Below are 56,250 nucleotides of genomic sequence, written 5' to 3' on the forward strand. Positions count from 1 at the left end.
GAGCGCGGCGTCGACGCCGCGCTCGCCAGCACCACGCTCGCGAACGTCGCGTTCGCATTCGTCGCGCTCGGTCGCACCCCAATCGCTCTCCACGAAGCGGTCGCCGACCACGACCTGATCGACGTGTTCGGCGTCGAGAACGGCCAGCGCGGCCTCGACGCTCGTGACGGCCGCCAACTCGACTACCGGGCCGGCGGCCGCGAACGCGCGTTCGAGTTCTCGACCGGTCGCGTCGTCCGGGGTGAGGTAGAGAACGCGTAGCGCTTGGCTCATCGTCGTGTCGTGGGGGGAGTATTGTTCATCTCTGGAGTGACACCGAACGTCCGCACGGCCGGAACCGAGCGGTGGCTGTCGGAAGTAATCTATCTTTAGTACGGGACGCGAAATTGAAAAAGGACACGGCCGAGCGGACGAATCCTGTCAGTTCGTTCGGTGCGATGTTCGTCAGTGAGAACCTACCCCTGTCCCGTCTCGACCGCCACGTCCTCGAAGGTCACCGCGACCGACTCGCCGTATCGGTCGCCGTTCTCCTCGTCGTGGCGCATGTACTGCGGCGGTTCGACCCGCACGTCGATGTCGTAGCGACCGTCGCCCGGAACTTCGAGATTCTTCCCGTAGTGGTAGAGGCCCGGGTGCCAGACCAGCGGGACGGTTGTCGGCCCGACCTGCTCGCCGTCCTCGGGCCTCAGCGTGGCGACGACGGTGCAGCCCGGGACGAACCGACCGTCCGCGGCGTCACAGACCGCCACTTCGAGGTGGCAGTTCTCCTCGTCGGGCTCGACCCACTCGAACCGCCCCTCGTCGACGAGCGCGTACATCCCCTCGGCCTCCTCCTGTGCGAATCCGACCACGTAGTCGCCTACCTCCTGCTTGCCGCCGGTCTCGGCGACCTCGTTGGCCATGTAGTCCAGCGCCTCCCGATACGCCTCGCCAGCCTGTTCGGCGAGATCGAGTTGCTTCTGGTCGACCTCGTCGCTGGTCACTTTCTCCGGATTGTCGGGCATGGCATCACAGGGTGGACGGGAGAAACGGGATTAAGGGTTGTGGCGGGGAAATCGAGAATTACGCTGGTCGATTCATTCGCTCGGAGAATGCGCCGGCCGGGACTTGAACCCGGGTCGATGGCTTGGAAGGCCATAGTCATACCACTAGACCACCGGCGCGCTTCGCTCACTTCGTTCGCTCGCACGCCGAGGCTCGCAAATCCTTCGGATTTGCTCACCACCGGCGCACTGCATTTGTTTGTGCGCCGAGCCTTGCCGAGCGGGGCAAGACACCAGCGCGCTGCGTTCGGCGTGACGCCGACGCGTACCCTGAAATTTGCTACCCGGCATTAAGGGCCTTACTGTTTCGCTCGGTTCTGGGTGGTGCGGTTATCGTCGGCTCAAGCAGTAGCGAGGTTCGCAGTCATTCCCCGGACGTTTCCACGGAGACGCGACCACCTCGAACTACGCCCGACTCCGAACCGTCGCGTAGCAGTTCCCGCTCGACAGCTCGAACTCGACCAGTTCGAGGTCGCTCGCCGCGATCTCGGCCTCGAACTCCGCGGGCGCGTAGACGTGGTAGAATCGGCCCACCGTCTCGCCGCCCGGCAGCGTCCAGTCGATGGTCGCGTCGAACCCCGCCTCCGCGTCGCCGTCCTCGTCGAATCTGTCGTGGGCCGTGCTCCACGCGCTCACGAGCGCTCGGCCGTCGGGCGCGAGGACGCGCGCGAGTTCGTCGAGGCTATCGCGCCGGGTAGCCTCGCTCGGCAGGTGGTGGAGCGTCGCCACGTAGACCGCGAGTCCGACCGTGGCGTCCCGAAGCGGGAGTCGCGCCGCGTCGGTCTGCACCAGTTCGGCGTCGAATCGCCGGTTGGCGGCGCGCTCGCGCGCGGTGGCGAGCACGCCGCGGCTCGCGTCCGCAGCCACCACGCGGTCGGCCCGCTCGGCCAGCAGTTCGGCGTGGCGACCGTTGCCGCAGCCGAGGTCGAGCGCGACCGACGCGGGGTCCCCGCCGTCGACGAACTCCGCGTTTTCGCTGAACTCCGCACTGTCGACGAACGCCTCGACCTCCGGCCACGGGTACTCGCGGGTCTTCGCGAAGTGGTCCGCGATGCGGTCGTAGGTCGCTCGGACCGCGGCGCGCTCTGGGTGGGGGTCGTCAGCCTCGGCCTCGTCCATACCTGTCGGGGTTGCGGTCCCGGCGACAAAACGGCACCGTTCACCATCGCTGTCGAAGGTAGAACGGAAAACGACGATTCGGAACTTGCCCTCTGCTACGGCACCGGTCGCCAGTCGGTCGTCTCGCCCACGCCCTGCACGCGGAGCTGGGTCTCGCCGCCGTCGTCCTCGCGGACCTCGATCTGGGCGTCGAACAGCTGCTGGAGGGTGCTCATCGTCTGCTGGTCGTGGGTGGTCGAGTCGATGACGAACACGCCGAGCGCGTCCGCGCTCTGGACCCGGCCGGTGAACACGTGGAGGAAGCGGAACACCGTCTGGAGGTTCGAGTACATCAGCAGCGTCGACAGCGAGTGGAGCAGGATGCGGTTGCGCTGGACGCCGCCCTCCTTGTAGAACGCTTCGAGGAACTCCGAGAGCTGGATTCCGATGCCGGTCATGTCCTTCGGCGAGGAGACGTAGGCGATATCGGCGGTGTCGACGGGACTGGTTCCCTGCTGTTTGGAGACGCAGTCGACGACCCCGAGCGGGCCACTCTCGTCGCGGCCCAGCGACTCCCGGAGAGCCTCGCGCACGTCCTCGCCACCGTCCTTCGTGGTGACGACGATCGATCCCTCACCGTGGCGACTACCGTGTGCGAGAATCTCGATTGCGAGTTCGCGTTTGCCCGTCATCGGCGGCCCGGCCACCAGGAGGTTCGTCCCCGGCTCGACCTCGACCCCCGAACAGACGTCACCCAGTCCGTACATGGCGGTTCCTCGCGGTGAAATCGTCGCCGGGACGCGACCGACCCGAAGGGTGTCCCGGTTTCGTCTGCCAGCAAAATCTCCTGTTTAGCTTATATTCTTTTTGATTACTGTTGGCTTTTCGGGGAGGGATGCTCGGCCGCGACGAATCGAGACGAATGCCGTGAAATTGAGACGAATGCCGTGAAATTGAGACGAATGCCGTGAAATCGAGGCGAATAGCGCGAAATCGAGGCGAATAGCGCGAAATCGAGACGATACGCGTGAGTATCAATACGACGATTCGAGGCGGTCGATGCGGTCGAGCGACTGTTGGCGGACGTACTCGATCGCGATGCGGGTGAGGTGGTCGCCCGAGTCGGCCCAGCCGTCGGCCCGGTCGAGGTACGTGTTCACGATGCGGCGCAGGCGCTCGACGCCGGCCGCTCTGTCGTTCGCGAGATTCAGCTCCGCGGTCACGGGCGTGAGCTGGGTGCCCCTGTCCTCGGGGTAGTCGTCGGTGTCGTCGAGGCCGATCTGCGCGCCGACCACCAGCAACACGATGGCGCGCTTGAACCCCTCGCCCAGCTCCACCCCGAGGTCGGCCTCGTACATGTTGAGCATGTCCTCGTAGAGGATGCCCACCCGGGCGTACTGGGTGGCGAAGTACGGCAGGTCGGCGTCGGCCTCGAACAGGTCGGCCCCGTCGGGGTCTGGGAACTTGTACCGCTCCCGGATGGCTTCGGCGGCAGCCTCGCGTTCGGAGGGGTCGTCGGTCCCCTCCGCGTTGCGGAATCGGTCGAGCAGGTCGCGGAACTCCCGGTCGGCCTCCTGATGGCGCTCGGAGACGGAGACGGCGTGTTCGTAGTGCTCGCGGACCGCCTCCGGCGTCTCGTCGGCGCCGAGCCACGCCTCGACGCTCTCCTGCAAACTCGCCTGCGCGAGTTCGGCCACGCGCTCGCGTGGGCGCAGGTTCGTTTCGAAGTCCTCGTACTCGTCGTCGTTGACCGCGTCGCGCATGTCGCCGTCGAGCAGCGCCCGGACGACGTTGCGAGTCGTCTCGCGCCCGCGCGCCGCGAAGTCGCGGTCGACCTCGCTGCCGATCCGGCCGAGTGGCACGTCCCCGGCGAGAACGTGGATGCGGCCGAGGGTCAACATCGCGGGCAGGACGAGTCTGGTGTCGTAATCGAATCGCGCTTGCTGGTCCGCCGCGCCCGGTGCGGCATCGAGGTCGCCGGCCTCGCGCGCCCGCTGGAGGTCGCGCTCGACGCTCAAAAACAGCCGCTCGGTCATCGACTCGATCTCGGACTCCACTTCGTTGCGGAGCAACACCATCGCGACCACCCGCGGGTCGCGGCTCTCCGCGAGGTGGCTCGCCAGCGCCCGAACCGTCGCCGGAACTCGTGACCGAACGCGACCCATGTGTCGGCCGAAACTCTCGGGCCACTGCATATCAGGGTTGTGGAAGGCGTCGCGTCGCGGCTCGACGGAGGTCGGCGTGACGGCGGAAACACTCGCCGGAGCGGGCAGGAGAAGCGAGCTTTTTATCACCGCTCCGTCGGGTTTTGAGCCTATATGACTACTTTCGACGGGGTCGCGCGCGGGCTCGGCCGCCTCGGTCGCGGCGTCTCCGTGGCGGCGCGGACGGTGCTCCCGCTCGACACGAATCCGGTTCCGGCCGAGTGGAGCCACGTCACCAAGGTCGATCCCGAGGACGAGAAGAAGCTCCCGCTGCTGTACCCGCTGTACCTTCGCCACACAGACGCCGTTTCCGTCGGCGGATCCGCTCACGTGACGCCTCGGAACACCGAGGAGACGTTCGACCTGCTCGCGCCGGCGTCGATTCCGGTGTTTCACGAGCCGAGCGGTCCCCGGCAGGTCACCCGGCAAGCGCGCGAGCGGGCCGACCTGTTGGCCGTCCCGGAGGTGCTGAACGGGGACGTCGAATCGCTGGTCGGCGATCTGGGCGAGGCCACCGAGTACGCCCGCGAGGAACTCGTGCCGGACCTGCTGGCCGACGAACTCCCGTGGCTCCCCGACGCCATCGCCGACCCGCTCGCGAGCGTCGCCACGTCGTGGCTGCTCGCCGAGGCCGTCTTCGAGGCGTACGTCGTCCAGAACCCCGACAGCGCCGCGGCGCGCGAGGCCGGCGTCTCGGCCGACGACCTGCTGTCGCCCCGTGAGGCGAAACAGCGAGCGATGGCCGCCGAGCGCCACCTCGGAAGCGAACTCGTCTACCTCGAGTACTCGGGCACCTACGGCGGTGACGAGGCGGCCGAGATTCTGGACCGCGTTTCGGACGCGCTGTCGTGGTCCCGACTCTGGTACGGCGGCGGCCTCGATTCGCGCGAGCACGCCGCGCGGATGCTCGACGCGGGCGCGGACGCGGTCGTCGTCGGCGACGCGTTCCACCGGGTCGCCGACGAGGAGTCAGAGGTGTGCGAACGCGCGGAGCGGGAACTCGGTACGGGAGCAGAGGCCGCTGCGGTCGACGCGTGGGTCCGCGAGCACGTCTCGGTCGCCGACTCGAACGCGGCCGCCTATCTCGCCACGATTCCCTCGGTTTCCGACCCAGAGCGGTTCGCACAGCGGTACCTGACCGCGGCTGTTCGGACGTGGCTCGGTCTGCGGGACCGCGTCGCTGACGAGCGATCCGTGACCGCAGCGTCGAGTCTCGACGCCGAGCGGCTTCTGGGGAGGACTGTAGCTGGGCTGAGTGAGGCCGACCTCGCGCTCGTCGACTGCTATCTTCACGCGCTTTTCGCCGACGGGAGAGCTTCGGGACGGTCGGCAGCGCTACCGACGAACCACTTCGCCGTCTCGCTCAGTCCGGAGTAGCGACGCCGCGCGCTTCGGTACCGGTCGGTCGATGGGTTTCACGGGCGGGGTGCAAGCTCGGTGAGAATCGCGGCGTTTAAACCGGCGGGTCGAATACATTCGGTCGCGGGCGCTTAGCTCAGTCTGGACAGAGTACTTGGCTTCGGACCAAGCTGTCGCGGGTTCAAATCCTGCAGCGCCCATTCGTTTTTCGAGCGGTCCACATTCGCACGACGGAAACGGGGCGTTTATAAATCACCCGTCTATTCCGCGTTTGATTCCATTCGACATCCGAACGGGGGTGGCCGTCGTCCCGCGATTCACTAGGATTTACTTCTTGCCCCTTCGACATAAGGTCTTCGAGCAAATCCGCTCTATTGGAGGCTTTAAACACTGATAGTAACGGTCTGCAAGATACAGAGGATAAGTTTAGCGATCGGTCTCAGAAACCGTCGTCGTCATCGCCGACGAACAAAGTTACCTCGCGGCCAATGTCTGCGAAACGGCGACAGAACGGTTATCTCGGCAAATGTTGTACGCCAACTCGTACCATGGAGTTCGCCTGGAAGTCCTTCGATGAACCTGACCCGGAATCCGAACTCCGGGGGGTCGTCGGGTATCTGAACGCGTCGGAGTCCCGGACTGTGCCGAAAATCTTCTGGTATACTCGGAAGATAGAAGCCCAGCTTGCAGAGTCGGACGGGTTGGTCGGTTATGCCCTGCGCGCCAAATTATCCCAGAAGAAGTTCTGGGCGGTTGCTGCTTGGGAGAATGACGACTTGCTCCAAAATTATGTGGAGAGCGATCCACATGCGGGGATCAGAAGAGCGCTCAAACCAGAGATGGAGGAGAGTTGGTTCGTACGGTTCGACGTGACCAGCGAGGAGGTCCCGCTGGACGTCGATAGTGCTCTCAAGCGAGTCCGAACGTAGCGTTGCGGGGTGTATTTTGGGTGGAAAAGCCGTGATTGCGCTCGGAGCCGCAGAAGACATTGTTCAAGGTTCGGTGCTGCATTCGCGCCCTGTATTCAGTAAGACGGTTAGAACCTATCACAGGATTTGGGTTTCAGCAGAGCCGACAAATCATAAACCGAGTTCATCGCGTCTTACGGGATGACCGGCGTCCTCGTCGAGATGGGGTGGGAGCGAGTAATCCGGATCTGGAATGAAATATGGGACTGACTTGACACCGGGGTTTATCGAGTACGCATCACTGAAAGTCAGGTCCTCGTCAACATTTATTTCTCGCGGTGTCTGGAAAAGCGGGATGGCGTAGCGATCTTCGGTCCGAGTTGAGTAACGGACAAACAGTTGGTACGCGACGTTCTCAACTCCCTCCGATTCCAGCATGCTGATGCTCAAACTGAAACCGCCGCGTTCCTGATCTCTATGCGTTACGAGTCCTGGACTCGCAGTGAATTTGACGCGCTCGTCGTGAGGGCGGATAGATCGTTCGTAGTTATGCCGAACGTCGTCGGTTGCTCTCACTAACGGTTCTGGCGAAGTTCCTGCCTCAAGGAGTTCCGAGTCAGCATCGAAATGGGAAACGGTTACGAGTTCAAGGTTAGTGGCGGTACCGTTGCCGTAATTCGAGAGGTACACTATGATATCGTCGCCCTCTACTTCGTAGCCTGAAATCTCTACGAGTGGTGTTCGCTCGATTTCGGCGAGGGTAGCTTGCTTCTCTTGTACGTTCGCCATTTTCAAATAGAGCACTACGAGCGCAAGGGTAAGACCACTATTGATGACGATATTCAGGAGTTCCAAATTCTGAACTCCTTGCCCCGTCGAGAGAAGATAGGTTGTGAAGGCAAGAATGCCAACAACTCCCCCCACGAGTAGCAGCGTCACTTTTTCCGCTAAGGATGGAAGTTCGGTATTGGTCACTAGGAGTGAGGTTAGATACTAAGCACTTAATTTCCCGGGGTCAAATCGACTCCTTTTACCTCGTTCATTCACGGACTCTCAGGAAGGCAGTAGACCACTGTCGAAGGAGTTCGCTATCTACATCCTCCTCAACAGATCCGTCTTCAGTAATCGACCCAATATCGCCATGGCGACCCCATCCGCATACGATCGGCGTTTCGATGCTCGTATTACGCGATTCGGTTACTCTACTCAGCCGCTCCGATTTCGTACTTTCGGTCGAGAGAACATCGACAATCTGTTCAAGCACGGGACTTCCGGGAGCGAGATGGTGGATCGAGGGGAACTGGTCAGCACAGTCTGCAGAGAACGTTATGGCGAGCGTCTCCTCGTCGAGCGCGATCATTTTCGCGAGCGTTCCCTCGAAGTTCGAATTTGGTAACTCGATATCGTTGCTTTGCTCGATAGTGAGACGGTAGGTGCTCTCTTCGAAGGTAAACTCATCGAGAGATGCTCCGCCCAACTGGTCGATATTTAACTCGTCTATTGAGATGAACTCGATTCCAATATCCGCCAAGGTCTCGTTCCCGACGAGAACAGTCTCAAGCCCAGCTGTGACGAATGGTGGAGCGTACTCGTACTCGTCAGCACCAACGTCTTCGATATCTGGATGTCTGAAGGATTGCCAGGCTCCGAGTTTTGCCATGTCGATAACTTCTTGTTCGAAAGTCGTATCCACCGATTCCAGCGACTCACCGACGTCCACCCGGTCCATCTGCTCCTGTTTGTCGAGTCGTTCGGACAGTTCTCGATCGGCACGCTCGACTGCTTCTTGACTCTCTTCCTCGCCGGCTTCGAGGGTTGCAGACCGAATCTGACCGCTCACACTCGAAAGGATCGGTTGCATCTCTCCGACGACGTTTTCGAACAACCCGATTCGATCGTCCAGTCGGTCGTAAATGTCCGTCTCGACGGTGTCCGCGTAGCTGTAGTTGAAAATCGTGATGTCCTCGTGTTCCTGCCCGATACGGTCGATGCGTCCGATGCGCTGTTCGACCCGCATAGGGTTCCACGGAAGGTCGTAGTTAATGAGTGCGCCACACTCCTGCAGATTCAGCCCTTCGCTCGCCGAGTCCGTACAGACGAGGATGTCCACGGTTCCGTCGTCAGCGGCGAATTCCTGCTTGACGCGTTCCTTGCTGACCCCAGTCCATGTCTTCGAGTCGCTGTCGTACATCTCCCCGCCGCGTCCGGAGTAGCAAGCGACCGTCTCACCGTGAGTGGATAGGAGACTGTCGCGGATGAAGTCCATCGTGTCCGTATACTGCGTGAACACGATAATCCGGTTGTGACCCTCTCTATCGAGTTCGTCAAGATCCTCTTTGAGCTGGTCGATCTTCGGGTCCTGGTCGATGCGACGGAGGTCGTCAACGAACGATTCGAGTTCGTCGATTTCCTGTTCGAGCAGGTGGAGCCCTTCGTCGGTGACGCTCGGGATGATCTCCGAAAGGTCGGCGTCCTCTAGATCGTCTTCTAGTTCGTCGAGGTCGTCCATGTCGTCCAGATCGTATTCGGAGAGCGTGTCGAGGACTATCTGCTGTGAATCACCGTACTTTCGTTCGGCGGCCCGCTGTTTTCCTTTGAGAACTGCTTGCTGTCCACGGAGTTTTTCGAGGCGATTCTGGAGACTCTGGGAGATAGCGTAGACGCTGCTGGTGAGCCGTTGACGGTAGGTCGTCATCACGAACCCTATCGCCTGTGTTTCGGTGTCTGAGGACTGCTGCGCGCGCTTATAGAATTCGCGCGTGTACTCCCGAATGTGGTCGTAGACCTGCCGCGTCTCGTCCGTCAGGTCGATCTGCCGCTGCTGTGGGTTCCGGTCGGGAACGGTCGCATCGAGGATATCCGCTTGCTCGTACTTGCGCAGCGTGTCGCGGGTGTTGCGGTGGATAAGTGCGTCCACTGGGGTCGACTCTGCGAGTACGTCCCGAACGACGCGCCACCCGTCCTCGCTAAGCTCGTCCAAGGCGACGAAGCGCTCCCTCGGCGAGAAGGTCAGCCACTCCTCGTCGACCTTCCACTCCGGATACAGCAGGTACTTGAGCTTCTCCCCCTCGGAGACGGAATCGTCTATCTCGTATCGGTCTGTGGCATTTCGGAACACCTCGATATAGCCGTCGTACGTTTCGCCGTAATCGGCCGCAAGATCACACGCGTCGAGGACGCGCTCCTTGGCGACAGCTCGGGCCTGTTCGTCGTCGCCGATCTCGAGTTCGGCCGCGATCTCGTCGAACACGCGGTCGGAGAGGTTCCTGTTGGCCGAGAGCCGATCCTGATACCGGCTGTCGAGGGTCGCCTGCGACGACCACGAGTCCGAGCCGCCGGAGTCGTCACCGTCGATGACCGACTGGATAGCCTGATTCGTGGCCTGTCGCGTCTCGAAGAACTCCACGAACGCGTCTTTGTCGCCCCATCCGCCGGGGAGGTCGAGCAGCGATATCAGGTCGTAGAGTTCGCCCGAGTGGAGTTGCATCGGGGTCGCCGTCAGCAGGTAGTAGCACTGAGTGTGCTCCCGCAGCCGCTCCAGAAGGCTGTAGAAGTTGCTTCCCTTCCGTGCGTTGTGAGCTTCGTCGACGACGACTGCGTCCCAGACTCCCTCGCGGTCGTCTGTCGGGCGGCCACGGCAACTAGCGGGGACTTCGGTTCGCGTTCTGGCAATTCCTTCATCAGATGGGGCAACCTGATCCCAGCGGTCCTCCAGTCGAGCCGTGTGCCAAGACATGATGACGATAGTCGGCCCGTCCAGATTGGTCCCGCTCTCGCGCTGTTGCTGTTGGTGGAGGAACCGCCAGATCGGGCTCTCGACCCACGCCTGCTCTCGCTGGTCGGCGTCGAGATCGAGGTCGTCGGAATCGGGAGGTACGTGGTCGCTGCCGAAGGCGTCGATGAAGGTGTACTCGTAGTTGCTCCCGCGGTCGAAGCGGTAGGCGTTCAGGTTGAACTTCTCCCAAAGTTCCTCCTGCCACTGGATGGTCAGACTCGCCGGGACGAGCAAGAGTCCAGTTTCGAGTTCGTCGGTGAACCCAAGACGCGAGAGAGTCAGTCCGGCTTCGATGGTCTTCCCGAGGCCGACCTCGTCGCAGAGCAGAAAGCTGTTCGGATAGGTGTTGACGAGCGTGTCCGAGACGACGCGCTGGTGAGGCCACGGTTCGATGGTGCTCCCTTCCTCGGCGAGTGCGAGGCCACCCGGCGAGAGCGGGCCGTCGGCGATGATGTTGGCCTTGTCCCGCTCGGTCGGCGGTGCTTCACCGCGCGCAATCTGGACTGCCTCTTCGAGTTCGGACTCGGAGTCGGGGTCCTTCCAGTCGATGATCTCTTCCTCGATGGCCGTCGGCAGGTCGTACACCTCGACGTAGGGGTGTTCGTTCGTCCAGAGCTGTTCGAACGTGTCGACGTCGCTCTCGACGTAGTCCGCCTGTTCGTCGATCCACGAGCAGTGGACTTTGAACCGCTCGTAGTTCTTCTTCCACCCGCCGACCGTCTCGTTGAGGCTCCCCTCGAACGAGAGGGCGTTGTCATCCTCGTCGTGGAAGACGCCCATCTTCGGGTGGAACGTTCGCCAGTTGCCCTCGCGCGGGACGGCGACCTTGATGTGAAGGCGGTCCTCGCGGAGGAGATGGGCGAGTATCTGGAGTTGGGCGTCGAGTTGCTCGTCGTTGAGGTCGTCGAGCGACTCGCTGAGTTCGTCAGTGAGGGCTTCGAGGACCGGCCGGTCGGTCTCGTAGAGTTCGGTTCCGACGATCAGGCGCATCTCGCCGTCGTTCTCGACGAGTGCGTCGATGCCTCGCGTGGCGACTGCGAGTGCGCTACTGGAGAAGTAGCCCGCGATGCGGTCGTAGCGGACGCTTCGTTCGAGGGCGGGGACGTAGAACTCGTCGACGAGGTAGACGGACGTGTTGGTGGGTCTGCTCTCGTAGATCGAGTTCCAACTCCGTGTAGCGAAACTAGTCATTGTTATAGGAAGCTCGGAAGCAGCGTTTATTTTCTAGTTCCATTGTTAGCTAAGGGTGTGACCACCGTTAGTAAAAAATGTACACATAAGAGAGATTGATAGCTATCATTATGACTTCTGGTACACGAAGGCCGAGGATACCAGCAGTCGCATCTATTGAATAATCATCCGGTCGTAATTGACGGTGTGCCACTACCCCAACTACGATGAATGAAGCCCAGAGAATTGAATACCTTGATTGCAGAGATATAACAAGGACAGTGACAAGCGTCAAGAACAGTCCAGTCCAAAACGAATGTTCCAATAAGTAATAAACTGCAGCATCGGTTATCCATTCTGTATCAGTTCGACGTCCACTATTGTCTTCTACGATATCCTCAAATTTGTTTGTCCACCTGTGAATAAACGGGAGAGAAATAACCTCAAGGAGAATCGAGAAAAAGAACGGAAATACTCGAAGACCAGATGAAGAGATATCCATCTTAACTATCGATATCTACGCTAATTGAGAGCCGAACATTTCCATCGTTCACTGGCTCAAGATCATCGTTTAGGATTGTGGAATCTACTTCGGTGTCGATTTGCTCACTTGTCGGCTCTTCAGCGATGGGTGTTGCGTCATTTGGGTATTCCTCAACTGTTGGTTCACGGTTGCTGAAGGGACCACCTGGCTTCGCAGGTTCAAGTCGGTCTTCAATAGCGGTCCCGTTCTCAAGCCGGAGGTTATTGTTTCCCACGTTGAACTGCGAAAGGAAATCTACTGAGTAAGTTCGGCTGTTCTCTAATTGGAGTACAAGCTCATCATCGTCACCTCCGAGGACACAATTGCTTCTTCCTTCAGAGAATGTTGCACAGCACGCTCGCACTCCTTTATCCGTTCCTTCGTCGACACATCTTGCACTATGGTCCATGGTTTCCATATCAGTCATAGTTTTCTCCTGATTTCAGGTTCGTACCTAGCTGTTCCAGCACCGTTACAATTTGATTATCGAATGTAGAGTCGGTGGACTGTTGGTAGAGATTGGATAACGGCGTAGCTTCCTCATCTTCGCTCGCTACGCCAACTAGCGTCGTTTCTTCGTGACGTTCCCAGGTAAAGTCCGATTGTTCTCCTTCCTTAGCAGCAGCATAAACCCGGATAAAAGATATATCATTCGGTAAGTCATCCATGTCTCCAACCGTCATCTGTTCCCGCTCTCCTTCAACCGTGTCTACGATGACTGGTGCATTCGCCGGTACATTGAGTTCTCCAACAAATTTGACGAAAGCGTCGATACTTGTATCGGCAGACCAGACAGAGGTGTAGTAGGTGTCGTATATTTCCGTCCGAATTGGTTCGCCATCAGCGAATGTTCGTACGACAGGATAGCCATCCTGAAGATCCAGAATGGCGATAATCTGGTTCGAGGCCTCAAGTATCTCCTCCTCTTTGGTCTGACCTTGGAATGAAATTCGACCTTCGGACCAGTTGAAGTGGAACTCCGTCTCTGGACTTCCACTGATTCGCGCGTAACCCGCGTAGAGTTTGTACTTCTCGAAATACTCCGAAACAATCTCGCTATCTCGAAGATCGCCCGACCCTCTGAAATGAATCGTATTTACTTCTTCACCGACCCCCTCATGTCGAAACCAAACTTGCGTGTAGGCCTCGGCAAGTCGTTTGCTGAAATCATCCCGGAAGCCATCTCCGAACTCAGGACCGAGTGATTCCGGTGTTTCAATTTCCCAGCCAAGAGCTCGCTGACAGAGAGTATAGACCGCTCCAGCACGGTCATCGGTGTCGACCCGAATCGCCACGATGTCACTATACGATCGAAGTACAGCGACTGCAACAACCTCCGTTTTTTCTCCTTCTTCGTCCTTGAAGTGGCGAGATACTAGGACGTAGAGATAGGGCCCTCGACGTACTAACCCGGCTATCTGAAGATCCCCCTCTTCAGTGTCAGGAATATTCTCGCTACTTACTGCTACACGACGACCGATTTCATCGAGGGTTTCATTTCTTCGGCCGGGAATCTCGAAGTAATTCACCCGCTGAAACTGACTGACACCGAACTCACTTCGGAACGTGGCCCATTGGTTGTCCGGTATTCGATACCTGACCCTCTCGCCATCGCTTTCGCTCTCTAACCCCGCAAACCCCCATTCGAACGAGTCGTGAACGTACGACCCGTCCCGAAGGTAGACATGCGTATCTATCATTTTCCATCTACTATTACTCTGGGTAGATGATTATTAAATATTGCCATGCAGAATTAACGCAGATAGTATTTGTTTGCTGGAGGAACGACGATGCCCATTGACTTTGATGTGAATAGATAGAGTGAATTACATATGGCATAGAGAAAGTAGACAACTGCATTTAGAAACCGTCACCTAGGCCTTTCCAAGTAGATACCTTTCAGAAAATCAAATACGGGATTTATTATCTCAGTAGTCGTCCAACCCCTGCTGGGTCGGCCCTTCACTATCCTCGGCGAACACATTAGGACTGAAGTCCAGGTCCAGCACGTCCCGCGTCCGACCCACGGCCAGATCCCGCGCGAGTTCCCAGTCGTCGTGGTCGTGGGGCAGCACCTGCAATAGCGCCTTCAGCGTGGCCTTGAAGTCCGAGTCGGTGTCGAAGTTGCGCTCCCGCAACCAGTCGCAGCACGCGCTCTCGCCCTTCACGTCGTAGACGTGCATCGCGGCGTGAACCCCGTCCAGCGCGCGGCCGAACGACAGGTCGTCGGGGTTCACCGGAATCCGGCTCGACCGGTCCTCGGGCTTCTCGTTGACGTTCTGCACGCGGCCGTCGTGACTCCGGAGCTTGATATCGCCGCGGTTCTTCCGCCAGACCTTCGTCTCGCGCTTGATCGCGTCGATGTCCACCCCGATGCCGTGGCCGAGCTGGTTGCCCTCGTCGTAGGAGAACGTCTGGGACTCGTGGACCAGCCAGCAGAGGACGTACCACTTCGTGATATCGTCGAGGTCGTCGATGCCCTCGCCGTCGAGGAACTCCTCGACCAGCACCTGCGTCACGGCCTCGCGGGCCTCTTCGAGCGCCTTCCGCGGTGCGACCTCCTCGTCCTCGTCGTCTACCACGGGGTAGGCGTCGGCGAACACCCGGAGCGTCGGACCGAACGCGCTGATGATGACGTCGGTCTTGGTGAGGCTGATTCCGGAGTCGAGCAGGTCGCGCGCGGCCTCCGTCGCGGCCGCGCGGGTGTCGGCCTTCACGTCGCTCCACAGCGAGGGCGTCGCGTTCTCGGGGTCGCGCTCCTCGTGGGGTTTGCGGCCGGTGAGCAAGAGAGTGCTGTCGGCGGAGGCGCTACTTCGCATCCCGGCGCGCTGGGGCATCTCGCTCGTGATGGGGTGGGTCGAGGTGATGACGAACCCGGAGTTGATGAGCGACATGGTGAGGGTGTCCCACGCGTCGGTCTCTTTGTGGGTGAACATGACCGTCATGACCCCGCCGGGTTCGAGGACGCGATAGAGTTCAGAGAAGATGTCGCTCATCTTCTGCTCGTAGGAGCGGTTGGCGAGTTCGCGTTTCGAGGAGTTGTCGCCCGCGACGGAATCAAAGCGGTCGGGATTTGCTACCGCTTCGTTATCTTTGTCGGTTAACTCCGGTTGGAAGATGTCGGGGAAGACGTCTTGCAAGCACTCTCGCATCCAAACGTAGAATACATCGGAGAGTTCGCTATACATGATGCTGCTGTAGTAGGGTGGATCCACAACAATCGCGCTGACACTATCGTCACTATTCGGAAGGGTCGCAGCATCTCCAATTGAGACTTCCGCAGACTTTGAGTTCTGTGGGAGGTATCCAGATAACTTCTGGTAGTAACTATACATCTTATCCACATATGACAGAAAGTCGATTCCTCCAATAGAGATATTATTCTCCACAAAAACACGTTTAAATGCAAAATTCTTGCCTTTAAACATACGGCTTGGGTATCCCTTACTTGTATCCCAGTCTGCTAGCCTGCTATTACGATCAATTAGCTTACTGAATGAGAGGGTGAGTAGAACGAGAATAGCTTCTGATGTTTTTTCACTATGCTCATTTCTGATTTGAGGACGGAAATGGTTGATAGCATCAACGTATTCGTAATTAGAAACTAATTGACGAGGCGAAAAGAGATCCCTCCATTCGTCAATACCGAAGTTCCGGGGTTCAGTTGTTTTGTTCCCTTCTGGGATTGGAGTAGATAAGAATGTCGAAAGTTCGAAATCAGATTTGACTCTCTCACGTGCTTTTTCAATTGCTTCTCTGTCCTTTTCAGTAGGTGAGCGAAAGTCTTGACTTCGATCTTTCTTTAGATACCTGACGCAGTAAACGTCGTAATCGAAATTGTCATCCTTCAGTTGCTTCCGAACCTCATCATCCTCTGTGACGACTCCGCAATTTAGGCACTCAGCATCTCCTCCCCGAGAAATAGGACCGTCATCAGGATCAAAGTCTTCTAGATCCTCGTCGTCTGGATTTACGATGACCTCGTAATCAACAGATCCATCATCTAGTATGTTAGGTCGTACAACTACTCGGATTCCATCGCTCCGGGTTCGGATCCACCACTTGGGTACTAACGGGATATCCGCACCGCATGATTTGCACTGGATGTGATACGTGGAGACGTAGTTATCTGGAATTGGTCTTCGCTTGCCATCCGCGTCTGAGTCTTCATCAGAATCTTCTTCTGACGGGTCAGTCTCACTCGGAAAGTATTCTTGAACTTGTGGTGCGGCCCGGTCGTCAATTTTCTCGGCCCATTTCTTGACCTCTGATTCAATATCGCCAACCTCGGGAGCGTACTCCAACATCACTTTTAGAATCAGCGATGGGACGGGGTTCAATTCGTTCGCGTGTGTCGGTAGTCCGTATCGAAGTGACTCGTACGGGATTACCCCACCGCCTGCAGTAGGGTCAAGAACCGAAGGAAGGTCACCGTCCCAGTGGTCTCGAAGGGCCTCGTGGAGTTCGTCACGTTGCGGTTCGGTTAATGATTGGGTGAATGGCCGGGGATAGCCGTAGTGGCTTTCGAGATTTCCAGTCCGCTCATCTTCGGTCGCTTTCATCCGCTCCACGAACTCGCTGATGGTCTCATCTTCGACCCCCTCTTTCGGCCCGATTTGCATCCAGCGAAGCAGGTCGTCTGAATCGGTATCCTCCGGGAGTACGGAGGCAAGAATAGCTAGACGAGAGGCCGGAGTCGGACGACGAGCGAACCACGGGTGGAGATACCGGTGCGGGGGAAGATACTGTGGATTCGCTTCCCGAAGATTCTCGATACCGACAGCCTTCAGGGGCAATTTTCCTTCGATGGCGAGCGGCTTGAGGTCGTCCGTCGAGTCGAATTGGTCACTCATGAGTTTACTTCACGTGGTCGGTCAACAGCGTTCGCAGGGCCTTTGCACCGTTCGGCGAAGACGGGGACCGACACTTCGCGTGCCAGTAGTAGCACTCCTCGTCGCTCATCCGGGCGACGCCGCGGGCGAACGCCCGCATGCGGTCCACGCGCTGGATGGGCTTGACGCCCGTGAACGCCAGCGCGAGGCGGACCCCGACCGCCTCCGGGAGGAACACGTCGCCGTTGCCCGTGCCCGTCGCGGGACCGGGGTCGACGTCGGCGGTTTCGAGGGACTCCCGGATCAGCGGGAGGATCGAGCGCAGGCGACTCTCGGCGAGTCGCGCGACCTTCACCGCGGACCAGTCGGTCCACGACCAGCTCTCGGCCTCCACGACCGACGAGTCACCGAACACCGAGGCGAAGGGCTCGACAGCGAGGCGGCGGTTCGCGCGTTCGAGGCGCTCGCGGCGGGCCGCGGCCTGCTCGTCCGGCAGGAGTTCGTACAGCGCGAGGGTCGCGCCCTCGGCGTCCTCCCGGCGCGCGAGCGCGAAGTTCGGCCGCCCGCCGTACACGCTACTCCCGAAGCTACGCGCGTCGAGGCCGTCCTTCTCCGAGGCTCGCGACGCCCCGCCCGGTCGCGCCGTCATTGTGTCGCCTCTGTTGGTATCTCCACCGGCCCTCTCCCTTGAACCTTCACGTCGATGTTGGTGTCGCCGAGCGCCTCGCGCAACTCCGCGAGCACGTCGTCCTCGCCGTCGGTCAGCGGCTCCGGCCCCGGCAGGTCGATGCGGAACTTCACGTCCGTGTTCGTCGTCTCGCCGAACGATTCGGGCTGGTTCGTCACGCGCGAGAACTCCTCGACGCCGCCCTTGAACTCCGCCGAGTACGATGCGTTCGACGACGACTGCGCCTCGTACTCCATCCGGACCTTGACGTGCTCGGCTCGATCCTTGATGGCCTGCTGCTGGGCGACGAACGACCCCTTCGAGAGCTGGTCCTCGCCGCCGACCGTGATCGTCACCTGCGAGACGCCGGGCGTCCCCCCGGACGATGCCGCCGAGAGTCCCTCGGTCCGCACCTCGTTGAACGCCCGCGAGGATGCCATCAGGCTCGTCGCGTGGTCCCACGTACTCGGAGGAGTGGGAGTACACTCGAGACAGCGCCCGTGCTCGTCGAGTTCGCTCTCGTCTTCGACCTTCCTCCCGCAGTTGCTACACTTCGCTTTCGTTGTCGGTTCGTGCTCCTCACAGTAGTGCGGAGGTGACCCCTCCCCTTCGACCTCCGCTCCGCAGACCTTGCACTCGGCGTCTTCGATCTCCGGCGGCTCGATATCGTCCGCGTGAACGTCCAGCAGGGCCTCGATGTCCGTGTAGACCACGTAGTCGGACCCGATCTTCACGTCCGAGTCTTGGATGGACGTCCGGACGTCCGGCGACTCCGACAGCGGGTCTGCCTTCTCCCAGTTGTCCGGGCTATCGTCCTCGTCGCCGTCCCAGTACGCGATTCTGCTCTCGCCGTCCCAGTAAGTGTAGCCCGCCTCCGAGACCATCCGTTCCACGGTCTTCCGGAGCGGTTTCGTGCTCAGGAGGTACGGTAGACCCGGCTTCTTGGCGAACTGCGTGACCAACTGCTCGGTCGTCATGCTGTCTTGGGTCTGCTGCCAGAGCTTCTGCTTGAAGAACGCCGACCCCTTCGCGCTCGCGTCCGCTCGGATCAGCCGGTCCTCCAACGTCTCCTCGACCGCGTCGACCAGCGACGTCCCGCCGTTGGCTTCGGTGGCGTTGATGGTGAGATGGGTCAGTCCATCCCGATCGACGTAGTAGAGGTGACGGTAGACGCCACGGACCAATTCTCCGAGTAGCCCGTAGGCTTGATCGCGCCGCTCTCTGAGTTCCTCCATTTGCTCCGACGAGAGGTCAGCCGTCTGCTGGGAGTCGTCCCGTAACGCTTCGAGTGCCTCCAGGGTCCGCGCTTCTTCGATTGCACTTTTGACGCGCTCCTCGTCAGGCGCGAGGAAAAGTACGTAGTTCTTGTAGACACGGCTTTGGACCTCTCCACCGTGCTTCGAGGCCGATTTCCGGTACAGCGTCTCGATTTTGTCAGGGATCTCGCTCCCACCGTCGGACACCGGCGCAGTGTCCTTGTGCATAATCGCGAGCTGAGGCGTTCCTGCGTTATCGGGGAGATCGGCCGGTGACTCCGGGAACGTTTCCGTCTCAAAACCCCCCGTGCCGACCTCTGATTCAAGGCGGCTATTGAATCTAGACCGTGCCTGCGCGTCGGGTGTGTTGTCCACGCGCCGGTCGATGATGCGGATGAGGTTCGGGTCGGACTTGAACCGGACGCGCTCCTCGTCGTAGAGGTAGTAGCACGCGACGCTCATGTCGTCGCCCGCGAGTGCCGCCAGGGCCGAGTCGTAGTTGTCGAACCGGATGTCCGGATGGCCGAGCGTCTCGTTGAGTTCTGCGCGAGTGAGCCCCGTCGCTCTCTCTCCATAGGCGAGACTGTGCCACAGAATCGTCGTGGTCAGGTGACTTCCGAGCGCAGGAACGCCCTTCTCCGTCCAATTCCGGTCCTCCAACTGGGCGTGGGCTGTCCCGTCGTCGCTGTAGATGTCCGCGGAGACGGCGGAACTCAGGTCGACGAACTCGAAGAGCGACTCCCGGAGCGTCGAGTCGATGCTCCCGTCCGGGGCGTTGTCCGCGGGGGTCAGGTCGTACAGCCGAATCCAGTGGCGCTCGTAGTGGTCGGGCTGGTAGTTCCAGCGGTAGTACACGGCGCGCGCGAGGAGCTTGAGAGCACCTCGCGTCCGCTGGAAGTTCGGGATCGTATCGATCTTCTCGGTGAGCGCCTGCACGACGGTCGGGTGGAAGGGATACTCGCGTTCGAGGCGTCCGACGTAGCTCGCGTCAGTCGCATTTTGCGGGAACTGCCGGTCAGATCCCGTGTAGAACTGGAAGTATGACTCGGCCGCCTGCGCTGCAGCATCCGAATCGATCTCCTCAAAGAGGCGATGTTGCAGAACCTTCCCAACCTCGGTCTCGTCGGTCGGCGTGATCGTCTTGTGCTGTCGCCGACCGATCTGGTTCAGTTGGTCGACCAGCGTCCGGACCTCCTCGGCTTCGTCCTCGAACGCGGTGTCCGCGACGCTGTAGACGACCGTGACGTTGTCCACCTCCGACGCGGTCTCGAGAAGCGACAGGAGGAAGCTGAGCGTCTGGTCCGCGAGCGTCGTCTCTCCGACTTCCACACCGGACGCACCTTCGAGATACGCCGCGAGTTCGTCGATGAGGATGAGTGCCGGTCCGTCGCCGAGGTCGAAGAGGTCCTTGAGCGTGTTACTCCCCGGAGCGTTTCGATCCTGGTCGTACTCCTTGAGCAGTTCGTAGCCGTCGAGCCCGTAGAGCTGGTAGGCGATCTCGCCCCACGCTGTGCGACTATTCGGAGCATCGGGGTCCGAACGGTCGCTTCGAGCGTTTCGGGCGTCGACGTGTCCACCGACGAAGACGGCCGTGTCGACACCGAGTCCCTCGTCGACGGCTTCCCGATAGCTCGACGCGAGTTCGTCTTCATCAAGGAGATGTCGGTCAAGTCCTCCGATATCGCTCGGGTTCGTTGCGAGGTGATACGAAGCGATAAGGTCGTGGGTCTTCCCGCCACCGAACCGCGTGTCGAGACAGAGGATACTGCTGGAGTATCCGCCGCTGTCGTAGCCACCACTTGCGAGGAAACGCCCCGTGAGATTACTGAGGAGTGTTTGAAGGCCCTCTGTCGGATAGGTCATATCGAAGAACTGGTCTGCCTCCCGATAGACGGGGGCTGCGTCCGCCGGCGAATGGGCTACGGTGGCTAGACTCGCCGCGAACTGGTCCTCCTGAAGCGTTCCGTCGAGAACGTCTCCTCTGGGTGTACAACTCTCGAACACGTTGGGATAATCTTTGTCACTCATATTTTCTCATTTGTATTAGCGTCTGATGCAGTCTTGGAGAGTATGATGGATTCATCTCGTAAACTACCGTCGATAACTGCCCAGGTAATACGTTTCGACCTGCCCGTTTCTGCTTGGTTTGCGTCCTTTGGTTTCTCCGTAGCCGCTTCGACACAGAAAGAAGGCGTCTGAAATGTCGTCGGTCCTTCCACACTCGTTCTTGGGCCATCGAGACGCACTAATCAGCGAAACGAAACGTTATGATCTTTACTCAGTCAATCAGGTCAGACCTTGACTCTTCACAATTTAATGCTCGTCTTTCGCATAAGGATCAACTTGAGTCATCGTCAGAGTATCAAAAATATAGTGGCGAGGAGATCATGTTCTACCGTCCTATAATTTACATCAGGGCCGTGACACACTGCTCCTGAGAGTGCCGCAGGGGAAACTCTTACTCTGCACTTCTCGGAAATATCCAGGAAATTGGCGATGTTAGTCGTAAACATCGTCGAGCAGAACCGTATCGATTTCCTTCTCTACGTATTCGAGATTCTCCTCTTGAGTCGCCCCGCCCGCTTCGACGAGTTTCGTAACGGCATAGTCGAGGTACGACTTGATGTTCTTCCCGGTGCGTTGGTAATCGTAAAGTCGAGCAGTTTCGAGAATCAGGTCCTCGCGGGTCATTTCACGACCGTGACGGAGGATGTGGTGCTGTACCACGACTAACTCTTCGGGCGGAACCTTCTCGATGTCTCGACGATGGACGTCGTGGTTACGAAGTAGAATCGATTTGGGGCGAGGTGTTGGCCAGAGAAAATCGTCGTGGCGTGCTAATTCATCTTGACGAATGAGTCGGCGTTCGATACTACCGAAGGTATCACGCATATTCTGCGTTAATCGACTGAGTTGCCAGCGCTCGATGACGGTGCGATACGCAACCTCCGCCCTAACCGGGCCGACTGCATCGACCACGGCAACCAGATACTTTGCCTTCAACTGGTCCGATATCTCGTCGAAGTCTTTGGAGACAGTGTGTGACAAGCGAGGCGGTTCGTACGGCGTCATCTCGCTCTCGATGGTGTCTCGCTCTGCTTCGGGAATCGCATCGATCTCGACAGAATCGACCTCCGTCGTCGACGCTTGCTGAAGTGTGCTCCCTCCATCAGTCTGGACCACCTCGATTTTCTCCTCGATATCGGCCAGTTCCTCCTCCTTGTTGGCGACCCAATCCGGAGACCAGATCCGGTGGATCCGCCAGCCGAGGTCCTCTAGGACAGCTTGACGGGTACGGTCGCGATCCCGAGCCGTCTTGGACGAGTGATACGCAGCCCCGTCACACTCGATGCCCAAGAGATACTCGCCTGGTCGTTCGGGATGGCGGATGGCGAGGTCGATACTATAGCCGGAACTGGAAACCTGAGATGCCACGTCGTATCCTCGCTCTTCGAATTCAGTGTACACGGCCTCCTCGAAACCGGAATCGAACTGAAGCGTCTCGGGCTCCGTGTCCTCACGGTCCAAGGCGTGCTGGCCGTGCTTGGCGTATTCGAGATAGTGTTTGAAGTCCTCGACCCCGCGATGTTTGACGTTGCTGGGGTCGATTTCCCCGGGTTGTAACGACGAAACGACCGTCACCTTCTCCTTCGCGCGGGTGACCGCGACGTTGAGCCGCCGATGCCCGCCAGACTGACTCAACGGTCCGAAGTTCATTGAGATCTTCCCGGACGAGTCCGGCCCATAGCCGACGCTGAAGATGAGCCGGTCCCGTTCGTCACCCTGCACGTTCTCGAGGCTCTTGATGAAGAACCCTTCAAGCGCATCGTCTTCACTGACGAACGTGTCTAGTGCAGGATTCTTGTCCCGGCGTACTTCGAGCTGGTCCCGAATCTCACGGGTCTGCGCCTGACTGAAGGCAATGACGCCGAGACTTTTGTCCGGGGCCTCTTCGACGTGTTCCTCGACACGGTCGATTACATGGTTCGCTTCGGGCGTATTCGTGCTCGACCCTCCCCGGTCGTAGACGCCGTCTGGGACGTAGTCGAACTCAACGCCTGTCTCGACAGACGGGTTATTCTCGGGGAACGTCTGCAACCGTCCGTCGTAGTACTTGAGGTTGGAGAATTCGATGAGTTCGTCCGTCCGACTCCGGTAGTGCCACTGGAGGTACTTCTCCGGAAGAACTGTTCCAGCTTCGTCGAGGATACTTTCGAGGTCCTCACGGACGCCTTCGTCGGTTTCCACATCCGCGTCGAAGAAGGAGGTCGGCGGTAGCTGCTTCGAGTCCCCCGCGATAACGACCTGATCGCCGCGAATGATGCTACTCACCGCGTCTTGGGGCATGATCTGAGATGCCTCGTCGAAGATGACGCAGTCGAATTCTAATTCTCCGTATTCGAGGTACTGTGCCACGGAGAGCGGGCTCATCATGAAGCAGGGCTTGAGGTCCGTAACGAGGTCTGCAGCTCTCGCGAATATCGTCCGGAGAGGTTCGTGCATCCGAGATTTCTTGATTTCCCGCCGGAGAAACGCCTGTGCAGAGCTGTCGGCGTGTTCGAGCGTCATCGTCGGCCGCCGATTGGTCACGCGATGCTGAATCTCGGCCTTCGCGTACTCCCGCTGTTGCTCGTCCAACTTTCGGAACCTATCTACCAACCGGGAGTATTCGGTCGCGCTAAACTCGCTGAGCGGCGTCTTTCGGTACATTCCGTTCAACCACTGCGTATAGAACGACCGCTTGAACGCGCTCACCAGCGTCGTCGCTGGATGACCAGAGTCGAGGAACGTATCGACGAAGTCACCTGCAGGTCCCGTCTGGACCGTCTCAAGCCGGTGTTTGAACTGCACCCACTCCTGTAGCGACCCAAGGTCGTCCTCCAGTTCTGCTACGAATCCGGAGATAGCCTTCGGCGGTTCAGTCTCCCAGTCCGCGAGCAATTCGTCCGTATCGACGTACGCATCGAAGTCGTCGATGGCGTCGTCCCACTCACTCAAGGCCTTTCGGGTGGATTCCGCAAGTTCTTCGGCATCGATATCGAGACCGCCGTCATCAACGAGTCCATTCGCTATGGAGTCAACGTCGAAGGTATCGATAGCTTCGAACTCCGCTATCCACGCTCGATACTCGAGGACGGTCTCCCAGTCTGTATCCCGCCCGTCGAACAGTTGCCCGAGAAGTCGTCGGAGATCCCCATATTGGTCTAGCTCGTCGTCGAGACGTTGCAAGTCACGGAGCAGTTTTGCGTCGTCTTTGAGTTGCTCGAATCCTGGGTCGTACTCTCCCGTCGCTTCTTCCTGAAGACGACCTTTTAGTCGGTAATAGGAGGGTTGAAGGAACCGAAGTAGGCCGTAGTTTGTCAGCTCATCGTAAAGACTTGCGCCGTCTTCTCCGAGGAACGTCTCGCTGTACTTCTCCACGAGTTCCTCGCGCTCGTCATGGTACTCTCGATGGGTGGTTGCGAACTCTTCGAACCGCCCCTCGCGGTCGTAAAAGTCGGACGTGAAGTACTCTTCCCGATGCACCACATCAGGACACTCGGCGAGTAACTCGACAAACTCGGCAGCTTCGCGGAGCGATTTCACCGAATCAACGTCGACATCGAGTGCAGTCTCGATTCGCGTTCTGGCGTCGTCGAGTTGATTCCCGGTTCGACGAAGGTTGCCAAGGGCGTCCTCGACTCGATCGCGCGTATCGACGCCCCAATCCGAGATCGTGGTGTGACGCCAGGGACTCTCCTCGTAATTGTCGACTTGTTCGTCGTACTCCGCGAGCCCCGAGAGATGCTGTTCGAGCGAATCTATCGTCTGCTGGTCGAGTTCGAGCGGGTTCGGCCCGGACCACTCGATACGGGGTGCGTCGTCGTTGTTGGCGACGATTCCGAAGACGTCGTACGTCGTCCGGTCCTGTCCGGCCGGACTTTCGAAGAGATAGTCACTGTACGCGTTGAGTTCGGCTTTGGTCCGGTCGAGTTCCTCGACGACGTCAGACCGATCAGACGGTCTTTCGAGCGGGTCCGAGCGAAGTTCCTGACCGAGACTCTCCAGTACGCGCTTCTTGTTCGCGTACTCTCCGTGAGCGTTCAAGCAGAACCGCCCGAGACCGACATCAGCGAGGCGACTCCGGACGACGTCCAGTGCCGCCTGCTTCTCGCTCACGAAGAGTACGGTCTCGTCGTCCGCCATCTTCTCGGCGATGATGTTCGCAATTGTTTGACTTTTGCCGGTCCCCGGTGGTCCCTGCAGCACGAAACTCAGCCCGTTCTTCGCTGCTTCGATGGCCTCTTGTTGACTTGAGTCTGCATCTAGCACCTGAAAAACGTCGCCAGCGGAGACGGTTTCGTCGAGTTGGTCTGCAGTCGGTGTCTCGACGTCCTGCTTGACGGCGTCCAGGTCGCCGTTCATCGCCTGCACCAAGGGATTCCCTTTTATCGCCTCGCGGTTCTCTTCGAGATCAGCGTAGAGGCTGTACTTCGCGAAATCGAAGATTCCGAGTACGCAGTCAGGGACGACACTCCAGCGGTCGAATCCGGCGATCTTCGTCTCGATGTGGGCGAAGCCATTTGTCAGATTGTCGACCGTAAATGCGTCGTCGTCTGGGAGCGTGATTCCGCGCTCGACGGCTAACTTCTTCCGGAGTGCCGGATTGAACAGGAGTTCGGGTTCGTCGGTCGAGATCGCGTAGTCGTGGCGGCCTTTCTCTCGAGTCGATTCCTCAGAAAGCGTGACGGGAACGAGAAAGAGCGGGCTTCGCAACTGCTCGTCACTGTGCTCGGCCTCGTACCAGCGGAGTGAGCCCAAAGCGATGAACAGGGAGTCAACGCCTTTCTCCTGCTGGAAACGGGTCTCCTTCAACTTCAGTTGCGAGAGGCTGTTGGCGGTGGCTTCGCGGTCTCTCGTCGACGCAAGTTCGTCTTCGTCCAGATCCTCCGGGTCCGGTGGATTTCCTCCATCCTCCTCGGAAGCAGACCGTCGCACGTAGAAGGAGTCCCCGTCGGCGAGCGTGTTCACGATAGTGCGCGGATCGGCACGATAGAGCGGAAGAGACTTCGACTTCGTCGTGGTGAAGTTGACTAAATGATTTCGCCGCGTGAGGTCTATGAGTTGGTTTCGCCAACTGTCGATCTTCTTGTCGAGCGGAGTTTCTTTGCTCCCCTCGGACGATTGGTCGGCAGTGAGCGTAGATGATGTCGCATCGTCGAACTCAGTCGTATCTGTCGTTTCGTCCCAGAACGTAGTTATCGCGTTCGTGTACGTCATGGAGGATCACGCGCCTGAGTGCAAACCGGGGGCGAGAAAGTTCCCTCGGTTTCTAGCAGATCGGGGTCCGTTTGGGATCGTACCATCTATATCAACGTATCGTTCACCTTTCAAAACCAACGTTTAATCTTTTCGAATCACTACTCCCTCGTCGATTATCCACCAAAATAGAGCCGCGTCTTACGTCGGCGTTTTTGCTCCGAAAGCAGAACAGTCATGTCCGAACTCTATCGAACGTCGATACCTTTTTGTCGTAAACTGCTCATGCGTTCCGCGTGTCAATTAGACGAGCAAAATCAGTCGATTCTCTCTACGAAGACTGCGAGGACTACGATCTCGTCGTCGTTCCAGAGGCACCGCTCGCGAGAGCGCTGAACCGTCGATTGGACGAACCCCGCCTGGGAGCGTTCGCAGCCACGCCTCGCCGACTCGCGGTGAGTCGAGAAACGAGGCCCGACGATAGACAGCTCTTCCTCGAAGTCGTCGACCGAACGGAACTCGGCTGGAAACGGGCCTCGCACCTCGTCAGCGCCGTCCTCAACTGCTGGGAGAAGTCGGGCGACGTCGAGGCCATCCTCGGCTACGACCGCTTCGACGACGAAGCGACGCGAACGGTCGTCGACATAGCAAAGCGAACCGAGACTCGCCATCGACGACTTGCAGAGTACAGCGTCGAAGACGACCAATCCATCGCAGTCGTCGGTCCCGAGTTCTTCACGGAATTGGAGCTCTCCGTCCTCCCCGACGAGTACGACGAAATTTCGCCGTTCGCCGAAGACGCCTTCGACAGGCCGCCGTTCCACGTCTTCGACTCGACGGCCGCCATCGTCGATACACTGCTTGACACGGTGTCCGCCGAGAACGCGGAGGACGTCGCGGTCGTGATGAATCAGGGAGGCACGTTCCCCGCGCTGGTCGAATCCGCGCTCGAAGCAGAAGACGTCCCGTTCCACGGCGGACCGGGCTTCGCGGACGAATCCTTCCACCGGCTCTTCGTCCAGTCGCTCCGCGCGGGATTTGCCGGAAGCGACCTCCGGGTGAAGGACGTCAAGCCGATACTCGCCGAACTCGACGAGTCGCCGAGTATCGACCACGACGAAAAGCGGCTCTCGGCCGTGGACCTCCGAGAAGTCGACTGGCTCGACTCCTTCTGCGACTCGCTCGACGACTGCACGTTCAGGACCGCGCTCGAACAGTTCGAGCAGCGAGCAGACAGCCCACTCACCCGCTTCGAGGAGGAACTGGAAACGCTCAGCATCGCGGACGAGCCCGTGACGGAGACCGCCGTGGACGAACTCGCGTTCTATCTCCAAAGCTACGACGTGCCGGTCGACCGCGAGGACGAGGGCGTCCTACTCGCCGCCGCGAAGTCCTCTGCGTACGTCGACCGCCCGGTGGTGTTCTACCTCGGTCTCGACCAGGACTGGACGTACTCCCCGCCCGTCTGGCCGTGGGTCGACGAGGAAAGCGAGTTCGAGCGCCATCTCGACCAGTTCCAGTTACTCATCCAGAACGGCGTCGATCAGTACTACCTCGTCCGAGACGAAGCGGGTGGGTCCCCCGTAACCCCCTGCCTCTACTTCGAGGAGCTACTCGACGAGGAGTTCGACCGCTTCAGAGACCTCGATTCGATTCCACACGGCCACGTCAGGTACGCGACCGAGGACGGATTCCAGCGAGAACCCCGTGACGTCGAACCGGAGTCGGTCGAGACCATCAGCCAGTCGAGCCTGAACACGTACGCCAACTGCCCGCGAGACTACTTCTTCAGTCGCATCGTCGACTCGCCCGACCAGGATTACTTCCGCGAAGGCAACCTGTTCCACGACTTCGCCGAATTCTACGTCCACCATCCCGAGTTCGTGGATGGCGAGACCATCAACGACGTAGTCGAGGCGATGCTCGACGAGATGTCGCAGTTCGTCGGCGACGTCGACCGACCGGTCCTGGAAACCAAGTATCGAATTGGCATCCAGAACGTCGTCGAGTACCTCGACGAGAATCCGCCCGACGTCGACTCGTTCGTCACGCCCGACGGCGGACGATGGACGAACACCTTCGCGGACCACTTCGACCGATCCGTCGATTCAGACGCCACCGAGCGCTGGTTCGAGAACGACCACCTCGGACTCAAGGGGAAGATCGACCTCGTACACGGTCCAAACCGCCTCCTTGACTACAAGAGCGGGAGCAAGAAGTCGGCGTACTCCATCGTGAAGCACTCGTCGTTCGATCCAATGACCGACGAGCCGAACTTCCAGGCCCTGCTCTACCTCGCGCACCGCCGGAGCGAACGTCCGGGCGAGCGACTGGAATTCACCTTCTTCCACTTCTTCGAGACCCTCGACGAGGTCGTCGCCGGTGAGGCAGACGTCGAGGACACGCTTACGAAGGTCACCTACTTCCCGATGCCATTCGACGAGTACGTGGCTTCCCGAGATGCCTTCGAGAAGCTATGCGACGGGTACAAGGACTGTCGACAGACGTTCGAGGACCTCGGCTACGAGCGCTATCGGGAGATAATGCAACGTCACTCGTTCCCCGATACGACCGACAAGAGCGAACTCCGCGAGTCGGCTTTCTCGGAGGCGTTCGCCGTGGACGTGGCGGCTGCTGTCTCGGAAGACGTAGATGCCGAGAAAGGCTGTGATCAAGCGATTCGGGAACTCAATGGGGTCCGGAAGCGGAACTTCTTCGAGGAAGAAGTGGACGCCTTCGAGGAGTTCGTCGACGAACGCTTGGACGAGTTGAACCGCTACCGCGCAGGCGACGCCCGCTTCCCCGTGGGTGAACCGAACTTCGACCGCGTGGACAACCGCGACCTCGTCCTCACCGACGATGACTGAACAAGCCCTACCGACGACCCATCCGGCTCACCCACAATGACCGACCCTACACCCAACGACCGACAGCGCAAACTCATCCAGAACACCGACGGCATCTATCTCGTCGACGCCGGGGCTGGCACCGGGAAGACGTTCACCGTCACCCGGCGGTACGCGAACATCTTGGCGCAGGATGGCGTCGAACCGGACGACATCCTCCTCATCACGTTCACGGACAACGCGGCGACCGAGATGCGCGAGCGCATCGTCTCCCACTGCGACTACGAAATGCGACAGCTGGCGGACGCGCCGATCCAGACGTTCCACAGTCTCTGTCACGACATTCTCCGCGAGTACGGCGTCGACGCGCCGACGCACCTCGACATCGACGACCGGATCACCGAATCGACCAGCATCGTGAGCGACGACATCGTCGAGGAGGCACTCTTCCGGGAATTCGTCGACCGATTCGGTGACGACCATCCGGAGTACGCCGACTTCCTTCGCGTCGTCCGCGACCGGACGAACCTCCTCGACCTCGTCAATCAACTCGCCGCGAAAGGCGTCTTCCCCACCGAAGACGGCTGGTATCGAAACGGCGAACGGTACCTCGACGGCGACTTCGAGGCGTTCGAGGAGTTGTTCGACGAGGTGAATCGTCCTCGGAACGGGGGACGCAAGCAGTCGGCGCTCCGGAAGAAGCTCGGTCGGTACGGACGCAACAAGTGCTACCTCCCCGACGCGCCGGAAAAAGGGGAACTTCGCGGTGGCCGAGGGACCAAGCAGGTACCCCGCGAGGTCGCCGAGCGAGTCTTCGACGACGACCGCGAGGCGCTCAAGGAGTTCGTCCACGACGTATACTACGAGTACGTCGAGTTCGCACTCCGAAGGAACTACCTCAACTTCGGCTTCCTCCAGTTGTTCGCGTTCGTACTGCTCTGCGAGGACCATCGCGTTCGAGAGGAAGTCTCGTTCGAGTACGCGATGGTCGACGAGTTCCAGGACTCCAGCGAGATCCAGTTCAAGCTCGCGCTCCTGCTCGCCAATACTGACAATCTCTGCGTGGTCGGCGACTGGAAGCAGAGCATCTACTCGTTCCAATACGCGGCGGTCGAGAACATCCAGCAGTTCCGCGAGCGCCTGACCTGCTTCGCCGACGAACTGAACGAGGACGCCGAGGACCACGAGCGAGTGGGGTTCCCGACTGACGACGTGACCGACATCGCGCTGGTCGAGAACTACCGCTCGACCCAGGATATCCTCGACTTCTCCGAACACAGCCTCATCACGCCCGCGACGAGTACGGACGAGATCGACGAGCAAGCGATGCGCGACCGAATCGTCTCGCTCGAATCGAACGCCGACCGTGAAAACTCGAATATCGAGGCGATTCAGAGCGACGATGAGTACGAATCCGTTCTCACGAAGATTCAGGAAATCGTCGGCAACGAGGCGTACGCGGTCGAACCAACTGAGGGGGAGGGGAAGGAGGTGAGGAAGGATTCCGACGAACTCCGAGCGCCGCGCTACGAGGACGTCGCAGTCCTCACTCGAACGCGGGACTTCGGCCGCGAACTCCAGCAGATTGCCGACGAGTACGGGCTGCCGATGGCCTACGAGGGCGGCGTCGAGTTGTTCCGAACCGACGAGGCGAAGCTCCTGCTGGCGTGGCTCCGCATCCTCGAATCCGATGCCGACCGGGGCTGGGCGACGGTCCTCGAAAGAGCGGGCTACGGTCTCGATGAGGTCAAGCACGCTGTCAAGCGCAACGAATATCCATCTGACATGCTCGCCTTCCGCGACGAACTGGCGAGTATCGACACCATCGGTGGCGTCGTACGTCGGGTGTTCTCGAAGTACGGATTCGACGACGCGTACGCCGACGTGCTGTTAGAAACGCTTCAGTCGGCATTCGACGCGACAACCATGACGCGTGGCGACCTCGTCCAGTTCATCGAGCGTGGAATCGAAGCGGGGAGTACCCACGAGGTGAACGACAGCGCCGGGACGAATTCCGTGACGGTCCAGACGATCCACGCCGCGAAGGGGCTCGAACACCCCATCGTGATCCTGGCGAACGTGAACGAGAACCGGTTCCCACCGACCGGCGTCGACGCGACTGCGATCACCTACGAGGACCCGGTAGGTCTGCGCCAGCGCAAGCAGTACGCCGAGGCGCACGGCCACCCCTACGTTTACGACAACTGGCGCGTGGACGTACTGCGGAAATGTCTACCGCAGGAGTATGACGAGGAGCGACGACTCCTGTACGTGGCGATGACTCGCGCGGAGAGCCATCTCGTCCTCTCGGCTGGCGAGTCGCCCAGCGGCCTGTTCGAGAATCTGCCCATCGAGCCCCAGAGAGTCGAACCAGACGTCGCGGTGGACGACTCGACGCAGACCGAACAGGCTCACCTCCAGATCTCCGTCTCGACTCGTGATGGCCCGGAAGGCTACACGCCGCACACGCTGATGCGCGACGACGTGTTCGAGGAGGTGGAGGAGGGTGAGGGAATCGAGTTCGGGTCGCGGACACACGCGTTCGCGGAGCGGTACGCGCTCGGCGAAAACGTCGACCTGTCGAACGAGGACGAACGGAACGTTCGAGCGCTTATCGACTCGCTCGACGGCGAGCTCCGCGTCGAGGAGAAGGCATATCTCCCGCTCACGGTGGAGGGCGAACGGGTCACCATCTCGGGCATCGTGGACCTGCTCCACGTCACTCCCCAGACGGTCGAGGTTATCGACTATAAGACGGACAGGAGTCGGCACGCGCGCTCGGAGTATCGGAAACAGTTGAGCGTGTACTACCACGTCGTACGGGAGTGTTATCCCGAACGGGAGATTTCTGCAAGCTTGTTTTATACGCTCGATGGGGTGCGTGACGAAGTAACGCCAATGTCGAGGGAGGAGATCGAAGCGCTGGTTCAGGGGCAAGAGGACGGATAGGAAGACAAACGTCGAGCCTGGTTTCGTTTCTGGTGATAACCAAAGATCGACGGTCCGTTGTGATCGACCACTATGATGTGTGACAGTCGTTCTCTAGGGTACGCAGGTGGGTGGCGAGTTTCCTTAGTTTACATTCCTCGTCGGTGTGACCTCTTGCCAGAAGTATACGCACTCCCAAATCAACACCTCGTGGTAGCTACGCAGCCTCGGTGACGGTTCATCGTCATAGCCGAAATCCAAATTAGCACCTATAATCGTACTCGGCGATCCGTCCGTTATCTCCGATAGCTGCTAGCGGGCCGAGCCCCCTATTCGGGGATTCGGTGGGGATCGAAGCGCGGTCGGAGCACGGTCAGGGGGCGGTCGGAGCGCGGTCGGAGCGCGGTCGAGGCGCGGTCGGGGTGCGGTGATGACCGCGGTGATCGCGGTTATTCGCGGTCGTTCGCGGTCAGTCGCGGTGGATTCGCGGTCAGGGCGCGGTCCCACCGCGGTACCGGCGCGGTACCGCGACCGCCCCTGCCAGAATCGTTCAAAACCCCGCGAGAGCCAATTTCGATCTATAATTACCGCCAGCTAGGGTGCGAGTGACCCGGAAATCGGCGGCTCACGAGTAAACAACCCTTGAAGCTCTCCGCCGTCGTCGTTTTTCTGGTTGAAGACAATCGGAATGAATGTAGATCGCAGAGGGACAAAACCCTCGATAGCCGAGAGTTCGCGGTCAGTATGGCTTCTACCGGCTATTTCCCGATCGAATCCCCGTTTTATTCCCAGTTTATAGAGCGTTCGCGGCCAAAATCGGCTCTACCGTCGATATTCGGAATTTGAACGAAGACGCCTTTTTATTCTCTCGACTATTGCCGACACTCCTATGCACGCCCTAGCCCCTACAGTCTCTGCAGCTCCACCGTTTGCGGGAGCGCGGAGGTCCCCTTCGAGCACGAAACAGGCAAACCACTCGGTACTCGCGAACTGTAACTTCTCGCCCTCAATACGGGGTGGAAACGATGAGTGACTTCGAGGGCGAGGACAAACTCGACGAGATCCTCCGACACGTTGATCCGCGCTCGGATCTCGACTCGGTTCCGGCTACAGAAGCCGTAGACAAGTACCTCGAATCACGCTCGTCCGAGGTCACGGGCAATACCCGCTCGGAATACGAGGCCAAACTCGGCAATTTCATAGAATTCTGTGACCAGCGCGACATCGAACAGGTAAAGAATCTCGATGGAGCGGCGTTGGACGACCTCAAAGTCTGGATCAGAGAGGAAGTTCCAGAAGTAACCAAAGAGTACAGTCCGAAGACGATGCGGGACCAGATGTACCTGCTACGGAACTTCCTCAGGTACCTCGAACAGATCGAGGCCGTCCCGGCCGGACTCCATGAGAAGGTCGACGTTCCAGAACTCGAAAGCGACGACGGCGTTAGCGACGAGTTCCTCGAAGCAGAACGCGTTCGGTCGATCCTCGACCACCTCTCAACCTTCGAGTACGCGTCGCGAGAGCACGTCGTGTGGCTCCTTCTCTCCCTGACTGGTGGCCGGAAAGGAGCCATCCACAGTCTCGACGTGGACGACTGCCACGTGGACGGTGAGAACTACATCGAATTCAGACACCGCCCGGAACAGGGGACGAGATTGAAGAACGGGATGAAGAGCGAACGCGAGGTCAGCATTCCCGCGTCTGCAGCTGAGGCCTTCAGCGATTACGTCGAGACCACCCGAATCGGCGTCACTGACGACTACGAACGCCGTCCACTTCTCACGACCAAGTACGGTCGCGTCTCGAAGTCGACGCTCACGAAGGACGTCTACAAGTGGTCCCGACCGTGCATGATCTCGGACGACTGTCCACACGAGCGCAGTGTCGACGAATGTTCTGCGGCTACGAACTTGGACGTCGCGTCGAAATGCCCGTCAAGTGCGTCTCCGCATCGAGTTCGGACGGGCTATCTGACGACGGAGCGGAAGAACGGCGCCCCGAAGGAGGTGCTCAGTGAGCGGTGCGACGTGAGCGAATCGATCCTCGAAAAGCACTACGAGTTCCTCTCCGAAGAGGAACAGCGGAAGATGCGTCAGCGTATTTTGAAGGAGGTCCGCGGCGATAGTGACGGATACGCAGGATGAGATTGCTGTTATTTGCCCATAGAGTTGGACAGGTTGAGATTCGTAATGTATGCCACGTGTCATGGAAGGAGGCCAGTTGCGCAAGGCAACCTGCTTACGAACAGATACGATCTATTAGTTGCTGCTTGATTTCCGCCTCTCGTTCCATGATGAAGCTGTCAAAGTCGTCGTTCTTCAGGTGGTCATAGGCCGCATCCGAAATGAAGTGACCTTTCATCAACTCACGGACAGTCTCTTCGTCCCCGTGAATCTCTTCCATCTCGGCCAGATACTCAGAGGGCTTCTGATTCTGGATCTTCTGGTTCGTCTCATCAACGATGAGCGTTCGATTCAGGATCGAATCCTTGAACCGATCAAAATTGGTCGCACGCTCCGGCGGGAGGTCACTCACCTTCTTCGGAAAGATGTGATGATCGTTGATCGCCTGTTCGGTGAAGTCACCAGTTCCGAGGATACGCTCGTTATAGAAGTCTCGTACCCCGTTCAACGCCAACAGACAGATGATCGCGTTGTACCGGCCAGAACCCTTGTCCTCTGTAGCGAGGTCCATCTCTGTGATGAATTCCTCATCTACTTTCCGCAGTTGTTCAATCTCTCCACCTCCAGAGAACCAAGTCTTCCAGTCCCGGAAATCTTTCCCCATCGCAGTGTCTGAAGACCCGCTGTAGTCCTGCGAAAACACTGCAGACCAGTACCATCGCTGGAGCGTGTCGCTGAACTGGTTCTCAGTGACGCTAGAGTGGCCCTCATTATACTGCCATAAGACAGCAGCCAACACCGGGAGGATGGGATTGTACGGGATGAACTCCCCGCGGATTGCACCGAAGTCTGTCCGCCCTGTGTTCATAATCCTCTCTCGGGCGTCCTCAGCATAGTCTACCGCTGACCACCACAAATCCTTGAACTCCTCACCTGACTCGATCAATACCTCTTCGTAGCGGGTTCCATCTGGTTCCTCACGAACTGTCTCTTCACCGGGGATTAGGTTGTAGAGATACTTGGACGAACAGTAGTTCTGTCTCCGAAGAGAGATGATTTTCAGCAGGTTCTCATCCATGTTCGAGTCGATGCGCTTCAGTTGGTCGTTCGGAAGTCCCTCCCACAGTTCTTTCCGTAGTTGTACATCGTATGGATAGAGAAATGCATTCATGAGGTCGAACGTAGAGAGCTTCATCCCAGTATCGTTGACCTTGGCAAAGATATTGCAAATATCTGGCATACTCCGTTCGCTCGCCAGCAAATACACCACGAAATTGTAGTTCAGAATGTTAGTAAACACTTCCCGTACTTCCCACATCTGTGTGTTATCTGGTAGATCTTCTGACCGCTGTTCAACGAACTGAGTTGCCCACTTATTGAATTCTTCTGAGTCAATGTAATCTCGCCTGGGTTGGTCTGGATCTTCAGCTGAGAGGATACACAACGGAACTTGGCCGCTCTCGATCCACTTGCCGCGATTGCTTCGAAGCTCCGACCAACTTTGGTAATTCTCCGTCTTCCATGTGTAGTCTACCGCTTCGTCGTAGTCGTCGTTGAGAACCCTGATGAGATCTACATAGAACACATAGTAGGATTTCCGATTTGGAAACCGCTTCTCAGGATTGTGGATTGCGTAATAGAGAGAGGACAGTCGCTGTTGCCCGTCTAAAACAGCCTTATTGGGCCTATAAGCCGCTGTTGCTCCCCATACAGGATCCCATTCCTCCTGTTCTGCTCTGTGGTTGTCCAGTTCCCAGAACAACAGTAAACCGGTGTAGTAGTCTTGTAGAATTGAAATGAACAACTCCGATACCATTGAAGGCTCCCACTCGAATCCACGCTGGAAATACGGAATCACATAGTCCCCTGATGCGACATCGCTCATCAACACCCGTACTGGCTTCGTTCCTGGGTCTTCAACCTCGACCATACTGGTTCCTCACACATACACAGCACTTGAATATTCCCCACCGACAGGCTCTTCAAAGAACGGACTAGGTCGGACCCCGTTTGGGCTATGTCTATAGATTGTTCAGATACTCCCGCCGCTGTTCCATCTTCTCACGCTCCGACCGCCTGTCGTAGTGATGTTCGATCACTTCAGTACTCACGTTCGCCCGGTCACTAACCACCTTATCCGGCATGTCGTTGTTCAAACTGTGCGTGATGCTCCCCTGCCGGATCGCATGAGGATTCAGCGACGACGGACACTTTGAGGTCTGATTCCGCGACCGCGCTTCACAGGTCAACGGGTCGGGGTCGTGCGGGTACTCATCCGCGTACCGCAGGGCTGATTCCACTTGTAAACGTAGAACCGGAGCGTAGACTTGCTCGCTCGTCCCTGCAAGGTCGTCAGCAACGGTTCACGTCCATAGTCGTGGGTAACGTCCGAACACTGGTCGACGATTCAGTCATCGAGGCGGTCGCACACCCGGTCGAAAAGCGCGATCAACCGTTCTCCGTCTTCCTTGTTCTTGATTGGTAGCCCCTGATTCAGCCGGTACCGCCCTCACCGTACTGTCTATCCAAATCGTAGTCAAACCCCCAAGCGTTATTACTCAATACACGAATTATGAATTGTATGTCGGAAGCCGCCGGGGATCCCGAGCGAGCCGTCAACGGCCTCCTGTCGGTCGCCCAGCTCTTGGAAGAGCCGCGGCTGGCGCGACTCTACACGTTCGTGCTCCGCGAAGGGGAAGTCACCATCGACGACATCGTCGACGCACTGGAGACGGCACGGACGACTGCGTATTCAGACATGGGAACGCTTGTTGATCTCGGGGTGCTGACGCGAGACGAAGAACAGAAGACGCACACGTATTCCGCGGTTCCGATTACTCTCACCGCCAACCTTGACGGCAACGAGTACACAGTCACTCCGACGCTCGTCGACGCGTTTGGACGCTCGCCCCAAGACCAGGACCTCAACCTCCTGCTCGAAAAGCACGGCCTGGGAAAACTCGCTGCCGCACTCACGTACGCAGTTCCATACGCCGAAGGTGAGATGTCCGAGCGGGTGGCTGCTCGGGAACTCGATCTCCAGCATGCCTTCGCCATCGCCGTATTGCAAGCCCTCAGGGAGATCGTGCTCGACATGAAGACGGTCGATCCGTATTTCGATAATATCCGAAGCGCCCGCGAGGAACCGCCTGAAACAGAGGACTGACAGGTGGCACAGATGAGTGGATCTTTCTATCCGATGCAGGAGGACGTCATCTGGGTCGCGGACACTGGGCTGTTCGTCGCCTGTGGCCGCCAGCAGAACAACAAGTATACCGCACTAGAGCGGTTCGCCCAGCGGAACGACCTCTCGTTCGTGATTCCGCAGCGCGTGTACGACGAACTCGGTGGCGCTCCAGATCGAAGTACGCCGGGTCAAACCCCGATCAATAGTGCAATCGATGCAGGCTGGGTGACTGTCGCCGAAGAACCGGACTACACGAACAGCACTGTGTCGCAAGTCATGGACGACGTTCGGACGTTCATCGCGCAGTCATCAAACCGGCGAGAAGACCAGATCGAGAAGGCAGATACCGCACTCGCGGCCGTTGCGGCGGAGCATCTCGATGTCGGTGATGCTGAATTCACGTGTGTCGTGACGACCGATATCGACGCTGGCGAGGCTATCGTCTCCGCACTGTCGAAGAATGGGTTCGACAACCGGGTTCAATTCAAAAATGGATTCGAGTTGTTCGAAGATATTACCTGAACCGCATTCCGTTACAGGTCGTCAAGGTAGTCTCTCCGCTGCTCCATCTTCTCTCGTTCCGACCGTCTATCGTAGTGCTGTTCAATGACCGCAGGACTCACGTTGGCCCGGTCACTAACGACTTTTTCAGGCATGTCATTGTGCAGATTATGCGTGATGCTACCCCGTCGAATCGCGTGGGGATTCAGAGACGAGGGACATTTCGACAGGTGATTCCGTGACCGCGCTTTGCAATCCACTATTTCACGGTCGTGCGGACACTCACCCTCGTATCGGCACGGTTGCGTCCACCTGTAGACGCAGTGTCGGAGCGTGGCCTTGCTCGCACGTCCCTGAACGGTCGTCAGTAGCGGTTCACGCCCATAGTCGTCGGTGACGTCGGGACGCTGGTCAACAAGCCAATCGTCGAGGAGTCTGCACAAGCGGTTAGAGAGCGCGACCAGCCGTTCACCGTCTTCTTTGTTTTTTATTGGTGTCCCCTGCTCCGCACGATGGCGAACCTCAATGTATTGTTCGTCGGAGTGATAGTCCTCGACGTCCAGTGCGTGGACCCCTCCGATGCGCATCATTGTGTGCCACATCAGCGCGACTGACACGTGGTCGATGGTCGCGTACTCGTACTTCTCCAAGTGCGCCAAGACTTTCTCCGCTCGCTCCGACTTCAGTATCTCGTGGCGCGTGTTCTGCTCGGGTGTAATCGACGGTGACAGCACCTTCTCGCTGAGGTCCTGTTCGACGCCGTCGACGCTCTCCACCCAGCGGACGAACACGCGGAGTGTGTCCATTTGGGTCTTCTCGGTGACGGGTGAGAGGTCACCCTCGTTGCGCCGCCACAGCCGATACTGGTGGAGCTGGCGACCCCTCAGCGTATTCAGGTTCTCGATGTCCTGCTCGTCGCACCACCGGATGAAGTGGTTGAGCCGGTACTTGTGGGCCTTCAACGAGGCCTTGGCGAGTTCGTTTTCCTTGTCTGCAAGGTACAGTTCGAGCGCGGTCTCGGGTTCGATTGGTTCCAGACTCATGGATTCGCTTCCTCGGTTGTGTAGCGAATCGCGGTCTGACGGCCACTCGCGAGACGCCGGATTTCGTCTCGCTCACCCGGCGAAAGGTCGCTTTTCCCGCCCGTCTACATGGAGCCTGCAGCGCCCATTCGAGTTTCGAGCGGCTTCACATTCGCACGAGGGAAGCAGCGCGTAGTACCGTTGCCGTAATTCGAGAGGTGCACTATGATGTCCCGTCCGGGGATTCCGCTGTTGGGTCCGCATCCGTCGTGGTGGTTTCTCTTGTCGGCGTGTCGGTCGCGGTGGGTTCTGTCGTAGTCGTCTCTCTGGTCGTGGTGTCTGTCGTCGTGGCGTCGGTCGTGGTAGTCTCAGTTGTGGTTGTCGTGGGTTCCGTCGACGTCGGTGAGTCGGTCATCGTGGACTCCCGTGTCGGATTACAGGTGGTCGCGTTGGAGAGTCGGACTCGAAAGTTCCCGCATCGGGTTGTGTCCCCTGTCAGACTGAATCGATAGGTCTCACCGACTGTCGGGTGCGTCGAGTCAGCCGGGACGAGAAGAAAATAGGTGACGTCAGTGCATGTCCGGCATTTGAATACGTCGCCGTCGTTGCATTGGGTCATTCCTCGGTAGAGCCGTTTCTCGATGGTCGCTTCTTGGTCCGTGATGTCGGTCTTGTTCCCCTTTGTAATCCACCCGTAGATTCGTGGCTCGGTCTGGCCGAGAAGCTTGCCGGGCTTTGTCAGCGGAATACTGCCGACTAATGCGCCAACTCGTTTGAGTACTCGACGACGCGAGTGACGGTCCCCCCTTGCCATCTCCTACAGTGTAGTATTGAGCATGGCCTAATAATGATTATATATGGCTTCCTACTACTGTCGGGATGGTATTGTTTGCTGTTCCCCGTGATGCTTTGTCGTCTCGTCAGCTCCATCCTGGGGACTGGCGAAGTTCTACGTACGCTCGCTGAGGTTGTGGCCCTCCTGTTCTTCAGTGTTGACAACGGTCCGCGTAGTGGAGCCAGCAGGACTCATAAACTACCGTCCAAACCCGGTAGCGCCCATTCGTTTTCCGACGCTCCGAAGCCGAATCGCGACCTGCCGCTTCGGCCACCTTTAGGAACACCAGTCCCGAAACGTCGTGCATGGACGACCGCGACGAACTCCTGATGACGCCCGGCCCGACCGCGCTCCCGCCCGAGGTCCGCGACGCGATGGGTCGCCCGCTGATCAACCCCGACGTGGAGGCCGAGTTCGCCTCCGAGTACGAGGCGCTGCTCGACAAGTTGGCAGCGGTGTACGGCACCGACGACGACGTGCTGGTCCTCAGCGGCGAGGGGATGCTCGGACTGGAAGCCAGCGTCGCGTCGCTGGTCTCGCCCGGCGACGACGTGCTCTGTCTCGCGAACGGAATCTTTGGCGAGGGATTTTCCGACTTCGTGGAGATGCAGGGCGGTAACCCCGTGGTCCACGAAGCCCCGTTCGACGCGGGGTTCGACGTGGAAGCGGTCAAAGACGCCGTCGAGGAGCACGAGTTCACCGCGGCGACGCTGGTCCACTGCGAGACGCCGACCGGCCTGCTCAACGACTTCGAGGAGATCCTCGGCGTCCTCCAGGACGCGGGCGTGCTGACCGTCGTCGACGCCGTCTCCTCGCTCGGCGGGACGCCGGTGCCGGTCGAGAACATCGACGTCTGTCTCGGCGCGTCCCAGAAGTGCTTCAGCTCTCCGCCTGGGCTGACCACGCTGTCGGTCAGCGACCGGGCGTGGGCCGAGGTCGAGGACACCGAGCAGGATAGCTTCTACACCAGTCTCGCGCCGTGGCGCGACGTGGAGTTCGAGGAGGGCGAGCCGGTGTTCCTGCCGTACACCCACGCGGTGTCGAACCTCTACGCGCTGGACGCGTCGCTCGACCGGCTGCTCGACGAGGGCCTCGACAACGTCTACCAGCGCCACGAGGCGGTCGCCGAGCAGTGTCGCGAGCGCGGCCGCGAGCTGGGCCTGGAGCCGTTCCCCGAGTCGGACGACCTGTGTTCGCCGACCGTGACCGCGTTCCGCGCCGAGGGGCGCGCGGGCGACCTCAAGCGCCGCCTCGAAACCGACCACGGCATCGTCGTCGCGACCGGGCTGGGGGAGTTCGCGGACGACGTGCTCAGAGTCGGTCACATGGGCTACAACGCCGACCCCGGCCGCGTCGAGCGCACGATGGACGCCTTGGCCGACGTGCTCGAATAGGGACGGTTCGCGGACCGACCCGATCCTTGCGACACCTTCGCGCGGGAGGACAAGACTTCTACCGCGCGCCCCCGAGCGTCCGTCATGGACGAGTTCGACGGCGACGCGGAGTTCGGGGACGATATTCTCGCCGCGATGGTCCGCGAGATCCGTCCGGACTGGTCGCTCCGCGAGGCCGTCCCGGCCGCCGAGGGCACCGACGAGGTGCACGTTCTGACGGTCGAGACGCCCGCTGGACCCCGCGAGTGCGTGCTGAAAGCCTGCACGTTCCTCGACCCCGCGGAGTTCCGGACGGAGCCCTACGTCCTCGCCACACTCGACCAGCGGACCTCGATTCCGGTTCCGAGCGCGATCGGCGCGGTCGACGACCACGACGACCTGCCCGCGCCGTTCTTCCTGATGGAGCGCTGCGACGGCGAGGTCCGCGAGCACGAGATCCGCCAGCTACCGGTCGAGACGATGGAACGGCTCGCCCGCGAGGCCGGGCGCAATCTCGGCGAACTCCACCGGCTCGGCGACGTTCGGCGGTTCGGCCCGGTGCGTCTCGCAGCGGACGCCGGGCAAGCGGTCGGACCGGGTGTGGACCAGAACGCAGTAAGGGGAGTCGCGGTCCCGGAAGGGGACGACTTCGCAGCCGACGACCGACGTCTCGTGGTCGGCGACGCCGGACAGCAGCCGTGGCGAGCGCACGTGGAAGCCATGGCCGACAGCACCCTCGACAACGTCGAGCCGGAGTTCGCCGACCTCGCCGCCGACCTGCGAGCGGTCGTCGACGACCGGCTGGACGCCCTCGACCGGTCGTTCGAGCCGGTGTTCGGCGACGACGACTACCGACTCGGCAACCTGCTCGTGGACCCCGAAGGCGGACGAACGGAGGCCGTCCTCGACTGGGGGAACGCCCACACGCTGGAGTCCCAGTACAACCTCGTCCTCACCGAGCAGCACCTCAGCGGGTTCGCGCGCCACGACGACCCGCGGCGCGAGCGCGTCCGCACGGCACTGCGCGAGGGTACGAAGCGACCAACGAAATCGAGCGCGACGACGACTTCCAGCGCCGCCGGGAGCTCTACCTCGCGGTCACCCGGCTGTTTCCGCTCGCGTGGTTCTCGCTGTGGTACGCCGACCACACCGAAGACGAGCGTGCGCGCGCCAAGGAGTGGAACCGACAGGCGCTCCGGGACCTCCGTTCCGCTTAGTTCGCCCGTGACCGTCGGTCCCTACCGGCACCCCGCGCGAAGACACCGTTTATATTCACTCCCAAACCATTTTGTAACCTCGAATGGTTATCTCGGACATGGACCGGCGACGGTACGTTCAGCTACTGGGGCTCGGGGGAGCGGTCTCACTCGCCGGGTGTAGCGACGACGCCCCGGGGGCCGAACGGAACGAGTCCAGTACCGTTGGCGACGGGTCCCAGAGCGCATCTCAGACCGACTCCGTCGCCGACGCGCTGACGCTCGCGACTGCGACGACCGCTCACGACAGCGGACTGCTCGGCGAACTCACGCCCGGGTTCGAGGACCGATTCGACGTACGACTCAAGACGATCGTGCGCGGGACCGGCGGGGCGCTCAGAACCGCACGCGACGGCGACTGCGACGTCGTGCTCGTCCACGCCCGACCGCTGGAGGACCCGTTCCTCCGGGAGGGACACGGCGTGAACCGCCGGACCGTCATGGTCAACGACTTCCTCGTGGTCGGACCGCCCGACGACCCCGCAGGCGCGGCCGGACGGGACCCGGTCGAGTCGTTCGCGGCCATCGCCGAGTCGGAGGCGACCTTCCTCTCGCGGGGCGACCGCTCGGGGACCCACATCCGCGAACGCCGACTGTGGGACGAGGCGGGCGTCGACCCGTCGGGAGCGTGGTATCGCGAGACCGGACAGGGGATGGGTAACACGCTGACCACCGCCGAGCAGTCGGGCGCGTACACGCTGACCGACCGCGGCACCTTCCTGACCGTGAGCGACGGGGACGCGCTTGCGGTCCACGTCGAGCGGGGGATCGACGACCCACCGCCGCTCCTCCGCAACGAGTACGCCGTGATTCCCGTCAATCCCGCTCGCCACGACGTCGCACACTCGCTCGCGCTCGCCTACGTGGGCTACCTCACCGGCGTCGGCCAGTCGCGCATCGAGTCGTTCCGCGTCGGGGGCGAGCGGGCGTTCCGGCCGCTGGGGGCGTCCCCGGAGCCGGACTTCCAGCAGTACGTCCCGCGCGATTGGCGGGAGTAGTCGCTGGGTCCCCAGAGGAGTCGATGCTCGCCAGCGGAGCCAGATTGCGTCCGTGACCGTCTCACGTCGGAGTACCGATCCTCACGTCGGAGTACCGATCCTCACGTCGGAGTACCGATCCTCACGTCGCGTCGATGATGTCGTCCTCGTCCGCTTCGGGCACCTCGAGTTCCCCGTCGAGCGCCACGGCCGCCTGCCCGCCCACGCGTACCTCCTCGCCCACGCGCACGCGGACGTGACCCGGCCGGTCCACGAAGTGGCCCTGCTCGAAGGTCATCTCCTCTGGCAACTCCCCATCGAAGGCGTCGAACTCGCGCAGGTACGCCCCGACCGCGCCGCTCGCGGTGCCGGTCACGGGGTCCTCGGGCACGCCTGCTGCGGGGGCGAACGTCCGGCCGTGGAGCGTCGAGTCGGCCTCCAGCGCGTCGAAGCTGAACGCGTAGATTCCGGTGGCGTCGACCTCGTCGCTGAGCTCCTCGACCGCGGCGAAGTCGGGGGCCATCCCGCCGACGTGTTCGAGGAAGTTCACCGGCACCACGAGGAACGGCAGACCGGTCGAGGCGACCGCCAGCGGGAAGTCCGCGCCGATGTCCGCCAGCGCCGCGGGGTCGACCCCGAGCGCCCCGGCCACCCGCTCGCGGTCGAGGTCCACGGTCCGAATTTCGGGCTCGTCCTGGGTCATCCATACCGTGCCGTCCTCGGTCACGTCGATGTCGAGGACTCCGACGTTGGTTTCGAGGGTGTGGGTACCCGGCTCGACGACTCCCTCTTCGAGCAGGTGGACGTGCGAGGCGACGGTCGCGTGCCCACAGAGGTCGACCTCGGTCGTGGGCGTGAAGTACCGGACACGGCGGTCGGCCCGGTCGCTCTCGCTGAAGAAGGCGGTCTCGCTCACGGCGAGTTCGTTCGCGATGGCCTGCATCTGGTCGTCGGCCAGGCCGTCGGCGTCGGGGACCACGCCCGCCGCGTTCCCGGCGAACGGGTCGTCCGTGAAGGCGTCTACCAGCCGAGCGCGAATTCGGCGGTCGTCGGCGTCCATGACTCACACCACGCGGGCCCGTCCCCATTAGCGTTGGCGTTTCGACTCCTCCGCTGAGGGGTCGCCGGGTTCGGCTGCGTTCGTGTCACGAATCGAAGTTCTGCCGTTACTCCCCGGTTGAATCCCTGATACCCGATTAAACTCTCCTAGGTAATTATTTATGCGAGGACCAGTAAATATGCTCAGGGGAGCATTGTGACAGACGATACCGGCGCAGACGGCGGATCTTCAGATACGTACAGACAACAACTGACAGCGAGCGGGGTGAATCGTCGCTCGGTCCTCCGTTCGGGGGCGGCTCTCGCTGGCGGGATCGCCCTCGCCGGATGTACCGGCGGTCAGGACGGCGACACCACGACCGAGGAGACCACCGAGAGCGGTGGCTCGGGCGACGACACCACGACCGACGACTCGGGTGGCGGCGGTAGTGGCGGAACCACGAACATCGCCATCATCTCCAGTCCGGCTGGCTTCGGCGACGGAGCGTTCAACGACCTCGCGCTGCAGGGACTCGAGAGCGCCGCCGAGGACAACGACATCCAGATCCAGCAGGTCGAGGAGACCGACCAGTCCCAGTACGGGACGGTCCAGTCGCGACTCGCCGAGAGCACCAACCCGGACTACGACCTCATCGTGATGGTCGGGTACAACCACACGCAGGCGCTCGAGACGAACGCCGCGGACTACGCCGACCAGAACTGGATGCTCATCAACGACCACGTCGACCAGCCCAACGTCGCGGGCTACACGTGGGCCAACCACGAGATGTCGTTCCAGGCGGGCGTGCTCGCCGGAACGATGACGACCCGGGAGTTCTCCCACGACGACAACTCGACCGACCCGGGTACCAGCACGGTCGGCTTCGTGGGCGGCGTCGACGGCGCGCTCATCAACGCCTTCGAGCGGGCGTACGCGGCGGGTGTCGAGTGGGTAAACGAGGACGTCGAGGTCCGAACCGGGTACATCGGCAACTACTCGGACACCCAGACCGCGAACAACATCGCTACCTCGCAGTACGACGCCGGGGCGGACATCGTCTACCACGCCGCCGCGGCGGCCGGACAGGGCGTCTTCGACGCCGCCCAGAGCGCGAGTCGGTTCGCCATCGGCGTCGACTCCGACCAGTCGAAGACGCTGCCCGACTACCAGGACGTTATCATGGGGTCGGCGGTGAAGTTCATCAACGAGGGGACCCGCGAGGTCGCCACTGCCGTCGTGAACGACGACTGGGACAGCGTCAACGGCAACAACGTCATCGGCCTCGAAGAGGAGGCGGTCGAAGTCGTCCTCGGACAGGCGATGGCAGACAGCCTCCCGGACGTGGTGACCGAGAACCTCGAAGAGTCGCGACAGGCCATCATCGACGGCGACGTGACGGTGCCGTGTAGCGCGTCGGGCTGTCAGAACTGATCGGCCCCCCGTCGTTATTTATGATACGCACCCACCACCCACAGCTATGAGCGACACACAGGTACCCGCCGTCGACCTCGACGGGATCACCAAGCGGTTCGGTGACGTCGTCGCCAACGACGGGGTCGACCTCTCGCTGGAGAAGGGGTCGGTCCACGCGCTCGTCGGCGAGAACGGCGCAGGCAAGACCACGCTGATGAGCGTGCTGTACGGCCTCTACGAGCCGGACGGCGGCACCATCTCGGTCGACGGCGAGCCCCGCGAGTTCGACTCCCCGCGGGACGCCATCGACGCCGGCGTGGGCATGATCCACCAGCACTTCCAGCTGGTCGACACCATGACCGTCGTCCAGAACGTCGTCCTCGGCCACGAGCCCGCCGAGCGCGGGCTGGTCGACGAGGGGAGCGCCCGGCGTGACATCGAGGAGATCTGCGCGACCTACGGCTTCGACGTGGACGAGCACCTCGACACCCGGGTCGAGGACCTCGGCGTCGGCGTCCAGCAGCGCGTCGAGATCGTCAAGAGCCTCTATCGCGGCGCGGACGTGCTCGTCCTCGACGAGCCGACCGCGGTGCTCACCCCACAGGAGGTCGAGGGGCTGTTCGACGTGATGACCGAACTCACCGAGCGCGGGCGCTCGCTCATCTTCATCACGCACAAGCTCGACGAAGCCCTGGCGGTCGCCGACCACATCACCGTGCTCCGCGACGGCGAGTCGGTCGGCACGGTCGAGGCGAGCGAGACCACCCGCGAGGAACTCGCCCGGATGATGGTCGGCCGGGACGTGCTGTTCGACTACCCCGCGCGCGAGACCTCGCCCGGCGCAGTCACGCTCGGCGTCGACGACCTCCGGGTCGAGGACGACCGCGGCCTCGAACAGGTCGGCGGCGTCGACTTGGAAGTGCGCGAAGGCGAGGTGTTCGGCGTCGCGGGCGTCGACGGCAACGGACAGGCCGAACTCGTGGAGGCGCTCACGGGCCTCCGGAGCGCGGAATCGGGCACCGTCACCTTCGACGGCCGGGACGTGACCGACGCGAGCCGCCGCGAGCGCATCGACGCGGGCATCGCCTACGTACCCGAGGACCGCCAGGAGGAGGGGCTCGTTCAGGACTACGACCTCGTGCGCAACGCCTTGCTCGGCAACCAGACCGTCGCGCCGTACGTCGAAAACGGCTTCGTCGACTGGGGCGCGGTCCGCACCCACGCCGAGGACATCGTCGAGCAGTACGACGTGCAACCGCCGAACGCCGAGGCCGAGGCCGGATCGCTGTCGGGCGGCAACCAGCAGAAGTTCGTGGTCGGGCGCGAACTCGAACACCAGCCCGACCTCGTGGTCGCATCCCACCCGACCCGCGGGGTCGACATCGGCTCCATCGAGTTCATCCACGAGCGGCTGTTCGAGATGCGCGACGCGGGGATGGCGGTCCTGCTGGTCTCCTCGAAGCTCGACGAGGTCCAGAAGCTCTCGGACCGCATCGCGGTGATGTACGAGGGCGAGTTCGTCGGCATGGTCGACCCCGACGAGGTGACCGAGGAGGAACTCGGCCTGCTGATGGCGGGCCGCAGCCCCGACTCGGGCGGGGCGTCGGCCGAGGCCTCGGCCGACGCCCCGCCCGAGTCGGTTGTCGATGACGGAGAATCCACCTCGGACGGAGGTGTCGAGTCGTGAGCGGGAACGGAGCCCGCGCGGTCCTCGACCGGACGGCCGACCGGATGGTGCACGCGACCGCGGTCGAGCGGCTCGCCATCGCGGTGGCCTCGACCCTGCTCGCACTCGCGCTCGGGGCAGTCGTCGTGGCCGCGTCGGGCTACGACGCGGTCGAGTTCGTCTCCTCGCTGGCGTACGGCGCGTTCGGGAGCAAGTCGAACGTCGCGTTCACGCTCCGCCAGTCCACGATGCTCATCATCGCGGGCGTGGCAGTCGCCGTGGCGTTCCGGGCGGGCGTGTTCAACATCGGCGTGCAGGGCCAGTTCGTCGTCGGCGGGTTCGCGACGTCCGTGACGATCCTCTTTCTCGCGCCGTACCTGCCGACCGGAACGGTCGGCGGCGTGTTGCTCATCGTCTTCGGGACGATTGCGGCCATCCTCGCCGGGGGCGCGTACGCCGCGCTGCCCGGGCTGATGAAGGCGTACGCCGACGCCAACGAGGTCATCACGACCATCATGCTCAACTTCATCGCGTCGGGCGTGGTGTTCTACCTCGTGGACAGCCAGCTCCGGCCTTCGGGCGCAGCCGCGCCCAACACCGAGCAGTTCCCCGACTACGTCGAACTGCCGTCGCTCGTGTTCGACAGCAGTTCGTTCTCGGTGGTCGGTCTGGGCGTGGCGCTCGCCACCGTCATCGTCGTCGCGGTCGTGATGTCTCGGACCAGATTCGGCTACGACCTCGTCACGAGCGGCTATCAGGAGTCGGCGGCCGCCTACTCGGGCGTCGACCCCAAGCGGACCGTCGTCACGACGATGACGTTCTCCGGGATGGTCGCCGGGCTGACCGGCGCGATGTTCGCCATCATGATCCTGGGTTACTACTCGGACCCGGCGACGTTCCCGCGCTTTGGCTTCGACGCCATCGCGGTGAGCCTGCTCGCGGCGAACAACCCGCTGGGCGTCGTGCCCGCGGGGATCCTGTTCGGCGGGCTCGACGCCGGCGGGCAGTACATCGGGTTCACGCTCGACGTGCCGTCGGAGCTGGTCGACGGCGTGGTCGGGCTGGTCGTGCTGTTCGTCGCCACGCCGGAGCTGTTCCGGATGGCCGGTCGCCGGACCGGACTCGGAGGTGACCGCAAATGAGTGTGGGCGACTACGCGGCGCGGAATCGGACGGCCATCGGCGGCGGGGCAATCGCGGTCGTCCTGCTGGCGGTCGTCGCGGCCGTCTTCGACCTTCCGGTGGGCGAACTGCTCACGGTCGGCATGGCCGAGCGCTCACTCCGGGCCGCGACGCCCATCGCGCTGGCGGCCATCGGCGGGCTCTACGCCGAGAAAAGCGGCGTGTTCAACATCGGCCTCGAAGGCTTCATGATCCTCGGTGCGCTGACCGCGGCGGCCGGGACGTGGATCGTCTCCGGCGAGGGGTCGATCACGCAGGTCGACCTCTGGTTCGGCGTCCTCGCGGCGATCGTGGTCTGCGCGCTGCTGACCGTGATATTTGCAGTCCTCACGATCCGCTACGAGGCCGACCAGATCGTGGCCGGACTGGCGGTCTGGTTCATCGGTCTCGGCTTCGGCCCGTTCACCGCGACCGTCATCTGGGGCGGCGTCTCCAGCCCCTCGCTGCCGAACATCGACAACGTGACGGTGCCCCTGCTGGCCGAGATTCCGGTCCTGGGTCGCGTGCTGTTCGACGCCTCGCCGCTAGTGCTGTTCACCATCCTGATAACTGCGGTCGCGTGGGTCGTGCTCTACCGAACCCGGTACGGTTATTGGGTACAGGCGGCGGGCGAGAACCCCGAAGCGCTCGACACCGCGGGCGTGGACGTGAACCGCGTCCGCTACGCGACGGTGATCTTCTCCGGCGCGATGGCGGGCCTCGCTGGCGCGGTGCTCTCCATCGGCATCGGGAGCGGGTTCACCGGCACGGGCGTCACGATGGTCGACGGCCGGGGCTGGATCGCCATCGTCGCGTACCTGTTCGGCAACTACAACCCGGTCGGCGCGTTCGCGGCGTCGCTGCTGTTCGGCGCGACCGACATGCTGCAGGTCCAGTTCCAGACGGTCGGCATCTCGCTGCCTGGCAGCATCGTGGGGCTGTTCCCCTACGCGGCGGTGCTCGTGGTGCTCACGCTGGTCGGCTACACGCGCGTTCCGGCGGCCGTGGGCGAACCCTACGACACCGAGGAGTAACGCGATTCTCGGGTCGAGTTTTCGTTTCGGGCGTTTTGATTTCTCCGTCTGCTCGACTTCTACTCGATTTTCCTTGGCTCACGCTGGCTTTCACGTTCCAGACCGGCGCGTGCAGGCGCGACCTTGTGTCGCGCCACAGCGCGCGAGGGACGAGTAGCGCAGGCCGGAGGCCGAGCAACGCAGGAGGCTGGGGAGGTGTGAGGCCTGCGGTGGCGGTGCAGGGCAGTGCGGTCGCGGTGCTGCTGCGGTGGCGGTGCAGGGCAGTGCGGTCGCGGTGCTGCTGCGGTGGCGGTGCGGTCACGCCTCGGCTCAAGCAGTAGCTAGCTTCCTAGACTCTCACGCCACAGGATTTCGTGCTAAAGAAGCTAGCTTCTGCCGAGGCATATGAGAAACCGCAACCGCACCCCGCTGCACCGCACCTCGTCCTCCCCAACCGCTTGCGGTCCTCGCTTCGCTGCGGTCCTCAGCCCTCGCGCGCGCCGTACTTCCATAGAATTTCGTTCGCTCCAATTCTGAAAGTAGAATACCGTTCGCACCGAGTCTGAAAGTTGAGAAAAACTGAGAAGACACGCCGACTCAAATCCAAAACAGAGAAACGCTCACACCGGCGGCGTCTCGAACCGGTCGAGTGCCAACGTCCCCGGGTCCAGCCGGTAGTAGTGCTCCCACGCGGGCGCGAGGCTCACGACCCGAGTGTCGCCGTAGGTCGTCTCGGCGTGCTCGTGGTGGTGGCCGACGAGACAGAGCCGGGGTTCGACCGCCTCCAGCAGTTCGTCCACGTACTCACAGCCCACCTCGTAGTCCTCGGTGACGGGGAGTCCGTGCGGGGCCTCGTGGGTGAGCAGCACGTCCACGTCCGACAGTTGCTTGACGGCTTCGACGTCCTCCCGGACGAAGTGTCGCCTGCGCTCGCCCCGCAGGTTGGCCCGGGCGCGGTCGAACTGCGTCGGCGCGAAGTTGCCACACAGGCCGGCGACGCGTAGGCCGTCGACCTCGACTGCCTCGTTGCCGAGCAGGACGGCGTTGTGAACGTCCGAACTCTCGACCCGGCCGTGGCGCAGCGCCTCGACGACGTCGAAGTCCTCGTTGTTACCCGAGATGAAGTAGGTCGGAATCGGCAGGTCGTAGTAGAGCAGGTCGCCGAGCTGGAGCGCGACGTCCGCGTCGGCGTCCCGGTAGGCCGCGAACAGCGCCCGCTGCCGGGCGGCGTCGTCGGCGTGGGCGTCTCCCAGAACGAGCATTAATCCCGGCTTCGCGGGGCGAAAAGATAAAACCACCTTTCGCGCGACGCGATTTCGGGGTCCTGCAGTCGATTCGTCTCCAATCTATCGTCCGGTCCGTTGCAGCACGACGGTATCGCGACGAGGCTCGGATTCGGCCGAAAAACTGCCGGAATTAGCTGTCTCTCGGTCACGTATCGTCGGAGCAACTACTGCTTCAAAGCCAAAGGTTAAGTTCGGAGGGACTTCATCTGGTGGTATGCATTCCGACGCCACCGCTGTCGGTCGCGCTCACGCGACCAGCGGTGGGTCGGTCGGTTTTGCGGGGCTGAAACGCACGAAAACACGGTAGTCGCAGGTTTTCGGCGGAGGTGGCACATCCGTCGTGGGCCGTACTCGTTCTGTACCGCACTTCGACCAGCCCCACCAACCACAACCCAATGACAACATCCGACGAACCCTTCGAAGGGGTCTACCCCGCGATGACGACCCCGTTCCTGACCGACGACAGCATCGACTTCGAACAGCTCCGCGACGACGCCCAGCGCCTCGAAGACGCCGGGGTCGACGGCCTCGTGCCGGTCGGCTCGACCGGCGAGAGCGCGACCCTCTCGCACGACGAACACGTCGAGGTGGTCGAAGCCGTCACCGACGTCGTGGACGTGCCGGTGATCGCGGGCGCAGGGAGCAACAACACTCGCGAGGCGCTCGAACTCGCTCGCCGGTCGGCCGACGCCGGGGCCGACGCCCTGCTGCTCATCTCGCCGTACTACAACAAGCCCGAACCCGAGGGGATGGAGCGCCACTACCGGACCATCGCCGACGAGGTCGACCTGCCCCAGATCGTCTACAACGTCCCCTCCCGGACGGGACGAAACATCGCGCTCGAGACCGCCGAGTCGCTGGCCCGCCACGAGAACGTCGTGGGCTACAAGGCCGCCAGCGGCGACCTCGGTCGGATCGGCGAGGTAATCGAGCGCACCCGCGACGAGGACTTTTCGGTGCTGTCGGGCGACGACTACCTCACGCTCCCGCTGCTCTCGCTCGGCGCGACCGGAGCCATCAGCGTTGCCGCGAACGTCGAACCCGAGCGCGTGGTCGCGATGGTCGAGGCCGCCCGGTCGGGCGACTTCGAGGCGGCCCGCGAGCGCCACGAGGAACTCGGGCCGCTGGTGCGCGCGCTGTTCGCCGAGACCAACCCCATCCCCGTGAAGGAGGCGATGGCGATCCGGGGCCACGGCCCCGGCAACCTCCGGTCGCCGCTGACCCGACTGTCCGAGAACCACCGCGCAGAACTTGCGGGTATCCTCGGGGAGTTATCGGGGGAACCGACTGAGGTACGACCATGAACGCGGACCGAATCGAGGGACGACCATGAACCGAAGTCGAACCAAACGACAGCCATGAACCGAGGACGCGCCGAACGACACCCCAAGAGCGGGCACGAACTACACCGATGAGTCGAGACGGTGCCGCTGACGACGGCGTACGCGTCGCGATCACGGGAGCGACCGGCCAGATGGGCCGTGCAGTCCTCGACGCGGCGAACGGACGCGAAGACGTGACCGTCGCGTTCGCGGTCGCTCGAAGCGCCGCTTCGGGCGACCGCGAACGCGACCGCGACGGCAAGTCCGGAGTCCGACCCGCGAGCGAACTCGACCGGTTGCTCGCCGAGCGCGACCCCGAAGCGTTGGTTGACTTCACCGGCCCGGAGAGCAGCGTCGAGTACGTCGCGACCGCCGCTGAAGCGGGCGTCGCCAGCGTGGTCGGCACCACGGGATTCGACGACGAGGGCGAACGCGCGCTCCGCGAGTCGGCCGAGCGTGCGCCGGTGCTGAAGGCCTCGAACTTCGGCCGCGGGATTCAGGCGCTGCTCTCGGCGGTCGAGTCTGCGGTCGCAGACCTCCCGGGCTACGACGTGGAGGTGACCGAGACCCACCACGAACGGAAGCGCGACGCGCCGAGCGGCACCGCGAAGACGATTCTGGAGAGCATCGAGGACGCTCGCGCGGAAAATACCACCGAGCGCGTCCACGGCCGCGAGGGCGAGGCCCCGCGCGACCCCGGCGAGATTGGCGTCCACGCGCGGCGGGCCGGGACCATCACCGGCGAACACGAGGTCCTACTGGCGGGAAATCACGAGGAGATCCGGCTCACCCACCGCGCCGAGGACCGCGGCGTGTTCGCCGAGGGCGCGCTCGACGCCGCAGTCTGGCTCGCGGGGAGAGAGCCGGGCTGGTACGACTTCGCGGACGTGGTGGAGGGCGACCGATGAACGCGGAAGCGAGAGGAGCGAACGACGACAGAATCGGCGCGAGCGATGACGGAAGGGGAGCGAACGGAACTGCGGAGGGCAACCGATGAGTCTGGAATCAGAGATCACCGAACTGTGGCATCGATACGACGACGGACGGCTGACCGCCGAGAGCGCGGGCCGCGAGGAACGCGACGCGCTCGACGCCTTCCTCGACGCGCTCGAGACCGGCGAGGTCAGGGCCGCCGAGCACCGCGACGGGTCGTGGGAGTCCAACGAGTGGGTCAAGCACGGCATCCTGCTCAACTTCGGCCTGCGCGAGATTTCGGGCCGGAAGTACGGCGACGTGACCTACCACGACGTACTCGCCCTGCGCGAGACGGCCGACCTACCCGAGCGCGGGACCCGAAACACGCCCGATGGCACGGTCCTCCGCCGGGGAGCCTACGTCGGCGCGGACGCCATCCTGATGAGCCCGAGCTTCGTCAATATCGGCGCGCACGTCGGCGACGGCACGCTCGTCGACTCCTGTGACACGGTGGGGTCGTGCGCCCAGATCGGCGCGGACGTGAAGCTCGGCGCGAACACGCTCATCGGTGGGGTGCTCGAACCCGTGGAGGACGCGCCGGTCGTCGTGGAGGACGGCGCGTCGCTCGGCGCGGGCTGTCGGGTCACCTCCGGATTCGTCGTGGGCGAGAACAGCGTCGTCGCGGAGAACACGCTGCTGACCCCCCGCATCCCGGTCTACGACCTCGTGGAGGAGGAAGTCGTCTACGGCCACCTGCCGCCCGAGCGCCGGGCGTTCACCCGGTTCGTGGAGTCGTCGGTCGGCGACCACGACCTGTTCGACGGCGGGGCGTACAAGCCCGCCGTCGTGGCGATGGACGTCGAGGAGACCACCCTCGAAGGCGTAGAGCGAGAGGAGGCGCTCCGAGAATGAGCGTCCTCATCGAAAACGACGACAGCGACTCCGGAGCCGTCCAAAACCCGCCCGTCCGCCGACTCGCGGACTGGCCTGCCCACCGACTCGACGACCTCGCCGACGAGCACGGGACGCCCCTCTACGTCCTCGACATCGACCGCGTGCGGGAGAACTACCGCCGGATGGCCGACGCGTTCCCCGACGCGGAGATATTCTACGCCGCGAAGGCCAACACCGTGCGGCCGGTCCTGCAAGCGCTCGCCGAGGAAGGCGCGGGCATCGAGTGCGCCTCGGCCGGCGAACTCGCACGAGCCCTCAACGCCTGCTCGCGAGCAGGCGGCGGGGGCTCGCACGTCCACTACACCGCCGTGAATCCACCAGCCCGCGACCTCGACGTGGCGGTCGAACTCGCCGAGGACTACCCGGACCTCACCGTCACCGCTGGCGCGGTCGACACCCTCGACCGGCTCGCCGAGCGCGGGTACGACGGCCGGGTCTGCATCCGCGTGAATCCGGGCGTGGGCGCGGGCCACCACGAGAAGGTCTCGACCGGCGCGGACGCCAAGTTCGGCGTCCCGTACGACCGCGCCGCGGCCGTCGTCGCGGACGCCAGCGAGCGCTTCGAGGTCGTCGGCCTCCACGCCCACGCCGGGAGCGGCATCTCGGGCGAGGACCTCTCGGCCCACCGGGAGCTGGTCTCGCGGCTGGGCGACCTCGCGCGCGAGGTCGCCCAGCCGCGAGACGAAGGTGGGAGCGTCGACAGTTCCGAAGGCATTTCGCTCGAATTCGTCGATGTCGGCGGCGGCTTCGGCGTCCCGTACCGGCCGGACGAGGAACCGCTCGACCTCGACGCGGTCGCCGACGCGACCCGCGAGGCGCTGGGCGAAGTCGACGCCGCGCTCGCCGTGGAACCCGGCCGCTATCTGGTGGCCGACGCGGGGGTCCTGCTCACCCGGGTCAACACCGTCAAGGACGCGCTGAGTGCGACGGTCGTCGGCGTGGGCGCGGGGATGACGACCCTCGCGCGGCCCGCGATCTACGACGCCCACCACGAGACCCGGAACGTCTCGGCGGACGCAGAGAGCGGTGGTTCGCCCGAGTCCGAGGGCGAGGGCGAAGGTCGCCCGGAGCGCGAGGTGACCGTCGCCGGACCGGTCTGCGAGAGCGGCGACACCCTCGGCGACCACCGGCTGTCCGACCCCGAGCGCGGCGACCTGCTCGCGGTGGGCAACGCCGGCGCGTACGGCTACGAGATGGCGAGCCAGTACAACTCCCGACCGCGGCCGGCGTCGGTCGTCCTCGAAGACGGGGCGGCCTCGCTGGCGCGACGCCGCGAGACCGTTGCGGACGTGACCGCGGTCGAACCGGAGGTGGACCGATGACGATCAGCTTCGAGACGTACCACGGCACCGGCAACGACTTCGTGATCGTCGACGCCGACGAGTACGTCCCCGACCGCGCGGCGTTCGCCTGCGAGGTGTGCGACCCCACCGACGGCGTGGGCGTCGACGGCGTGCTCTTCCTGGCGCTCGAACCCGAGTTCTCGCCGCCCCGCGCGGTGATGACGCTGGTCCAGCCCGACGGCTCGACCGCCGCGATGTGCGGCAACGGCGCGCGCTGCGCCGCAAAGTGGACCGCCGAGCGCACCGACGCGGACGCCGTCATGCTCGACACGCAGGCGGGCACCCGCCGGGCGGAGATCCACGGCGACGACGTGACCATCGAGATGGGCCGGCCCTCGTTCGCACCCGAAGACGTCCCGCTCGCGCCCGAGCGCGCCGAGCCCATGATCGAAGAGGTCGTCGCGGAACAGGACTCGGAACTTGAGTTTACTGCGGTGAACACCGGCGTCCCGCACGCGGTCGCGTTCGTCGAGGACGTGGCCGAGGTTTCGCTGGCGGAGGTCACACCGCCGATCCGCCACGCCGACGTGTTCCCCGAGGGCGCGAACGTCACGCTCGCGTCCTCGCGCGAGGACGGCGGGTTCGACCAGCGCACCTTCGAGCGCGGCGTCGAGGGCGAGACGCGCTCGTGTGGCACCGGCGCGGTGGCCATCGGAGTGGCCGCGAGACGGCTGGGACGCACCGACGAGGACGCGGTCGCGGTCCATCCGCCGGGCGGCCGCCTCGACGTGAGCTTCCGGGAAGGCCGTGCGACCCTGCGCGGGCCGACGGTCCGGGAGTTCTCGGGCGAACTCGACTCGACTCCGGACCCGCGCCGCATCAGCCACGCGTGAAGACAGACAGTACGATGACTTTCGACCCCATCGACTTTCTCGAAACCGCAGTTCGGACCGAGTCCCACCAGGACGTGACCGAGATGCGCGACCTGCTCGTGGCGACGCTGGAGTCCGCGGAGTTGGGGGAAGCAGAAAAATCGGCGGAGTCGGCGGTGGCGTCGCCGCCCGCGGAATCCGCGGG

36 protein-coding genes, 2 tRNA genes and 1 pseudogene are annotated in these 56,250 nt (G+C 61.7%); 21 read left to right on the top strand and 18 right to left on the bottom strand.

Going from position 1 to position 56,250, the window contains the following annotated elements:
* A partial coding sequence (locus DPQ64_RS19305; RefSeq protein ID WP_198662138.1) for a hypothetical protein occupies positions 1–261 on the top strand: 261 nt, incomplete at its 5' end.
* 194 nt (positions 262–455) lie between these two features.
* Here DPQ64_RS19305 and DPQ64_RS14140 read toward each other — a convergent pair.
* From DPQ64_RS14140 to DPQ64_RS14160, 5 genes are all read right to left on the bottom strand, one after another.
* Positions 456–1,004 (bottom strand): iron transporter, encoded by a 549-nt coding sequence (locus DPQ64_RS14140; RefSeq protein ID WP_115864966.1) that lies wholly within the window; start codon positions 1,002–1,004, stop codon positions 456–458.
* Positions 1,005–1,092: 88 nt separating this feature from the next.
* Positions 1,093–1,163, bottom strand: a tRNA-Gly gene (locus tag DPQ64_RS14145).
* Between the two features lie 285 nt (positions 1,164–1,448).
* Positions 1,449–2,162, bottom strand: coding sequence for a class I SAM-dependent methyltransferase (locus tag DPQ64_RS14150; RefSeq protein WP_115864967.1), 714 nt, complete (start codon positions 2,160–2,162; stop codon positions 1,449–1,451).
* Positions 2,163–2,257: 95 nt separating this feature from the next.
* Positions 2,258–2,908, bottom strand: coding sequence for an RAD55 family ATPase (locus tag DPQ64_RS14155; RefSeq protein ID WP_115864968.1), 651 nt, complete (start codon positions 2,906–2,908; stop codon positions 2,258–2,260).
* 267 nt (positions 2,909–3,175) lie between these two features.
* A complete protein-coding gene (locus DPQ64_RS14160) occupies positions 3,176–4,306 on the bottom strand; it encodes a hypothetical protein (protein ID WP_115864969.1) in 1,131 nt (376 codons plus the stop codon).
* Between the two features lie 153 nt (positions 4,307–4,459).
* On the opposite strand from DPQ64_RS14160, the gene DPQ64_RS14165 reads away from it, so the two are divergent.
* From DPQ64_RS14165 to DPQ64_RS14175, 3 genes are all read left to right on the top strand, one after another.
* The gene (locus tag DPQ64_RS14165; RefSeq protein WP_115864970.1) at positions 4,460–5,722 is read left to right on the top strand and encodes a heptaprenylglyceryl phosphate synthase; all 1,263 of its coding nucleotides are present in this window, start codon (positions 4,460–4,462) and stop codon (positions 5,720–5,722) included.
* A gap of 107 nt (positions 5,723–5,829) precedes the next feature.
* Positions 5,830–5,904, top strand: a tRNA-Arg gene (locus tag DPQ64_RS14170).
* Between the two features lie 348 nt (positions 5,905–6,252).
* Positions 6,253–6,633 carry a hypothetical protein gene (locus tag DPQ64_RS14175; protein WP_115864971.1) on the top strand — a complete coding sequence of 127 codons (381 nt, stop codon included), beginning with the start codon at positions 6,253–6,255 and terminating at the stop codon, positions 6,631–6,633.
* Positions 6,634–6,783: 150 nt separating this feature from the next.
* Here DPQ64_RS14175 and DPQ64_RS14180 read toward each other — a convergent pair whose 3' ends face one another.
* The 9 genes and pseudogenes from DPQ64_RS14180 to DPQ64_RS14210 form a co-directional block, all read right to left on the bottom strand.
* Positions 6,784–7,587, bottom strand: coding sequence for a hypothetical protein (locus DPQ64_RS14180; protein WP_115864972.1), 804 nt, complete (start codon positions 7,585–7,587; stop codon positions 6,784–6,786).
* A 64-nt stretch (positions 7,588–7,651) separates the two neighbouring features.
* Positions 7,652–11,578: a helicase-related protein gene (locus DPQ64_RS14185; RefSeq protein WP_115864973.1), complete on the bottom strand. Its 3,927-nt coding sequence runs from the start codon at positions 11,576–11,578 to the stop codon at positions 7,652–7,654.
* 482 nt (positions 11,579–12,060) lie between these two features.
* On the bottom strand, positions 12,061–12,507 hold the full coding sequence (locus tag DPQ64_RS18885) for a hypothetical protein (protein ID WP_198662139.1): 447 nt from the start codon (positions 12,505–12,507) through the stop codon (positions 12,061–12,063).
* A complete protein-coding gene (locus DPQ64_RS14190; protein ID WP_115864974.1) occupies positions 12,500–13,780 on the bottom strand; it encodes a hypothetical protein in 1,281 nt (426 codons plus the stop codon). The genes DPQ64_RS18885 and DPQ64_RS14190 overlap by 8 nt, the downstream gene beginning before the upstream one ends.
* Positions 13,781–14,008: 228 nt before the next feature.
* The gene (locus DPQ64_RS19650) at positions 14,009–15,220 is read right to left on the bottom strand and encodes a hypothetical protein (protein WP_232820590.1); all 1,212 of its coding nucleotides are present in this window, start codon (positions 15,218–15,220) and stop codon (positions 14,009–14,011) included.
* 1,524 nt (positions 15,221–16,744) lie between these two features.
* Positions 16,745–16,933, bottom strand: a pseudogene (locus tag DPQ64_RS19655) (DUF1156 domain-containing protein); the annotation flags it as partial.
* 4 nt (positions 16,934–16,937) lie between these two features.
* A complete protein-coding gene (locus tag DPQ64_RS14200; protein ID WP_115864976.1) occupies positions 16,938–17,561 on the bottom strand; it encodes a DUF7680 family protein in 624 nt (207 codons plus the stop codon).
* Positions 17,558–20,863 carry a DUF499 domain-containing protein gene (locus DPQ64_RS14205; protein ID WP_115864977.1) on the bottom strand — a complete coding sequence of 1,102 codons (3,306 nt, stop codon included), beginning with the start codon at positions 20,861–20,863 and terminating at the stop codon, positions 17,558–17,560. The genes DPQ64_RS14200 and DPQ64_RS14205 overlap by 4 nt, the downstream gene beginning before the upstream one ends.
* A gap of 471 nt (positions 20,864–21,334) precedes the next feature.
* Positions 21,335–26,095, bottom strand: a complete 4,761-nt coding sequence (locus DPQ64_RS14210) for a DUF4011 domain-containing protein (protein ID WP_115864978.1) — start codon at positions 26,093–26,095, stop codon at positions 21,335–21,337.
* 275 nt (positions 26,096–26,370) lie between these two features.
* Here DPQ64_RS14210 and DPQ64_RS14215 point away from each other — a divergent pair, with 275 nt between their 5' ends.
* The 3 genes from DPQ64_RS14215 to DPQ64_RS14225 all read left to right on the top strand — a co-directional run bounded on the left by DPQ64_RS14215 (position 26,371) and on the right by DPQ64_RS14225 (position 33,992).
* Complete coding sequence (locus DPQ64_RS14215; protein WP_115864979.1) at positions 26,371–28,941, top strand: PD-(D/E)XK nuclease family protein; 2,571 nt, start codon at positions 26,371–26,373, stop codon at positions 28,939–28,941.
* Between the two features lie 36 nt (positions 28,942–28,977).
* The gene (locus tag DPQ64_RS14220; RefSeq protein WP_115864980.1) at positions 28,978–31,869 is read left to right on the top strand and encodes a UvrD-helicase domain-containing protein; all 2,892 of its coding nucleotides are present in this window, start codon (positions 28,978–28,980) and stop codon (positions 31,867–31,869) included.
* Positions 31,870–32,873: 1,004 nt separating this feature from the next.
* The gene (locus tag DPQ64_RS14225; protein WP_115864981.1) at positions 32,874–33,992 is read left to right on the top strand and encodes a tyrosine-type recombinase/integrase; all 1,119 of its coding nucleotides are present in this window, start codon (positions 32,874–32,876) and stop codon (positions 33,990–33,992) included.
* A gap of 94 nt (positions 33,993–34,086) precedes the next feature.
* Here DPQ64_RS14225 and DPQ64_RS14230 read toward each other — a convergent pair whose 3' ends face one another.
* Complete coding sequence (locus tag DPQ64_RS14230; protein ID WP_115864982.1) at positions 34,087–35,901, bottom strand: DUF262 domain-containing protein; 1,815 nt, start codon at positions 35,899–35,901, stop codon at positions 34,087–34,089.
* A 651-nt stretch (positions 35,902–36,552) separates the two neighbouring features.
* Here DPQ64_RS14230 and DPQ64_RS14240 point away from each other — a divergent pair.
* Positions 36,553–37,137 (top strand): DUF7437 domain-containing protein, encoded by a 585-nt coding sequence (locus DPQ64_RS14240; RefSeq protein ID WP_115864984.1) that lies wholly within the window; start codon positions 36,553–36,555, stop codon positions 37,135–37,137.
* 12 nt (positions 37,138–37,149) lie between these two features.
* Positions 37,150–37,680 (top strand): hypothetical protein, encoded by a 531-nt coding sequence (locus DPQ64_RS14245; RefSeq protein WP_115864985.1) that lies wholly within the window; start codon positions 37,150–37,152, stop codon positions 37,678–37,680.
* 11 nt (positions 37,681–37,691) lie between these two features.
* On the opposite strand, the gene DPQ64_RS14250 is transcribed toward DPQ64_RS14245, so the two are convergent.
* Positions 37,692–38,702, bottom strand: coding sequence for a tyrosine-type recombinase/integrase (locus tag DPQ64_RS14250; protein ID WP_115864986.1), 1,011 nt, complete (start codon positions 38,700–38,702; stop codon positions 37,692–37,694).
* Between the two features lie 1,119 nt (positions 38,703–39,821).
* On the opposite strand from DPQ64_RS14250, the gene DPQ64_RS14255 reads away from it, so the two are divergent.
* The 3 genes from DPQ64_RS14255 (at position 39,822) to DPQ64_RS14265 (ending at position 43,143) form a co-directional block, all read left to right on the top strand.
* Positions 39,822–40,910, top strand: a complete 1,089-nt coding sequence (locus DPQ64_RS14255) for a pyridoxal-phosphate-dependent aminotransferase family protein (protein WP_115864987.1) — start codon at positions 39,822–39,824, stop codon at positions 40,908–40,910.
* A gap of 84 nt (positions 40,911–40,994) precedes the next feature.
* Positions 40,995–42,269, top strand: a complete 1,275-nt coding sequence (locus DPQ64_RS14260) for a phosphotransferase family protein (RefSeq protein WP_115864988.1) — start codon at positions 40,995–40,997, stop codon at positions 42,267–42,269.
* Positions 42,205–43,143, top strand: a complete 939-nt coding sequence (locus tag DPQ64_RS14265) for a substrate-binding domain-containing protein (protein WP_115864989.1) — start codon at positions 42,205–42,207, stop codon at positions 43,141–43,143. The genes DPQ64_RS14260 and DPQ64_RS14265 overlap by 65 nt, the downstream gene beginning before the upstream one ends.
* Before the next feature lie 121 nt (positions 43,144–43,264).
* Here DPQ64_RS14265 and DPQ64_RS14270 read toward each other — a convergent pair whose 3' ends face one another.
* A complete protein-coding gene (locus tag DPQ64_RS14270; RefSeq protein WP_115864990.1) occupies positions 43,265–44,182 on the bottom strand; it encodes a PhzF family phenazine biosynthesis protein in 918 nt (305 codons plus the stop codon).
* Positions 44,183–44,431: 249 nt separating this feature from the next.
* On the opposite strand from DPQ64_RS14270, the gene DPQ64_RS14275 reads away from it, so the two are divergent.
* From DPQ64_RS14275 to DPQ64_RS14290, 4 genes are read left to right on the top strand one after another with little or no spacing between them, the layout of a single operon-like run.
* Entirely contained in the window at positions 44,432–45,592 is a 1,161-nt protein-coding gene (locus DPQ64_RS14275; RefSeq protein ID WP_394338835.1) for a BMP family lipoprotein, read from the top strand.
* A 46-nt stretch (positions 45,593–45,638) separates the two neighbouring features.
* A complete protein-coding gene (locus tag DPQ64_RS14280; RefSeq protein ID WP_115864992.1) occupies positions 45,639–47,261 on the top strand; it encodes an ABC transporter ATP-binding protein in 1,623 nt (540 codons plus the stop codon).
* Positions 47,262–47,305: 44 nt separating this feature from the next.
* Positions 47,306–48,382 (top strand): ABC transporter permease, encoded by a 1,077-nt coding sequence (locus DPQ64_RS14285; protein WP_115865000.1) that lies wholly within the window; start codon positions 47,306–47,308, stop codon positions 48,380–48,382.
* Entirely contained in the window at positions 48,379–49,434 is a 1,056-nt protein-coding gene (locus tag DPQ64_RS14290) for an ABC transporter permease (protein WP_115864993.1), read from the top strand. Before DPQ64_RS14285 ends, DPQ64_RS14290 begins: the two co-directional genes overlap by 4 nt.
* A 599-nt stretch (positions 49,435–50,033) precedes the next feature.
* Here DPQ64_RS14290 and DPQ64_RS14295 read toward each other — a convergent pair.
* Entirely contained in the window at positions 50,034–50,711 is a 678-nt protein-coding gene (locus DPQ64_RS14295; protein WP_269814486.1) for a metallophosphoesterase family protein, read from the bottom strand.
* A gap of 383 nt (positions 50,712–51,094) precedes the next feature.
* Between DPQ64_RS14295 and dapA the strand changes: the two genes are divergently transcribed.
* The 5 genes from dapA (at position 51,095) to dapF (ending at position 56,066) form a co-directional block, all read left to right on the top strand.
* Positions 51,095–52,003, top strand: a complete 909-nt coding sequence (gene dapA, locus DPQ64_RS14300; protein WP_115864995.1) for a 4-hydroxy-tetrahydrodipicolinate synthase — start codon at positions 51,095–51,097, stop codon at positions 52,001–52,003.
* A 107-nt stretch (positions 52,004–52,110) separates the two neighbouring features.
* Positions 52,111–52,929 carry a 4-hydroxy-tetrahydrodipicolinate reductase gene (dapB, locus tag DPQ64_RS14305; RefSeq protein WP_115864996.1) on the top strand — a complete coding sequence of 273 codons (819 nt, stop codon included), beginning with the start codon at positions 52,111–52,113 and terminating at the stop codon, positions 52,927–52,929.
* Positions 52,930–53,014: 85 nt separating this feature from the next.
* Entirely contained in the window at positions 53,015–53,848 is an 834-nt protein-coding gene (locus DPQ64_RS14310) for a 2,3,4,5-tetrahydropyridine-2,6-dicarboxylate N-succinyltransferase (RefSeq protein WP_115864997.1), read from the top strand.
* The gene (gene lysA, locus DPQ64_RS14315) at positions 53,845–55,212 is read left to right on the top strand and encodes a diaminopimelate decarboxylase (protein ID WP_115864998.1); all 1,368 of its coding nucleotides are present in this window, start codon (positions 53,845–53,847) and stop codon (positions 55,210–55,212) included. The genes DPQ64_RS14310 and lysA overlap by 4 nt, the downstream gene beginning before the upstream one ends.
* Positions 55,209–56,066: a diaminopimelate epimerase gene (dapF, locus tag DPQ64_RS14320; RefSeq protein WP_115864999.1), complete on the top strand. Its 858-nt coding sequence runs from the start codon at positions 55,209–55,211 to the stop codon at positions 56,064–56,066. The genes lysA and dapF overlap by 4 nt, the downstream gene beginning before the upstream one ends.
* Positions 56,067–56,250: the final 184 nt, after the last annotated feature.

This window comes from Halorussus litoreus, assembly GCF_003382685.1.
GTDB classification, from domain to species: domain Archaea; phylum Halobacteriota; class Halobacteria; order Halobacteriales; family Haladaptataceae; genus Halorussus; species Halorussus litoreus.

Bases quoted from the DNA above. Each gene is read 5' to 3' on its own strand.
- DPQ64_RS14140 (WP_115864966.1), bottom strand. From the start codon at position 1,004: ATGCCCGACAATCCGGAGAAAGTGACCAGCGACGAGGTCGACCAGAAG.
- DPQ64_RS14150 (WP_115864967.1), bottom strand. From the start codon at position 2,162: ATGGACGAGGCCGAGGCTGACGACCCCCACCCAGAGCGCGCCGCGGTC.
- DPQ64_RS14155 (WP_115864968.1), bottom strand. From the start codon at position 2,908: ATGTACGGACTGGGTGACGTCTGTTCGGGGGTCGAGGTCGAGCCGGGG.
- DPQ64_RS14160 (WP_115864969.1), bottom strand. From the start codon at position 4,306: ATGGGTCGCGTTCGGTCACGAGTTCCGGCGACGGTTCGGGCGCTGGCG.
- DPQ64_RS14165 (WP_115864970.1), top strand. From the start codon at position 4,460: ATGACTACTTTCGACGGGGTCGCGCGCGGGCTCGGCCGCCTCGGTCGC.
- DPQ64_RS14175 (WP_115864971.1), top strand. From the start codon at position 6,253: ATGGAGTTCGCCTGGAAGTCCTTCGATGAACCTGACCCGGAATCCGAA.
- DPQ64_RS14185 (WP_115864973.1), bottom strand. From the start codon at position 11,578: ATGACTAGTTTCGCTACACGGAGTTGGAACTCGATCTACGAGAGCAGA.
- DPQ64_RS18885 (WP_198662139.1), bottom strand. From the start codon at position 12,507: ATGACTGATATGGAAACCATGGACCATAGTGCAAGATGTGTCGACGAA.
- DPQ64_RS14190 (WP_115864974.1), bottom strand. From the start codon at position 13,780: ATGATAGATACGCATGTCTACCTTCGGGACGGGTCGTACGTTCACGAC.
- DPQ64_RS14200 (WP_115864976.1), bottom strand. From the start codon at position 17,561: ATGACGGCGCGACCGGGCGGGGCGTCGCGAGCCTCGGAGAAGGACGGC.
- DPQ64_RS14205 (WP_115864977.1), bottom strand. From the start codon at position 20,863: ATGAGTGACAAAGATTATCCCAACGTGTTCGAGAGTTGTACACCCAGA.
- DPQ64_RS14210 (WP_115864978.1), bottom strand. From the start codon at position 26,095: ATGACGTACACGAACGCGATAACTACGTTCTGGGACGAAACGACAGAT.
- DPQ64_RS14220 (WP_115864980.1), top strand. From the start codon at position 28,978: ATGACCGACCCTACACCCAACGACCGACAGCGCAAACTCATCCAGAAC.
- DPQ64_RS14225 (WP_115864981.1), top strand. From the start codon at position 32,874: ATGAGTGACTTCGAGGGCGAGGACAAACTCGACGAGATCCTCCGACAC.
- DPQ64_RS14230 (WP_115864982.1), bottom strand. From the start codon at position 35,901: ATGGTCGAGGTTGAAGACCCAGGAACGAAGCCAGTACGGGTGTTGATG.
- DPQ64_RS14240 (WP_115864984.1), top strand. From the start codon at position 36,553: ATGTCGGAAGCCGCCGGGGATCCCGAGCGAGCCGTCAACGGCCTCCTG.
- DPQ64_RS14245 (WP_115864985.1), top strand. From the start codon at position 37,150: ATGAGTGGATCTTTCTATCCGATGCAGGAGGACGTCATCTGGGTCGCG.
- DPQ64_RS14250 (WP_115864986.1), bottom strand. From the start codon at position 38,702: ATGAGTCTGGAACCAATCGAACCCGAGACCGCGCTCGAACTGTACCTT.
- DPQ64_RS14255 (WP_115864987.1), top strand. From the start codon at position 39,822: ATGGACGACCGCGACGAACTCCTGATGACGCCCGGCCCGACCGCGCTC.
- DPQ64_RS14260 (WP_115864988.1), top strand. From the start codon at position 40,995: ATGGACGAGTTCGACGGCGACGCGGAGTTCGGGGACGATATTCTCGCC.
- DPQ64_RS14265 (WP_115864989.1), top strand. From the start codon at position 42,205: ATGGACCGGCGACGGTACGTTCAGCTACTGGGGCTCGGGGGAGCGGTC.
- DPQ64_RS14270 (WP_115864990.1), bottom strand. From the start codon at position 44,182: ATGGACGCCGACGACCGCCGAATTCGCGCTCGGCTGGTAGACGCCTTC.
- DPQ64_RS14280 (WP_115864992.1), top strand. From the start codon at position 45,639: ATGAGCGACACACAGGTACCCGCCGTCGACCTCGACGGGATCACCAAG.
- DPQ64_RS14285 (WP_115865000.1), top strand. From the start codon at position 47,306: ATGGTGCACGCGACCGCGGTCGAGCGGCTCGCCATCGCGGTGGCCTCG.
- DPQ64_RS14290 (WP_115864993.1), top strand. From the start codon at position 48,379: ATGAGTGTGGGCGACTACGCGGCGCGGAATCGGACGGCCATCGGCGGC.
- dapA (WP_115864995.1), top strand. From the start codon at position 51,095: ATGACAACATCCGACGAACCCTTCGAAGGGGTCTACCCCGCGATGACG.
- dapB (WP_115864996.1), top strand. From the start codon at position 52,111: ATGAGTCGAGACGGTGCCGCTGACGACGGCGTACGCGTCGCGATCACG.
- DPQ64_RS14310 (WP_115864997.1), top strand. From the start codon at position 53,015: ATGAGTCTGGAATCAGAGATCACCGAACTGTGGCATCGATACGACGAC.
- lysA (WP_115864998.1), top strand. From the start codon at position 53,845: ATGAGCGTCCTCATCGAAAACGACGACAGCGACTCCGGAGCCGTCCAA.
- dapF (WP_115864999.1), top strand. From the start codon at position 55,209: ATGACGATCAGCTTCGAGACGTACCACGGCACCGGCAACGACTTCGTG.